Origin of the sequence: Mycolicibacterium canariasense, assembly GCF_002101555.1 — a bacterium.
GTDB lineage: Bacteria > Actinomycetota > Actinomycetes > Mycobacteriales > Mycobacteriaceae > Mycobacterium > Mycobacterium canariasense.
Window position 1 is genome coordinate 1 of record NZ_LQOL01000040.1, and the last position, 56,973, is coordinate 56,973.

55 protein-coding genes and 1 pseudogene are annotated in these 56,973 nt (G+C 69.2%); 38 read left to right on the forward strand and 18 right to left on the reverse strand.

Annotation, left to right across the window (positions count from 1 at the left end):
* From secD to AWB94_RS08775, 5 genes are all read left to right on the forward strand, one after another.
* On the forward strand, positions 1-1,277 hold a 1,277-nt coding region (secD, locus tag AWB94_RS08755; protein ID WP_109790506.1), incomplete at its 5' end, for a protein translocase subunit SecD.
* Positions 1,278-1,280: 3 nt separating this feature from the next.
* Positions 1,281-2,534: a protein translocase subunit SecF gene (gene secF / locus AWB94_RS08760; protein ID WP_062659293.1), complete on the forward strand. Its 1,254-nt coding sequence runs from the start codon at positions 1,281-1,283 to the stop codon at positions 2,532-2,534.
* The gene (locus tag AWB94_RS08765; protein ID WP_062659292.1) at positions 2,534-4,180 is read left to right on the forward strand and encodes an ABC transporter substrate-binding protein; all 1,647 of its coding nucleotides are present in this window, start codon (positions 2,534-2,536) and stop codon (positions 4,178-4,180) included. The genes secF and AWB94_RS08765 overlap by 1 nt, the downstream gene beginning before the upstream one ends.
* A gap of 13 nt (positions 4,181-4,193) precedes the next feature.
* Positions 4,194-4,718, forward strand: coding sequence for an adenine phosphoribosyltransferase (locus AWB94_RS08770; RefSeq protein WP_036403635.1), 525 nt, complete (start codon positions 4,194-4,196; stop codon positions 4,716-4,718).
* A gap of 38 nt (positions 4,719-4,756) precedes the next feature.
* On the forward strand, positions 4,757-7,096 hold the full coding sequence (locus AWB94_RS08775) for a RelA/SpoT family protein (protein ID WP_062659367.1): 2,340 nt from the start codon (positions 4,757-4,759) through the stop codon (positions 7,094-7,096).
* Positions 7,097-7,129: 33 nt separating this feature from the next.
* Here AWB94_RS08775 and AWB94_RS08780 read toward each other — a convergent pair whose 3' ends face one another.
* The gene (locus AWB94_RS08780) at positions 7,130-8,332 is read right to left on the reverse strand and encodes an MFS transporter (protein WP_062659291.1); all 1,203 of its coding nucleotides are present in this window, start codon (positions 8,330-8,332) and stop codon (positions 7,130-7,132) included.
* 116 nt (positions 8,333-8,448) lie between these two features.
* Here AWB94_RS08780 and AWB94_RS08785 point away from each other — a divergent pair, with 116 nt between their 5' ends.
* Positions 8,449-8,733 (forward strand): DUF4333 domain-containing protein, encoded by a 285-nt coding sequence (locus tag AWB94_RS08785; RefSeq protein WP_062659290.1) that lies wholly within the window; start codon positions 8,449-8,451, stop codon positions 8,731-8,733.
* On the opposite strand, the gene AWB94_RS08790 is transcribed toward AWB94_RS08785, so the two are convergent.
* The 3 genes from AWB94_RS08790 to AWB94_RS08800 form a co-directional block, all read right to left on the reverse strand.
* Positions 8,730-9,470 (reverse strand): HAD-IIA family hydrolase, encoded by a 741-nt coding sequence (locus tag AWB94_RS08790; protein WP_062659366.1) that lies wholly within the window; start codon positions 9,468-9,470, stop codon positions 8,730-8,732. The two genes, AWB94_RS08785 and AWB94_RS08790, sit on opposite strands and share 4 nt — an antisense overlap.
* Before the next feature lie 162 nt (positions 9,471-9,632).
* A complete protein-coding gene (locus AWB94_RS08795) occupies positions 9,633-10,625 on the reverse strand; it encodes a peptidylprolyl isomerase (protein ID WP_062659289.1) in 993 nt (330 codons plus the stop codon).
* Between the two features lie 4 nt (positions 10,626-10,629).
* On the reverse strand, positions 10,630-11,505 hold the full coding sequence (locus AWB94_RS08800; RefSeq protein WP_062659288.1) for a peptidylprolyl isomerase: 876 nt from the start codon (positions 11,503-11,505) through the stop codon (positions 10,630-10,632).
* Positions 11,506-11,616: 111 nt separating this feature from the next.
* Between AWB94_RS08800 and AWB94_RS08805 the strand changes: the two genes are divergently transcribed.
* The gene (locus AWB94_RS08805; protein ID WP_062659287.1) at positions 11,617-12,282 is read left to right on the forward strand and encodes an MBL fold metallo-hydrolase; all 666 of its coding nucleotides are present in this window, start codon (positions 11,617-11,619) and stop codon (positions 12,280-12,282) included.
* A 9-nt stretch (positions 12,283-12,291) separates the two neighbouring features.
* Entirely contained in the window at positions 12,292-13,551 is a 1,260-nt protein-coding gene (hisS, locus tag AWB94_RS08810; RefSeq protein ID WP_165605389.1) for a histidine--tRNA ligase, read from the forward strand.
* Here hisS and AWB94_RS35730 read toward each other — a convergent pair.
* Complete coding sequence (locus tag AWB94_RS35730) at positions 13,548-14,078, reverse strand: hypothetical protein (RefSeq protein ID WP_234811667.1); 531 nt, start codon at positions 14,076-14,078, stop codon at positions 13,548-13,550. The genes hisS and AWB94_RS35730 overlap by 4 nt on opposite strands.
* A 23-nt stretch (positions 14,079-14,101) precedes the next feature.
* Here AWB94_RS35730 and dtd point away from each other — a divergent pair, with 23 nt between their 5' ends.
* Positions 14,102-14,533, forward strand: coding sequence for a D-aminoacyl-tRNA deacylase (gene dtd / locus AWB94_RS08820; RefSeq protein WP_062659285.1), 432 nt, complete (start codon positions 14,102-14,104; stop codon positions 14,531-14,533).
* Between the two features lie 39 nt (positions 14,534-14,572).
* Here dtd and urtE read toward each other — a convergent pair whose 3' ends face one another.
* The 5 genes from urtE to urtA are packed head-to-tail and all read right to left on the reverse strand — an operon-like array spanning position 14,573 to position 19,344.
* A complete protein-coding gene (gene urtE / locus AWB94_RS08825) occupies positions 14,573-15,265 on the reverse strand; it encodes an urea ABC transporter ATP-binding subunit UrtE (RefSeq protein ID WP_062659284.1) in 693 nt (230 codons plus the stop codon).
* A complete protein-coding gene (urtD, locus tag AWB94_RS08830) occupies positions 15,265-16,068 on the reverse strand; it encodes an urea ABC transporter ATP-binding protein UrtD (RefSeq protein ID WP_062659283.1) in 804 nt (267 codons plus the stop codon). Before urtD ends, urtE begins: the two co-directional genes overlap by 1 nt.
* Positions 16,065-17,168, reverse strand: a complete 1,104-nt coding sequence (urtC, locus tag AWB94_RS08835; protein WP_062659282.1) for an urea ABC transporter permease subunit UrtC — start codon at positions 17,166-17,168, stop codon at positions 16,065-16,067. Before urtC ends, urtD begins: the two co-directional genes overlap by 4 nt.
* Positions 17,165-18,049, reverse strand: a complete 885-nt coding sequence (gene urtB / locus AWB94_RS08840) for an urea ABC transporter permease subunit UrtB (RefSeq protein WP_062659281.1) — start codon at positions 18,047-18,049, stop codon at positions 17,165-17,167. Before urtB ends, urtC begins: the two co-directional genes overlap by 4 nt.
* A 17-nt stretch (positions 18,050-18,066) precedes the next feature.
* A complete protein-coding gene (gene urtA / locus AWB94_RS08845; RefSeq protein WP_062659280.1) occupies positions 18,067-19,344 on the reverse strand; it encodes an urea ABC transporter substrate-binding protein in 1,278 nt (425 codons plus the stop codon).
* 232 nt (positions 19,345-19,576) lie between these two features.
* On the opposite strand from urtA, the gene AWB94_RS08850 reads away from it, so the two are divergent.
* The 3 genes from AWB94_RS08850 to AWB94_RS08860 all read left to right on the forward strand — a co-directional run bounded on the left by AWB94_RS08850 (position 19,577) and on the right by AWB94_RS08860 (position 22,221).
* Positions 19,577-20,008 carry an Rv2576c family protein gene (locus AWB94_RS08850; RefSeq protein WP_276055072.1) on the forward strand — a complete coding sequence of 144 codons (432 nt, stop codon included), beginning with the start codon at positions 19,577-19,579 and terminating at the stop codon, positions 20,006-20,008.
* 97 nt (positions 20,009-20,105) lie between these two features.
* Positions 20,106-21,158 carry a class I SAM-dependent methyltransferase gene (locus AWB94_RS08855; RefSeq protein WP_062659278.1) on the forward strand — a complete coding sequence of 351 codons (1,053 nt, stop codon included), beginning with the start codon at positions 20,106-20,108 and terminating at the stop codon, positions 21,156-21,158.
* A 43-nt stretch (positions 21,159-21,201) separates the two neighbouring features.
* On the forward strand, positions 21,202-22,221 hold the full coding sequence (locus tag AWB94_RS08860) for an Rv2578c family radical SAM protein (protein ID WP_062659364.1): 1,020 nt from the start codon (positions 21,202-21,204) through the stop codon (positions 22,219-22,221).
* A 9-nt stretch (positions 22,222-22,230) separates the two neighbouring features.
* On the opposite strand, the gene AWB94_RS08865 is transcribed toward AWB94_RS08860, so the two are convergent.
* Together AWB94_RS08865 and ypfJ are read right to left on the reverse strand one after the other, a co-directional pair.
* Positions 22,231-22,758, reverse strand: coding sequence for a DinB family protein (locus tag AWB94_RS08865; protein WP_062659277.1), 528 nt, complete (start codon positions 22,756-22,758; stop codon positions 22,231-22,233).
* Positions 22,755-23,645, reverse strand: a complete 891-nt coding sequence (ypfJ, locus tag AWB94_RS08870; RefSeq protein WP_062659363.1) for a KPN_02809 family neutral zinc metallopeptidase — start codon at positions 23,643-23,645, stop codon at positions 22,755-22,757. Before ypfJ ends, AWB94_RS08865 begins: the two co-directional genes overlap by 4 nt.
* A gap of 68 nt (positions 23,646-23,713) precedes the next feature.
* Here ypfJ and AWB94_RS08875 point away from each other — a divergent pair, with 68 nt between their 5' ends.
* Positions 23,714-25,189: a carboxylesterase/lipase family protein gene (locus AWB94_RS08875; RefSeq protein ID WP_062659276.1), complete on the forward strand. Its 1,476-nt coding sequence runs from the start codon at positions 23,714-23,716 to the stop codon at positions 25,187-25,189.
* A gap of 6 nt (positions 25,190-25,195) precedes the next feature.
* On the opposite strand, the gene AWB94_RS08880 is transcribed toward AWB94_RS08875, so the two are convergent.
* Entirely contained in the window at positions 25,196-25,690 is a 495-nt protein-coding gene (locus AWB94_RS08880; RefSeq protein ID WP_062659275.1) for an SRPBCC family protein, read from the reverse strand.
* 126 nt (positions 25,691-25,816) lie between these two features.
* Between AWB94_RS08880 and aspS the strand changes: the two genes are divergently transcribed.
* The 3 genes from aspS to AWB94_RS08900 are packed head-to-tail and all read left to right on the forward strand — an operon-like array spanning position 25,817 to position 29,439.
* The gene (gene aspS, locus AWB94_RS08885) at positions 25,817-27,598 is read left to right on the forward strand and encodes an aspartate--tRNA ligase (RefSeq protein WP_062659274.1); all 1,782 of its coding nucleotides are present in this window, start codon (positions 25,817-25,819) and stop codon (positions 27,596-27,598) included.
* The gene (locus AWB94_RS08890) at positions 27,591-28,037 is read left to right on the forward strand and encodes a nitroreductase family deazaflavin-dependent oxidoreductase (protein ID WP_062659273.1); all 447 of its coding nucleotides are present in this window, start codon (positions 27,591-27,593) and stop codon (positions 28,035-28,037) included. Before aspS ends, AWB94_RS08890 begins: the two co-directional genes overlap by 8 nt.
* A 37-nt stretch (positions 28,038-28,074) precedes the next feature.
* A complete protein-coding gene (locus AWB94_RS08900) occupies positions 28,075-29,439 on the forward strand; it encodes a hypothetical protein (RefSeq protein WP_062659272.1) in 1,365 nt (454 codons plus the stop codon).
* A 22-nt stretch (positions 29,440-29,461) separates the two neighbouring features.
* Here AWB94_RS08900 and AWB94_RS08905 read toward each other — a convergent pair whose 3' ends face one another.
* Positions 29,462-30,646, reverse strand: coding sequence for a thiolase family protein (locus AWB94_RS08905; RefSeq protein WP_062659271.1), 1,185 nt, complete (start codon positions 30,644-30,646; stop codon positions 29,462-29,464).
* Positions 30,647-30,750: 104 nt separating this feature from the next.
* Between AWB94_RS08905 and AWB94_RS08910 the strand changes: the two genes are divergently transcribed.
* From AWB94_RS08910 to AWB94_RS08930, 5 genes are read left to right on the forward strand one after another with little or no spacing between them, the layout of a single operon-like run.
* A complete protein-coding gene (locus AWB94_RS08910; protein ID WP_062659270.1) occupies positions 30,751-31,221 on the forward strand; it encodes a winged helix-turn-helix transcriptional regulator in 471 nt (156 codons plus the stop codon).
* A gap of 41 nt (positions 31,222-31,262) precedes the next feature.
* Positions 31,263-34,556 (forward strand): transglutaminase family protein, encoded by a 3,294-nt coding sequence (locus tag AWB94_RS08915; RefSeq protein WP_062659269.1) that lies wholly within the window; start codon positions 31,263-31,265, stop codon positions 34,554-34,556.
* On the forward strand, positions 34,556-37,246 hold the full coding sequence (locus AWB94_RS08920) for a circularly permuted type 2 ATP-grasp protein (RefSeq protein WP_084395455.1): 2,691 nt from the start codon (positions 34,556-34,558) through the stop codon (positions 37,244-37,246). Before AWB94_RS08915 ends, AWB94_RS08920 begins: the two co-directional genes overlap by 1 nt.
* The gene (locus tag AWB94_RS08925) at positions 37,243-38,109 is read left to right on the forward strand and encodes a transglutaminase family protein (RefSeq protein ID WP_084395454.1); all 867 of its coding nucleotides are present in this window, start codon (positions 37,243-37,245) and stop codon (positions 38,107-38,109) included. The genes AWB94_RS08920 and AWB94_RS08925 overlap by 4 nt, the downstream gene beginning before the upstream one ends.
* 11 nt (positions 38,110-38,120) lie before the next feature.
* Positions 38,121-39,152: a zinc-binding metallopeptidase family protein gene (locus AWB94_RS08930; protein WP_062659268.1), complete on the forward strand. Its 1,032-nt coding sequence runs from the start codon at positions 38,121-38,123 to the stop codon at positions 39,150-39,152.
* On the opposite strand, the gene AWB94_RS08935 is transcribed toward AWB94_RS08930, so the two are convergent.
* Positions 39,142-40,161 (reverse strand): NAD-dependent epimerase/dehydratase family protein, encoded by a 1,020-nt coding sequence (locus AWB94_RS08935; RefSeq protein ID WP_062659267.1) that lies wholly within the window; start codon positions 40,159-40,161, stop codon positions 39,142-39,144. The genes AWB94_RS08930 and AWB94_RS08935 overlap by 11 nt on opposite strands.
* Positions 40,158-40,643, reverse strand: coding sequence for a MerR family transcriptional regulator (locus AWB94_RS08940; RefSeq protein ID WP_062659266.1), 486 nt, complete (start codon positions 40,641-40,643; stop codon positions 40,158-40,160). Before AWB94_RS08940 ends, AWB94_RS08935 begins: the two co-directional genes overlap by 4 nt.
* A 112-nt stretch (positions 40,644-40,755) precedes the next feature.
* Here AWB94_RS08940 and AWB94_RS08945 point away from each other — a divergent pair, with 112 nt between their 5' ends.
* Genes AWB94_RS08945 through AWB94_RS08955 form a run of 3 tightly spaced genes read left to right on the forward strand, consistent with a single transcriptional unit; the run spans position 40,756 to position 43,374 of the window.
* Positions 40,756-41,586 (forward strand): DUF3097 domain-containing protein, encoded by an 831-nt coding sequence (locus AWB94_RS08945; RefSeq protein WP_062659265.1) that lies wholly within the window; start codon positions 40,756-40,758, stop codon positions 41,584-41,586.
* Positions 41,587-41,618: 32 nt separating this feature from the next.
* Entirely contained in the window at positions 41,619-42,965 is a 1,347-nt protein-coding gene (locus tag AWB94_RS08950; RefSeq protein WP_062659264.1) for a replication-associated recombination protein A, read from the forward strand.
* Positions 42,966-42,969: 4 nt separating this feature from the next.
* Entirely contained in the window at positions 42,970-43,374 is a 405-nt protein-coding gene (locus tag AWB94_RS08955; protein WP_062659263.1) for a secondary thiamine-phosphate synthase enzyme YjbQ, read from the forward strand.
* Here AWB94_RS08955 and AWB94_RS08960 read toward each other — a convergent pair.
* Entirely contained in the window at positions 43,371-43,991 is a 621-nt protein-coding gene (locus tag AWB94_RS08960) for a hypothetical protein (RefSeq protein ID WP_062659262.1), read from the reverse strand. The two genes, AWB94_RS08955 and AWB94_RS08960, sit on opposite strands and share 4 nt — an antisense overlap.
* A 161-nt stretch (positions 43,992-44,152) precedes the next feature.
* Between AWB94_RS08960 and alaS the strand changes: the two genes are divergently transcribed.
* The 9 genes from alaS to aroB are packed head-to-tail and all read left to right on the forward strand — an operon-like array spanning position 44,153 to position 53,321.
* Positions 44,153-46,873: an alanine--tRNA ligase gene (gene alaS, locus AWB94_RS08965; protein WP_062659261.1), complete on the forward strand. Its 2,721-nt coding sequence runs from the start codon at positions 44,153-44,155 to the stop codon at positions 46,871-46,873.
* Positions 46,874-46,877: 4 nt separating this feature from the next.
* Positions 46,878-47,369, forward strand: a complete 492-nt coding sequence (ruvX, locus tag AWB94_RS08970) for a Holliday junction resolvase RuvX (protein ID WP_062659260.1) — start codon at positions 46,878-46,880, stop codon at positions 47,367-47,369.
* Entirely contained in the window at positions 47,362-48,603 is a 1,242-nt protein-coding gene (mltG, locus tag AWB94_RS35735) for an endolytic transglycosylase MltG (RefSeq protein WP_062659259.1), read from the forward strand. Before ruvX ends, mltG begins: the two co-directional genes overlap by 8 nt.
* Positions 48,593-49,396 carry a shikimate dehydrogenase gene (locus AWB94_RS08980; protein WP_409365993.1) on the forward strand — a complete coding sequence of 268 codons (804 nt, stop codon included), beginning with the start codon at positions 48,593-48,595 and terminating at the stop codon, positions 49,394-49,396. Before mltG ends, AWB94_RS08980 begins: the two co-directional genes overlap by 11 nt.
* Positions 49,397-49,405: 9 nt before the next feature.
* Positions 49,406-49,837, forward strand: a complete 432-nt coding sequence (locus tag AWB94_RS08985) for a prepilin peptidase (RefSeq protein WP_062659258.1) — start codon at positions 49,406-49,408, stop codon at positions 49,835-49,837.
* A gap of 16 nt (positions 49,838-49,853) precedes the next feature.
* On the forward strand, positions 49,854-50,387 hold the full coding sequence (locus AWB94_RS08990; RefSeq protein ID WP_062659257.1) for a GNAT family N-acetyltransferase: 534 nt from the start codon (positions 49,854-49,856) through the stop codon (positions 50,385-50,387).
* Between the two features lie 5 nt (positions 50,388-50,392).
* Entirely contained in the window at positions 50,393-51,598 is a 1,206-nt protein-coding gene (gene aroC, locus AWB94_RS08995) for a chorismate synthase (protein ID WP_062659359.1), read from the forward strand.
* Positions 51,599-51,601: 3 nt separating this feature from the next.
* On the forward strand, positions 51,602-52,237 hold the full coding sequence (locus AWB94_RS09000) for a shikimate kinase (RefSeq protein ID WP_062659256.1): 636 nt from the start codon (positions 51,602-51,604) through the stop codon (positions 52,235-52,237).
* Positions 52,230-53,321: a 3-dehydroquinate synthase gene (gene aroB / locus AWB94_RS09005; RefSeq protein ID WP_062659255.1), complete on the forward strand. Its 1,092-nt coding sequence runs from the start codon at positions 52,230-52,232 to the stop codon at positions 53,319-53,321. The genes AWB94_RS09000 and aroB overlap by 8 nt, the downstream gene beginning before the upstream one ends.
* Positions 53,322-53,324: 3 nt before the next feature.
* On the opposite strand, the gene AWB94_RS09010 is transcribed toward aroB, so the two are convergent.
* Entirely contained in the window at positions 53,325-53,828 is a 504-nt protein-coding gene (locus AWB94_RS09010; RefSeq protein WP_062659254.1) for a B-4DMT family transporter, read from the reverse strand.
* Between the two features lie 33 nt (positions 53,829-53,861).
* Here AWB94_RS09010 and AWB94_RS09015 point away from each other — a divergent pair, with 33 nt between their 5' ends.
* The 5 genes and pseudogenes from AWB94_RS09015 to AWB94_RS09035 form a co-directional block, all read left to right on the forward strand.
* The gene (locus AWB94_RS09015; protein WP_062659253.1) at positions 53,862-54,956 is read left to right on the forward strand and encodes an aminopeptidase P family protein; all 1,095 of its coding nucleotides are present in this window, start codon (positions 53,862-53,864) and stop codon (positions 54,954-54,956) included.
* A gap of 19 nt (positions 54,957-54,975) precedes the next feature.
* Entirely contained in the window at positions 54,976-55,539 is a 564-nt protein-coding gene (gene efp / locus AWB94_RS09020) for an elongation factor P (RefSeq protein WP_062659252.1), read from the forward strand.
* Between the two features lie 2 nt (positions 55,540-55,541).
* The gene (nusB, locus tag AWB94_RS09025) at positions 55,542-56,018 is read left to right on the forward strand and encodes a transcription antitermination factor NusB (protein ID WP_062659251.1); all 477 of its coding nucleotides are present in this window, start codon (positions 55,542-55,544) and stop codon (positions 56,016-56,018) included.
* Positions 56,018-56,545, forward strand: coding sequence for a hypothetical protein (locus AWB94_RS09030; protein WP_062659250.1), 528 nt, complete (start codon positions 56,018-56,020; stop codon positions 56,543-56,545). The genes nusB and AWB94_RS09030 overlap by 1 nt, the downstream gene beginning before the upstream one ends.
* Positions 56,546-56,752: 207 nt before the next feature.
* Positions 56,753-56,973 (forward strand): annotated as a pseudogene (locus AWB94_RS09035) (HNH endonuclease); the annotation flags it as partial.

The window sequence follows — 56,973 nt, forward strand, 5'->3', positions numbered from 1 at the left end:
CCCCGCCGGCGCAGCCCCGGCCGTACCCGCAGGAGCCCGCTCCGACGCCACCGCCGGCGCCCGGCACCCCCGCACCCGGCGCGCCCGCACCTGCTCCGGGCGCACCGGCACCCGCTCCCGGCGCGCCGGCACCGGCACCCGCGCCGCCGGGCACGCCGGACGCCAAAGCCGACCTGGCCCAGCGCATTTCGGATGAGAAGCAGCTGCGGCAGAGCACCGATCAGAGCATCCAGCTGCTGGCCCTGCAGTTCCAGGCCACCCGCTGCAACGACGAGGACGTGCTGGCCGGCAACGACGACCCCAACCTGCCCCTGGTGACCTGCTCCACCGACCACTCCACGGTCTATCTGCTGGACAAGTCGATCATGAGCGGTGAGCAGATCGAGAGCGCCAGTTCGGGTCTGGACCAACAGCGCGGTGACTACGTGGTCGACGTGCAGTTCAAGAGTGAGGGCGCCAAGATCTGGGCGGACTTCACCGCCGCCAATGTCGGCACCCAGACCGCGTTCACGCTCGACTCGCAGGTGGTCAGCGCGCCGGAGATCCAGGAGGCGATTCCCGGCGGGCGCACACAGATCACCGGGCGGTTCACCCAGGATTCGGCGCGTGAGCTGGCCAACGTGCTCAAATACGGTTCGCTGCCGCTGTCGTTCGAATCGTCGGAAGCCGAAACCGTCTCGGCCACACTCGGATTGACCTCATTGCGGGCCGGCCTGATCGCCGGTGCGATCGGTCTGGCGCTGGTGTTGGCCTACGCACTGCTGTACTACCGCGTGCTGGGGCTGTTGACGGCGCTGTCCTTGGTGGCGTCCGGGGCCATGGTGTTCGCGCTGCTGGTGTTGCTGGGCAGATATATCAACTACACCCTGGATCTGGCCGGTATCGCCGGTCTGATCATCGGTATCGGTACCACCGCCGACTCTTTCGTGGTGTTCTTCGAACGCATCAAGGACGAGATCCGTGAGGGCCGGTCCTACCGGTCGGCGGTGCCCCGCGGCTGGGCCCGCGCCCGCAAGACCATCCTGTCGGGTAACGCGGTGACGTTCCTGGCCGCGGCGGTGCTCTACGTGCTGGCCGTCGGTCAGGTCAAGGGCTTTGCCTTCACCCTCGGCCTCACGACCATCCTCGATGTGCTGGTGGTCTTCCTGGTCACCTGGCCGTTGGTGTACCTGTCGACCAAATCCGCGACGCTGTCCAAGCCGGCGTTCAACGGCCTCGGGGCGGTCCAGCAGATCGCTCGCGAGCGGCGTGTCGCGCACACCACGGGACGGGGATGACAGATGGCGGCCAAGAACAGCACTGACAGCAGCGACGTCGAAACCGGCGCCGTCGAGGCACCGGCCTTGGACGCGGCCGAATCGTCGAACCTGCCGCAGCACAGCTTCTTCGTCCGGCTCTACACCGGCACCGGCGCCTTCGAGGTCATCGGCAAGCGCAAGATGTGGTTCATCATCAGCGGCCTCATCGTCGCGGTCGCACTCGGCGCGATCCTGCTGCGCGGCTTCACCTTCGGCATCGACTTCGAGGGCGGCACCAAAGTGTCCATGCCCGTCGACGGCGCCAAGGGGCAGGCAACCGCAGAGCAGGTCGAAACGGTGTACGGCAAGGCGCTGGGCCACGCCCCGGAATCGGTGGTGCTGGTCGGCAACGGCGCGTCGGCGACCGTGCAGATCCGCACCGAGACGCTGAGCAATGCCGACACCGAGAAGCTGCGGGTGGCGCTGTTCGACGCGTTCGAGCCCAAGGGCTCCGACGGCAAGCCCAGCAAGCAGGCCATCAGTGATTCGGCCGTGTCGTCGACTTGGGGCGGCCAGATCACCAAGAAGGCGGTGATCGCGCTGGTGGTGTTCCTGGTGATCGTCGCCATCTACATCACCGTGCGCTACGAGCGGTACATGGCCATCTCGGCGCTGGCGGCCATGTTCTTCGACATCATCGTCACCGCGGGTGTGTACGCGCTGGTCGGTTTCGAGGTCTCCCCGGCCACCGTCATCGGTCTGCTCACCATCCTGGGTTTCTCGCTCTACGACACCGTCATCGTGTTCGACAAGGTGGAGGAGAACACCCACGGGTTCGAGCACACCACCCGGCGCACGTTCGCCGAGCAGGCCAACCTTGCGGTGAACCAGACCTTCATGCGGTCGATCAACACCAGCCTCATCTCGCTGCTGCCGATCCTCGCCCTCATCGTGGTGGCGGTCTGGCTGCTCGGCGTCGGTACGCTCAAAGACCTGGCGCTGGTGCAGCTGGTCGGCATCATCGTCGGTACCTACTCCTCGATCTACTTCGCCACCCCACTGCTGGTGACGATGCGGGAGCGCACCGATCTGGTGCGGACGCACACCAGGCGTGTACTGCGCCGGCGCGCCGCGGCGGCCGGTGGTGCGCCGGCCAAGGGTGTCGTCGAGGATTCCGTCAGCACCGTCGAGGACGCCGACGACACGGCCACCGTGACCACCCCGGCACCGGACAAGCCCGTTCCCGGGGCACGTCCGGCCCGGCCGAACCGACCATCGGGCAAGCGGCGTCGCTAGTGCGCGGGCGGGCGATCACCCGGACCGGTGCGGCGCTGGCCGCGCTGACGCTGGTGGCTTCCGCATGCTCGAGCGGGTCCGACCACGTCATCGACTACGCCGTCGACGGCACGCTGATCACCTATAACACCAACACGGTGGCCGGCGCCGCGTCGGGAGGACCGCAGGCCTTCGCGCGGGTGCTCACCGGTTTCACCTACCGCGGGCCCGACGGGCAGGTCATCGGCGACCGCGACTACGGCAGCGTCGCGGTGGTGGGCCGGGCGCCGCTGGTGCTGGACTACGAGATCAACGCCAACGCGGTGTACTCCGACGGCAAACCGATCACCTGCGATGACATGGTGCTGGCCTGGGCCGCACAGTCCGGGCGCAATCCCGGCTTCGACGCCGCCAGCACCGCCGGTTACCGCGACGTCGCCACGGTGGACTGCGCGCCCGGCCAGAAGAAGGCGCGGGTGACGTTCGCGCCGGACCGCGGCGTCCTCGATTACGGTCAGCTGTTCGGTGCCACGTCGCTGATGCCCTCGCATGTGATCGCCGATGAGCTCGGCCTCGGCGACGGGGCGGTGACCACCGCCCTGCAAACGGGGGACGCCCCGGTGATAGACCGGATCGCGCAGACCTGGAACACGCTGTGGAACCTCGGGCCCGATATCGACCGTAAGCGCTTCCCGTCGTCCGGTCCGTACCGGATCGAGTCGGTGACCAAGGACGGCGCGGTGGTGCTCACCGCCAACGACAAGTGGTGGGGTGCCAAGCCGCTCGCGCAGCGGGTGACGGTATGGCCCAGGGGCGCCGACATCCAGGACCGCGTCAACCGCGGGGAGTTCGACATCGTCGACATCGCCGCCGGGTCGTCGGGAACGCTGAACCTGCCCGCCGGATACACCCGCGCCGACAGCGCGTCGGGCGGGATCGAGCAGTTGATCTTCTCGGCGCAGGGGCCGATGGCCGCCCCGTCGGCCCGGCGGGCGCTGGCGCTGTGCACACCACGCGACACCATCGCCCGTAATGCCGGCGTGCAGATCGCCAACGCCCGGCTCAGCCCCGCCGCAGACGACGCGCTGTCCGCGGCCGAAAGCGTAGGGGAGGCAGGTCAATTCGCGGTGGCGAACGCCGACGCCGCCCGGGCTGCGCTGAACAACCAGCCGCTCACGGTGCGGATCGGCTACCAGAGCCCCAACGCCCGCCTGGCCGCGACGGTCGGCTCGATCGCGCAGTCCTGCGCGGCGGCCGGGATCACCGTCACCGACGCATCCGGTGATTCCGTGGGCCCGCAGAGCTTGCGGGACAACAACGTCGACGTGCTGATCGGCAGTACCGGCGGCGCCGTCGGTAGCGGATCCACCGGATCGTCGGCGTTGGACGCCTACGATCTGCGGTTCGGCAACGGCAACAATCTGTCCGGGTACGCCAACGGGCGTATCGACGGGATCATCGACGCGCTGGCGGTGACCGCCGATCCCAAGGAGTTGAGCAGGCTGCTCGGCGAGGCCGGGCCGATCCTGTGGGGCGATATCCCGACTCTGCCGCTGTACCGTCAACAGCGCACGCTGCTCACGTCGAAGCGGGTGTCGGCGGTGCAGTCCAATCCGACCCGATGGGGCGCCGGCTGGAACATGGACCGCTGGGTCCTAGGAGGATGAAACAGGGTGAGCCATGTCTGACGCCGCGGCCGTGATCGCCGAACTGACCCGCAACGTCGCCGACTTCCCGCAGCCCGGCATCCAGTTCAAGGACCTCACCCCGGTGCTCGCCGATGCCCGCGGGCTGGCCGTTGTCACCGACGCGCTGGCCGAGGCGGCCGACGGCGCCGACCTGATCGCCGGTATCGACGCCCGCGGATTCCTGCTCGGTGCCGCGGTGGCGCTCAAGCTCGGCACCGGCGTGCTGGCGGTGCGCAAGGGTGGGAAGCTGCCGCCGCCGGTGCACGCCGAGCGCTACGACCTGGAGTACGGCTCGGCCACCCTGGAGATCCCGGCCGACGGTATCGACATGACCGGCCGGCGCGTGCTGGTGATCGACGACGTGCTGGCGACCGGCGGGACGCTGGCCGCGGCGGCTCGGCTGCTGGAACGCAGTGGGGCGCACGTCACCGGGGCCGCGGTGGTGCTGGAACTCTCGGGGCTCGACGGACGTTGCGCGGTACAGCCGTTGAGGGTCACCAGCCTGACCACGGTGTGAACGGCGTCAGGGCTATCCTTTAACTCCAGGAGGTGATCATGCCCGACGAACCCGTCACGGGGCAGACCGTCGCGGTCCCGCCACAGCCGGGGGACACCGCGGCGCTGGACACCTCCAAGATCAGTGCCTCGCGCCGGGTGCGGGCCCGGCTGGCCCGCCGGATGACCGCGCAGCGCAGCTTGGTGAACCCGGTGCTGGAACCGCTGGTGGCGGTCCACCGGGAGTTCCATCCGAAGGCCGATCTGGCGATCCTGCAGCGCGCCTACGAAGTGGCCGAGCAGCGGCACGCCACCCAGATGCGAAAGTCCGGCGACCCGTACATCACCCATCCGCTGGCCGTGGCCAACATCCTGGCCGAACTCGGTATGGACACCACCACGCTGGTGGCCGCGTTGTTGCACGACACCGTGGAGGACACCGGCTACTCGCTGGAGGCGTTGACCGCCGACTTCGGCAGCGAGGTCGGTCATCTCGTCGACGGGGTGACCAAGCTGGACAAGGTGGCGCTGGGCACCGCGGCCGAGGGCGAGACCATCCGCAAGATGATCATCGCGATGGCCCGTGATCCGCGGGTGCTGGTGATCAAGGTCGCCGACCGGCTGCACAACATGCGCACCATGCGCTTCCTGCCGCCGGAGAAGCAGGCGCGCAAGGCCCGCGAGACGCTGGAAGTCATTGCCCCCCTTGCCCATCGACTGGGCATGGCCACGGTGAAATGGGAACTGGAGGATCTGTCCTTCGCGATCCTGCACCCCAAGCGCTACGAGGAGATCGTCCGACTGGTGGCCGACCGGGCGCCGTCGCGGGACACCTATCTGGCCAAGGTGCGGGCCGAGATCGGCGCGGCGCTGAGTGCGATGAAGATCAGCGCGAAGGTCGAGGGTCGGCCCAAGCACTACTGGTCGATCTATCAGAAGATGATCGTCAAGGGCCGCGACTTCGACGATATCCACGACCTGGTGGGTGTGCGGATCCTGTGTGACGACATGCGCGACTGCTACGCCGCCGTCGGGGTGGTGCACTCACTGTGGCAGCCGATGGCAGGCCGGTTCAAGGATTACATCGCCCAGCCGCGCTACGGCGTGTACCAGTCGCTGCACACCACGGTGGTCGGCCCGGAGGGCAAGCCGCTGGAGGTGCAGATCCGCACCAACGAGATGCACGACACCGCGGAGTTCGGTATCGCGGCACACTGGCGGTACAAGGAGGCCAAGGGCCGCAACGGTTTACCGGCCGGGCACACCGCCGCCGAGATCGACGAGATGGCCTGGATGCGCCAACTCCTGGACTGGCAGCGGGAAGCCGCGGACCCCGGGGAGTTCCTGGAGTCGCTGCGCTACGACCTGGCCGTCCAGGAGATCTTCGTGTTCACCCCCAAGGGGGACGTCGTCACGCTGCCCACCGGGTCCACCCCGGTGGACTTCGCCTACGCGGTGCACACCGAGGTCGGGCACCGGTGCATCGGGGCTCGGGTCAACGGCCGGCTGGTGGCGCTGGAACGCAAGCTCGAAAACGGGGACCAGGTCGAGGTTTTCACCTCCAAGGCCACCACGGCGGGCCCGTCCCGGGACTGGCAGACGTTCGTGGTGTCCCCGCGTGCCAAGGCCAAGATCCGGCAGTGGTTCGCCAAGGAGCGCCGGGAGGAGGCGCTGGAGGCCGGCAAGGACGCCATTGCCCGCGAGGTGCGCCGCGGCGGACTCCCGTTGCAGCGCTTGCTCAATGCCGAGTCGATGGCCGCGCTGGCGCGCGAGCTGCACTACGCCGACGTGTCGGCGCTGTACACCGCCGTCGGCGAGGGGCACACCTCGGCGCGGCATGTGGTGCAGCGCCTGGTGGCCCAACTCGGCGGCGACGACGAGGCCGAGGACGAGATCGCCGAGCGGTCCACGCCGGCCACCATGCCGGTGCGGCAGCGCACCTCCGACGATGTCGGCGTCTCGGTGCCCGGCGCGGTCGGGGTGCTGACCAAACTCGCCAAGTGCTGCACGCCGGTGCCCGGCGACAGCATCCTCGGGTTCGTCACCCGCGGCGGCGGAGTGAGCGTGCACCGCACCGACTGCACCAACGCGGCGTCCCTGCAGCAGCAGTCCGAGCGCATCATCGAGGTGCACTGGGCGCCGTCACCGTCGTCGGTGTTCCTGGTGGCCATCCAGGTGGAGGCGCTCGACCGGCACCGGCTGCTCTCCGATGTCACCCGGGTGCTCGCCGACGAAAAGGTGAACATCCTGTCGGCGTCGGTGACGACGTCCAACGACCGGGTGGCGATCAGCCGGTTCACCTTCGAGATGGGCGACCCCAAGCACCTCGGTCATGTGCTGAACGTGGTGCGCAATGTCGAGGGTGTGTACGACGTCTACCGGGTGACGTCCGCGGCGTGAGCCGCAATCAAGCCTGGGCGGCGTGAGCCGCAATCAAGCCTGAGCGGCGTGACGCGTGCTCCACGCGCCGACCCCGGCGGCACCCAGGCAGGCCAGGGCCACCGCACCGGCGAACCACGGGAAGACCGCGTGCAGCCCCCACTGGGTGGCGGCCCAGCCGGCGATGATGGTGGGCACCGCCATGGCGGTGTAGGCCAGCAGATAGAACGCCGACATCGTCTCGCCGCGGCGGTCGGCGGGCACCACGTCGGACAGGTGGCGCAGGGAGCCGCCGAACCCGAGTCCGAAGGTGGCGCCCAGCAGCGCGGCGGCGGCGAACACCAGCCATTGATTGTGGGTGGCCAGCACCGGGATGGTGACCAACAGTGCCAACGCCATCCCGATATCGCCGTAGATGGCGGCCCGGTGCGCGGGCACCCGGGTGGACCACAGCTGGGCCAGCGCGGCCGCGAACGCCGTGGTGCCCACCACGATGCCGCCGAACACCAGATTGTGTACGTGGGTGTGCTGGGCGGCCAGCGAGGGATACAGCGAGAGCAGCACGCCGAGCACCGACCAGGAGGCGGCCGCACCCAGGGCGGCGAACCAGAAGTCGCCGCGGATGTGGGCGGGCACGGCGGGCCGGGCGATCCGGATGGGGCCGCGGGTGCGGGCCAGGTGCGGTTCGCGCAGCGCGATCACGCCGATGCCCACCACGGCGACGATGGCCGCCACCACCGCGTACGGCGTGCGCATGGGGTGCGGGGCGTACTGGGCCAGGATCGCGGTGCCGACGATGGCGACCGTCATGCCGATGTTGAACGCGACGCCGGACAGCTGGCCGGAGCGCACCCGGTGGTGCGGCCGCAGATCCAGCAGCGCCGCGGCACCGGCGACCACGATGGATCCGACGGCCGCGCCGTGGATGACGCGGGCCAGCAGCAGCATGACCATGCTGTCGGCGATCAGGAACACACCGAGCCCGACGATCATGGCGACCAGCGCGCCCAGCAGTACCGGCTTGCGGCCGATCGCGTCGGAGATGCGGCCGGATACCAGCACGGCGCCGAGAGCGGCCAGCGCGTAGACGGCGAAGATGATCGTGGTGGCCAGCGGGGTGAGGTGCCAGACCTCTTCGTACATCCCGTACAGCGGGGCGGGCACTCCGGAGACACCCAGGGCGACGCCGCTCAGCACCAGCAGCAGGGTGTAGGCACCCCGCTGAACCTCGACGGGGGCGGCCACGTCAGCCGTCACGTTGTCTCCTCACCGGGTGTGGTCTCGACACAAGTTCTCCTGGCAACGCCCGGCTCGGCCGTGATCATCTCAACGCTGTGGGTGACACGGGTCTCACCGGCTGCGATACTGCGACGATGCGCGCAGCCCTGGTAGCCGTCGCCGCCGCCCTGACCGTCCTGCTGGGCGGTTGCGGCTCCACCATCAAACCCGAGGGCGCCGCCGAGCAGGTGGTCAAGGTGGTGTCCAAGACCGGGTTCAAGCCCACCGACGTGATCTGTCCGTCGGGTGTCAAGGCCGAGGTCGGGACGGAGTTCGACTGTCATTTCACCGGGCCCGACGGTGACTACACGGCGCATATGAAGATCACCAAGGTCAACGGCGACGACGTCGAGTTCTACATCCAGTCCAAGCGCAACTAGATCAGTTCGATCGCCTCGGCGATGGACGGCAGCACCCGGCCCGGCCGGAACGGATAGCTGGTGATATCCGCCTCGGTGGTGGAGCCGGTGAGCACCAGGATGGTGTCCAGGCCGGCTTCGATGCCGGCGACCACATCGGTGTCCATCCGGTCACCGACCATGACCGTCGTCTCCGAGTGCGCCGCGATGCGGTTGAGCGCGCTGCGGAACATCATCGGGTTGGGTTTGCCGACGAAGTACGGTTCACGTCCGGTGGCCTTGGTGATCATGGCGGCGACCGAACCGGTGGCCGGCAGCGGCCCCTGCGCGGACGGGCCGGTCACGTCCGGATTGGTGGCGATGAACCGGGCGCCGTCCCCGATGAGGCGGACGGCCTTGGTGATTGCCTCGAACGAGTACGTCCGGGTCTCACCGAGCACGACGAAATCGGGTTCGGTGTCGGTCAGGGTGTAGCCGATCTCGTGGAGCGCGGTGGTGAGGCCGGCCTCGCCGATGACGTATGCCGAACCGCCGGACAGCTGGTCGTCCAGGAACGCCGCGGTGGCCAGGGCCGAGGTCCAGATGGCTTCCTCCGGCACGCTCAGGCCGGACCGGCTGAGCCGGGCGGCCAGATCCCGCGGGGTGAAGATCGAGTTGTTGGTCAGCACCAGGAACGGCCGGTCCTTCTCGGTGAGCCGGGCCAGGAACTCGGCGGCGCCGGGAAGGGCGTGCTCCTCGCGTACCAGGACGCCGTCCATATCGGTCAGCCAGCACTGCGCGGGCAGACGCGGCCGCGCCGACGAGTCGACGGTGCCGCCGATGGCGGTTGGGGTCCGCATGAAATATGCTCTCCTGGTTGGGTTTTCGAGTGTCACGCCGCACGGCATGCACCCGCTGACTCCAGCCTAGTCGCCGTCGCGCTACCGCACCCGCACTGTCGAGATGTTCACCGGGTCGGCCGGCTTGCCGTCGTCGCCGCCACCGGTGACGCCGCCCGCGGCGATCTGATCGAGCACCGTCAGTCCCGTCTCGTCGATGGTGCCGAACGCGGTGTAGGTGGGTGGCAGCTGCGAGTCCCGGTACACCAGGAAGAACTGGCTGCCGTTGGTGCCGGGCCCGGAATTGGCCATCGCCAGCGTGCCGCGCGGATAGATCACCGGAGTCTTGGTGGCCGGATCGGTCAGCCGGTACTGGTTGGTCGGGTACTCGTTGGGGAACTGGTAGCCGGGCCCTCCTTTGCCCGTCCCGGTCGGGTCACCGCACTGCAGCACGCCGAGTTCGCCACCGGTGGTCAGCCGGTGGCACGGCGTCCCGTTGAAGAATCCCTGCGCGGCCAGGCTGGCGAAGTTGTTGACCGTGCACGGCGCCTTGGCGTTGTCGAGTTCGACCGGAATGGCGCCGCGATCGGTGGCGATGACGCCGGCGACCGTCGCGGGAACGGTCGGCACCTTGCCCATCCGCGGCGGGGCCACCGGCCGGGCGGCCTTCTCGGTGGTCGGCAGGTACTGGCAGTTGGCGCCCAGATTGACCGGCGGCTTGAACGAGGGTAGCGGGGTGCCGGCCGCCGGCGCGGCGGTGCGTCCGGGGTCCGATTCGTAGCGGTCCAGCCCGTTGCGGAAGTCCTCCAGTACCAGCCGGGTCAGCACGATGCCGACCACCAGCGCCAGGGTGCCCAGCACCGTCACCACGTAGCCGATGATCAGGCCGGCGATCGCCATCCCGCGCCCCTCCTCGCCGGTGCGCTTGATCTGCCACAGCGAGAGGTGGCCGAACACGACGCCCAGCGGGGCGATCAGGAACGCACAGACCAGCGAGGCGATCGCCAGCGCGTTGGTGGGCCGGCCGGGCGGTGGGGGATACCCGGGCGGCGGATAGCCAACCGGCGGTGGGCCGTACGGCGGGGGAACCGTCACCGACTCAGTCCAGCTGGATCGACTTCACCGTGACCTCTTGTGCGGGCTTGCCGTCCTGGCCTCCGCCCGCGACCCCGGCCTCGGCGATCTTGTCCAGCGTCTCCAGGCCCGTCTTGTCGATGGTGCCGAACACGGTGTAGTTCGGCGGCAGCTGCGAGTCCTGGTAGACGAGGAAGAACTGGCTGCCGTTGGTACCGGGCCCGGCGTTGGCCATGGCCAGGGTGCCGCGCGGGTAGAGCACCGGCTGTTGCAGCGCCGGGTTGTCGGGCTGGTACTGGTTGGTCGGGTACTCGTTGGCGAACTGGTAGCCCGGGCCGCCGGTGCCCGTCCCGGTCGGGTCGCCGCACTGCAGCACCGCGAGGCCGCCGGTGGTCAGCCGGTGGCACTGCGTGTCGTTGAAGTAACCCTGCTGGGCCAGGCTGGCGAAGCTGTTCACCGTGCAGGGGGCCTTGGCGTTGTCCAGCTGCAGGCCGATATTGCCCTGGTTGGTCGCCATGCTGACGCTGATCTGCGGCGGATCCGTCGGCACCTTGCCGGTCCGCGGCGGGTTGACCTTCTTGCTGGCGGCTTCGGTGGTCGCCGGGTACTGGCAGTTGGCGCCGAGGTCGGCGGGTGCGGCGAAGGCGGGCAGCTTGCCGTCGGCGGCCGGCTGCGCTGCCGCGGAGGTGGACGAGCTGGGCGAGGCCGACGCCGTCGCGCTGCCGGAATCCTTGTTCGTGTAGATGACGGTGAACACCGCGGCGCCGGCAACCACGATCACGCCGACCACCGAGGCGATGATGGTGAAGAGCCGCCGCCGGCGGGCCTGCGCGGCCCGGCGCTCCAGCTGTCGGTCGAGCTTGCGCTTGGCCGTTTCCCGTCGCTGCTTGTTGGTCGGCACCGCCGCTGTCCTCCTACGTCAGGGTCATACTCGGCACCGAGTGTGCCAGGCGTTACTGGATGCGTGTGCCGCGACCCGCGGTCGCCCGAGCGCGCATGGGAAAATGGCGCGGTGTTGATCACCGGATTCCCGGCCGGCGTGCTGGCGTGCAATTGCTACGTCGTCGCGCCGCACGACGGTGCCGACGCGGTCATCGTCGACCCGGGGCAGCGGGCCTCGGGGCCGTTGCAGCGGATCCTGGACCGGCACCGGCTCACCCCGGCGGCGGTGCTGCTCACCCACGGCCACATCGATCACATGTGGTCGGCGCAGAAGGTGGCCGACACCTACGGCTGCCCGGTGTTCATCCATCCCGAGGACCGCGCGATGCTGACCGATCCGATCATGGATCTCGGTTCGGGACTCGTGATGGGGATCGGCAAGCGGCTGGTGGGCGCGTTCTTCACCGAGCCGAAGCAGGTGGTCGAGCTCACCGGTGACGGTGATCTGCTCGACCTCGGCGGTATCCCCGTCACCGTCGACCACACGCCCGGGCACACGCCCGGTTCGGTGGTGTTCCGGATCGGCCGCAGTGCCTTCACGGGGGACACCCTGTTCAAGGGCGCGATCGGCCGCAGCGACCTGCTGGGCGGCAGCGGCCGGGCGCTGCTGACGTCCATCGTCAACAAATTGTTGGTGCTCGACGACGACACCGTGGTACTACCTGGGCACGGCCCGAAGTCCACGATCGGCATCGAGCGCCGCACCAACCCCTTTCTCGAAGGTCTGACCCTGTGAGTGAACGCCGTGTCTGAATTCAAAGCACCCAAAGGGGTGCCCGACTACCTCCCGCCGGACTCCGCGCAGTTCGTCGCGGTGCGCGACGGCTTGCTCGGCGCCGCCCGGCGGGCCGGCTACGGCGATATCGAGCTGCCGATCTTCGAGGACACCTCCTTGTTCGCCCGCGGCGTCGGGGAATCCACCGACGTGGTGAGCAAGGAGATGTACACCTTCGCCGACCGCGGTGAACGGTCGGTCACGCTGCGCCCGGAAGGCACCGCCGGTGTCATGCGGGCGGTCATCGAACATGGTCTGGACCGCGGTCAGCTGCCGGTGAAGCTGTGCTACGCCGGGCCGTTCTTCCGCTACGAGCGTCCGCAGGCCGGCCGGTACCGCCAGCTGCAGCAGGTCGGTGTCGAGGCCATCGGCGTCGACGACCCGGCGCTGGACGCCGAGGTGATCGCCGTCGCCGATGCCGGGTTCCGCTCGCTGGGGCTGGACGGTTTCCGGTTGGAGATCACCTCGCTGGGCGACGACACCTGCCGGCCGCAGTACCGGGAGTTGTTGCAGGAGTTCCTGTTCAAACTCGACCTCGACGAAGAGACCCGGCGCCGCGCCCAGATCAACCCGCTGCGCGTACTCGACGACAAACGCCCCGCCGTGCGGGAGATGACCGCCGATGCGCCGCTGATGCTCGACCACCTCTCCGATGTGGCCAAGGCCCACTTCGAGACGGTGCTGGCACACCTGGATGCGCTCGGTGTGCCGTATGTGGTCAATCCCCGGATGGTGCGCGGCCTGGACTACTACACCAAGACGACGTTCGAGTTCGTGCACGACGGGCTGGGTGCCCAATCCGGGATCGGCGGCGGCGGGCGTTACGACGGGCTGATGCGCCAACTCGGCGGCCAGGACCTGTCCGGTATCGGCTTCGGTCTCGGGGTGGACCGCACCCTGCTGGCGCTGCGGGCCGAAGGCAAGACGGTCGGTGCGGCCGGTCGCGTCGATGTGTACGGGGTGCCACTGGGGGAGACGGCCAAGCTCGAACTGGCCAAGATCGCCGCGGCCCTGCGGGCCGCGGGTGCCCGTGTCGACCTGGCCTACGGGGACCGCAGCCTCAAGGGTGCGATGAAGGGTGCCGACCGCTCCGGCGCGCGCCTGGCGCTGGTGGCCGGTGACCGCGACATCGAGGCAGCGACGATCGGCGTCAAGGACCTGTCCAACGGCGAGCAGACCGATGTCCCGGCCGCGGACGTGGTGTCCGAGGTGCTGTCCCGGCTCGGTTAACGCCTGGTCATCGCCGCGGTGAGCACCTGGTCCAGGTTGCCGATACCGCCGCCGAACGGGTTGCCGCGCTTGAGGATCCGCGTTCCCGACGGGGTGACCGCGACCAGCATCGCCGAGCTCGAGGTGGCCCGCATCCGGCGTTCGACCCGCACCTGGTCCAGCGGCACGATCGGTCCGCCGGCCCCGCCCCGGTAGGTGCCGAGCGCTCGGTCGAACACCGCCACGGGGGTGAAGGTGTTCAGCGGTGCGCCGCGGCGCCGCCGGATCGACCTGACCAGGAACACCACCTCGGTCCCGAAGGCCAGGCCGACCCCCAGAAAGCCGATGCCCACGCCGATGGGCAGCTCGGGGGTGAACAACGCCACCATGCCGAAGCCGACGCACACCAGGGTCAGTATCGCCACGACGAAGGTCGCGATCTCCGTCGCGCCGCTACCGCGGTCGATCACCAGAACCTCGGGGCCTCGTTCGGCGATCACCAGCCCACCGTGTTCGGCCAGCACCTGTGGCTGCGGCGGTTCGGTCATCACCACACTCTAGGGTCGGGCGTATGCGAGTTCTGGTGCAACGGGTGACCTCGGCGCGGGTGCTGGTCGACGGCGAGACGGTCGGGCGGATCGAGCCGCAGCGGCAGGGCCTGCTGGCGCTGGTCGGCATCACCCACACCGACGATTCCGCCGTCGCGGTGAAGATGGCCGAAAAGCTATGGCGGCTGCGGATTCTCGACGACGAGAAAGCCGCCGCCGACGTCGGCGCACCGATCCTGGTGGTCAGTCAGTTCACCTTGTACGCGAACACGGTGAAGGGGCGCAGGCCGTCGTGGAACGCCGCGGCGCCCCGGCCGATCGCCGAACCGCTGATCGACACCTTCGCCGGTGCGCTGCGTGACCTCGGCGCGACGGTCGATACCGGCGTATTCGGCGCCGACATGGCGGTGGAACTGGTCAACGACGGACCGGTGACGGTGCTGCTGGAGTTGTGAACAGGCCGGTGCCCTCAGATGGCGACGACGGCGGTGCCGTCAAATAGCTAGCGCTTCGCGGACCTGTGCCTCCGAGGCCGATCCGCCGGCGCCCGACGAGGTGACCCGCCCGGATTCCAGGATGTAGTACTGCTGGGCGGATTCCAGCGCGAAGCCGATGTGCTGCTCGACCAGCAGCACGCCGAGGTCACCCCGGTTGGTCAGGGCGGTGATGGCGGCCTCGATCTCGGCGACCACCGACGGCTGGATACCTTCGGTCGGCTCGTCGAGGATCAGGCATTTCGGGCCGGTGATCAGCGCGCGGGCGATGGCCAGTTGCTGGCGCTGCCCGCCGGAGAGCAGCCCGGCCCGCCGGGTCAGCAGCTCCTTGAGCGCGGGGAACAGGTCCAGTTGCTCGTCGATGAGCGCCTTGGCGTTCTTGCGGCCGTCGGCGACGACTTGCAGGTTCTCCGCCGTGGTCAGCTGCCCGAAGGACTGCTGCCCCTGCGGCACGTAGGCCAGCCCCCGCGCCACCCGGGCGCTGGGCCGCAGTTTGGTGATGTCGGCGCCGTCGAACAGCACCTTGCCCGCCGTGCATTTCAGCAAACCCACCGCCGCCCGCAACAGGGTGGTCTTGCCGGCGCCGTTGTGCCCCATGACCGCGGCCACGCCGTCGGACGGGACCTCGAGGCTGACGCCGTGGATCACCTCGGAGCGGCCGTACCCGCTGCGCACATCGACCAGTTGGAGCATCAGACCTCCTCGGAGTTTCCGGCCGCCGCGGTGCCGAGATAGACCTCCTGGACCTTCGGGTTGGCCTGCACCTCGGCCACCGAACCCTCGGCGATCACCTGGCCGCGGGCCAGTACCGTCACCGAGGTCGCGAAGGCCCGCATGAAGTCCATGTCGTGCTCGACGACCACCACGGTGCGTTCACTGCCGATGCGCCGCAACAGGTTTCCGGTTTCTTCCCGCTCCTCGTGGCTCATGCCCGCCACCGGCTCGTCGAGCAGCAGCACGTCGGCGTTCTGCACCAGCAGCATGCCGATCTCCAACCACTGCTTCTGGCCGTGCGCCAGCACCCCGGCGGGCTTGTCGGCCAGCGCCGTCAGACCCGTCGTCTCCAGCGCCTCCTCGATCGAGGGCAGCACGCCCGAACGCCGCCGCAACAACGTCCACGGCGAGCGACCGGCACCGGCCGCGATGTCCAGGTTCTGCAGCACGGTCAGCTGTTCGAAGACGGTGGCGGTCTGGAAGGTACGGCCCACACCCTGGCGCGCGATCTGGTGCACCTTGCGGCCCAGCAGTTCCTTGCCGGACTTGCTGACCGACCCGGTGGCCGCGACCAGCCCGGTGATGGCGTCGATCACCGTCGTCTTACCGGCCCCGTTGGGGCCGATCAGGAATCGCAGATCGCCCTGGAACAAGGTCAGGTCGACATCGCTGACGGCCTTGAAGCCGTCGAAATCGACGGTCAGGCCCCGCACTTCGAGATATTGCGTGCCCATTCCGACGTTGCCGCCGGCCACCGGCTGCGCGGTCCCGGTCTCGGTCATGAGGTGCTACCCACCTTCTCGGGTTCTGGATCCGGGTCCGGCGCGGCCTGGGGATCCGGTTGGGTGCGCCGCCGTTTGAGCAGCACCCCGAGCCCGGCCAGGCCGGCCGGGAAGAACCCGACGACCACGATGAACAGCAGGCCCTGGGCGTAGGTCCAGGCCGACGGGAACTGTTCGGAGAAGGCGGTTTGCGCCCATGCCACGCCGATGGCGCCGAGCACCGGACCCAGCAGGGTGGTGCGGCCGCCGATCGCGACGCCGATCAGGAAGGCGATGGACGGCACGATGCCGACCTGCGCCGGGGTGATGAATCCGATGATCGGCGCGAACAGGGCGCCGGCGATGCTGGCGAACAGCGCGGCCGTCGTGTAGGCCACCACCTTGATGTTGGCCGGGTCATAACCCAGGAACCGCACCCGCTCCTCGCCGTCGCGGACGGCCACCAGCAGCTCGCCGTACCGGCTCTGCATCAGTTGGCGCACCACGGCCACCACCACCAGCAGGACCCCTGCCGCGATGAAATACAGCATCTGCCGGTTGACCGGGTCGGACAACCGGAAGCCGAAGAACGTCCGGAAACCGTTGAGCCCGTTACTGCCGCCCAGCGTCGCCTGCCCGACGAGCAGGATCGCCAGCGCCGCGGCCAAGGCCTGGGACAGGATGGCGAAGTAGGCGCCCTTGACCCGGCGCTTGAACACGCCGAGCCCGAGCAGGGTGGCGACCGCCGTCGGGACGACGACGATGGCCAGGATGGTGAAGGCGGGGGAGGCGAACGGCTGCCAGTAGGCAGGCAGTTTCGGGATACCGGCGATCTGCATGAAGTCCGGTACGGCCTGCTTGCGGATCTCGGCGTCGGCGATCTTGAGGTGCATGCCCATCATGTAGGCGCCGAGTCCGAAGAACACGCCCTGACCGAGCGTCAGCATTCCGCCGCGGCCCCAAGCCAATCCGATACCCGCCGCGACGATGGCATAACAGAGGTACTGGCCCAGCAGGCCCAGCCGGAAACTGGACAGCACCGCAGGCGCGACGCCGAACAGCAGGACCGCGGCCACCGCGAAACCGGCCCAGGTCTGCCAGCGTCCGAGCAGACTTCTCATACGAGACTCCTTGTCCGCACGGTGAACAGGCCCTGTGGCCGCGCCTGCAGGAAGACCACGATGATCACGAACACGATCACCTTCGCCAGCGAGGCCGTGGTGCTGTACTCGATGAAGGAATTGAGCAGACCGAGGCCGAACGCGGCGATCACGGTGCCCTTGATCTGGCCGAGACCACCGACGACGACCACCAGGAACGCGTCGATCAGATAACTCTGACCGGTGGTGGGGCTGGTCGACCCGATCAGCGTGAGCGCCACCCCGGCCACCCCGGCCAGCCCGGAGCCGATGAAGAACGTGGTGATATCTGTTCTGCGCGAAGAGATCCCGCTGGTCTCGGCGAGGTCCCGGTTCTGCACGACGGCCCTGATCCGGCGACCCATCGGGCTGGCCTTGAGCACGACGGCCAGCACCGTCACACACAGCACGGCCAGGACCAGGATGAAGATGCGGGTCTTCGGGACGACGGCGCCGAGGATCTCGACGCCGCCGGACAGCCAGGCCGGCGCGGTGACGTTGACCGCAGGCGCGCCGAAGATGTCGCGGGCCACCTGCTGCAGGATCAGGCCGACGCCGAAGGTGACCAGCAGGGTGTCCAGCGGGCGGTGGTACATCCGCTGGATCAGCGTCATCTCCAACAGCACGCCGAGCAGGCCGCCGACACCGAAGCCGACCACCAGTGAGATGAGCAGAGAGGCACCGGCGTTGGCGATCAGCTGCTGCACCAGGTAGGCGGTGTAGCAGCCGGCCATGATGAACTCGCCGTGCGCCATGTTGATCACGCCCATCTGACCGAAGGTCAGCGACAGGCCCAGTGCGGCCAGCAACAGGATCGAGCCGAGGCTCAATCCCGTTGCCAGCTGTCCGATCAGGACATCCACGTGTCAGTTCCCCGCCGTCAGCCCGACAGGCCGGCGGCCCACGGGTAGGACTTCAGGTAGGGATCCGGGGTGATCGGGCCCTTGGACTCCCAGATCGTGTAGATCAGCCCGTCGGGATGGATCTCGCCGATGCGGGCGGTCTTGGTGATGTGGTGGTTCTCGCCGTCGATGGTGACAAGGCCCTCCGGGGCGTCGAAGGTGACTCCGCCGGCATTGTCCTGGATGGCCTTGGTGTCGAAGGCTTTTGCCTTCTCCGCGGTGTTCTTCCACAGGTACACCGAGACGTAGGCGGCCTCCATCGGATCCGAGGTCGGCTTGTTCGCGCCGTAGGCCTTCTTGTAGGCGGCGACGAACGCCTTGTTCACCGGGTTGTCCACCGTCTGGTAGTAGTTCCAGGCGGTGAGCTGGCCGGCGATGTTCTGTGCACCGATCCCGGTGACCTCTTCCTCGGCGATGGACACCGACACCACCGGCATCTTCTGCGGGGTCAACCCGGCGTTGGTGTACTCCTTGAAGAACGCCACGTTGGAGTCGCCGTTGAGGGTGTTGAACACCGCTCCCGCGTTGGATGCGCGCACCTTGTTGACGATGGTGGAGAAATCGGTGGAGCCCAGCGGGGTGTAGTCCTCACCCTTGATCTCGATCCCGTTGGCGCCGGCGTAGGCCTTGATGATGCGGTTGGCGGTCTGCGGGAAGACGTAGTCACTGCCCACCAGGTAGAGGGACTTCACGCCCTTCTCCTTCAGGTAGTCCAGGGCCGGGACGATCTGCTGGTTGGTGGTGGCGCCGGTGTAGAAGATGTTCTTGCTGGACTCCAGACCCTCGTATTGCACGGGGTAGTAGAGCAGTGAGTCATTGCTCTCGAAAACCGGGAGCATGGCCTTGCGGCTGGAGGACGTCCACCCGCCGAACACCGCGGCGACGCAGTCGTCCTTGATCAGCTTCTCGGCCTTCTGGGCGAAGACCGCCGGATCCGATGCGCCGTCCTCACCGACGATCTGGATCTGTTTACCGAGCACCCCGCCCTTGGCGTTGATCTCGTCGACGGCCAACTTGATGGCGTCGCGCACCGTCACCTCGGAGATCGCCATGGTGCCCGACAGCGAGTTCAGCGAGCCGACCTTGATGGTCGAGCCGGCGGTGTCCACACAGGACGCGGCCGCCGTGGTGCTGTCGCTCTCGCTGGCCTTGCTGCCACATCCGGCCAACACCAGAGCGGCCGCGGCGACCACACTTCCGGCGGCCAGGACCGACCTGTTGGCGCCTCTGGCGAGGGCGGGGCGTCGAAGTCGCATCTATTGCCTTTCCGTCGATTTCGCGTGGTGCGAGGGAATCGGGGAGAAATCGGTCACACGGGGACGTGTGTCGAATCGGCACGTTAGAGCTGGCAAGTTTCTGTGGAATGTCTGAATGTGACGAACAAATTAACCTGTTGGTCGACCGGTATTGGTCCGATGTTCGCCGGCGCCGCCGAGGCGCGGACCCCGCGGGTGTAACGATCGGGTAGCGTCCGGCGATGTGACGGACATGCGAAAAGGTATGAGCAAGGTCGGGGCGACGGTTTCAGCGGTGCTGGTTTCGGGAGCGGCGCTCGCCGGGGTAACCGGCGTGGCCCATGCCGAGCCGGCTGCGGGTCACCAAGTTCGCTACACGCTGACGTCGACGGCCCCCTACGACTTCCAGGTGCTGTATCTGACGGCCCAGCCGGCCGACAAGGCCGCGTACAACGCCGACGCGTACTCGTATGTGAAGCGCGAGACCATCAACGTCGCGCCGGACCGGCCCTTCGTCTTCGAGACCACGCTGGCCGATCCGCAGTGGGCCATTTTGCAGGTCAGCAGCACCACCAAGGGTGGTGTCGGCGCGCCGAACCCGCATTGCGAGGTCGCCGTGGACAACCAGGTCATCGTCGCGCAGGACGCGCCGTACAGCGTGGTGTGCCAGGGCACGCAGTGGTAACCGCGCACTGACCGAGAACTTTGCTCGAACGGCTCCGTCGCGGCACGGACGCGCGTAGCGTCCGAAGCGTCCATAACCATGGGCGAAGGAGCCGGCGATGGCCATCGACGAAGACAAACTCCAGGCGTTTCTGGGCCGGGCGATCGGTGATCTGGGTGCGGCGATGAGTGCCGCGCTCGTCCTCATCGGCGATGAGCTCGGGCTGTACCGGGCACTGACCCAGAGCCGATGTACGGCCGGCGAGTTGGCCGCGGGGACCGGCACCGACGAACGGTATGTGCGGGAGTGGCTGGCCAATCAGGCCGCCGGCGGCTACGTCGAATACGACGCCGCCGACGACCGCTACTACCTGAGCGAGGAACAGGCGCTGTGCCTGGCCGATCCGAACGGCCCGGTGGACCTGCCCGGCGGCTATGCGGTGGTGGAGGACCTCTTCCACGTGAAGGCCCGGGCGGTGCAGAACTTCCGCACCGGCGCGGGCATGGAGTGGGGTGAGCACGACCCGTGCCTGTTCCGCGGCACCGAGCGTTTCTTCCGGGCCGGGTACCAGGCCGGCTTGCTGGACTCCTGGTTGCCCGCCCTGGACGGCGTCGTCGACAAGCTGGGCGCCGGGGCCGCCGTCGCCGACATCGGCTGCGGGCACGGTGTCACCACAATCCTGATGGCGCAGGCCTTTCCGGCGTCGCGGTTCGTCGGCGTCGACTACCACGACGCGTCGATCGCGACGGCGCGCGAGCATGCGACGCAGGCGGGGTTGACCAACGTCTCCTTCGAGGTGGGCGATGCCACGACCTACGACGGTGCGGACTACGACCTGATCGCCTTCTTCGATTGTCTGCACGATATGGCCGATCCGGGCGGAGCGGCCCGGCACGCCCGCCAGGCGCTGAAACCGGACGGGCACTGCCTGCTCGTCGAGCCGTTCGCCGGTGACAACGTCGCCGACAACCTCAACCCGGTCGGCCGGGTGTTCTACGGGGCGTCCTCGATGATCTGCGTACCGGTCTCGCTGGCGCAGCACGGCCCGGCACTCGGCGCGCAGGCAGGGGAGCGCCGGCTCAAGCAGGTGATGGTCACCGACGGCGGCTTCACCCGATTCCGGCGCGCCACCGAAACCCCGTTCAACCTGGTGTTCGAGGCGAGGCCGTAGACGCCGCTTGACAACTCGTATCGAACAGTTGTTCGATATGTCCATGCGGTGGGACAGGCAAAGCGTACGCGTCGATGACGGCGCCCTGCCGGGCCTGCAGCGCCTGGGGTTCGTCCGCAGCGTGCGCATGCCGCAGTTCGAGGGCATGACGTTCCATGAGGTGCTGTGCAAGTCGGCGCTGAACAAGGTGCCCGATGCCTCGATGCTGCCGTTCCGCTACACCGTCAACGGGTACCGCGGGTGCTCACACGCCTGCCGATACTGTTTCGCCAGGCCCACACACGAATACCTGGATTTCGATCCCGGCGCCGACTTCGACTCGCAGGTCGTGGTGAAGACCAATGTCGTCGACGTTCTGGAACGTGAACTGGCACGGCGGTCGTGGACGCGGGAGACGGTGGCCCTGGGTACCAATACCGACCCCTACCAGCGGGCCGAGGGGCGGTACGCGCTGATGCCGGGCATCCTGCGTGCCCTGGCGGCCTCCGGAACACCGTTCTCGATACTGACCAAGGGCACCCTGCTGCGGCGCGACCTGCCGCTGATTTCCGAAGCGGCACAGTCGCTTCCGGTGAGCGTCTCGATATCGTTGGCGATCGGGGACCCCGACCTGCACCGCGAGGTGGAGCCGGGCACCCCGTCCCCGCAGGCGCGGCTCGGGCTGATCAGCGCGATCCGCGAGGCCGGGCTGAACTGTCATGTGATGGTGGCCCCGGTGCTGCCGCGGCTGACCGATTCCACCGAGCATCTGGACGACCTGCTCGGCCGGATCGCGGCGGCCGGCGCCACCGGGGTGACGGTGTTCGGCCTGCACCTGCGGGGCTCCACCCGCGGCTGGTTCATGCAGTGGCTGCAGGCCACGCACCCCGAACTCGTCTTCGAATACCGGCGGTTGTACCGGCGCGGCGCCTACCTGCCGGCCGACTACCGCAACGAACTCCGTACCCGGGTGGCACCGTTGGTGTCCCGGTACGGCTTGACTGGGCGCGCAACGCCGCCCATGGCGGGCGCCGGTGCCGTTTCCTCCGAAGTCGCGGCACCGGCGCACCCCACCCTGTTCTGAGACGGGTTGCTAGCGGCCGACGTCCCAGGCGTGGTGCACGATATCGTGCAGGTGATAGACGGCGATCGTCGAGACGGTGAATTCGCTTCCGTTGCTGCGTAATCCGCGCCGGGACCAGGCGTCCTCGGGCACGGACCGGTAGGTGTCGGCCACCGCGGTGGCCGCCTGGAACAACTCCCGTGCCACCGTCGCGGGATCCTGCGACGGGTAGTCGTCGGCCAGTGCTGTCGCGTCCTGATCCCAGTTCGGGAACCGCGGTTGGTCCTGCGACAGCATCAACCGCACCCGATGGTCGAAGATGCGGTGCACATCGCGGACGTGGCAGCCGTACTCCAGGATCGACCACACGCCGGGCGCCGGGCGTTGCCTGACCCCGGCCCGGGTGAGCCGGTCGACCCACTCGGTGGCGTCGGTGGCGATCAGGTCGGCGACCTCGGCGTGTCCCGTACCTGCCGCGTCGAAACCACACTCCGGGCACGGCCGGGAGAGCACCCAGGTCCAGTCCTTGGCGTCCGGCACGATCGGGTCGGTGCTCATCCCAGATCCCGGGCGGCGAAGGTGTCGCACTTCTTCGGATCGCCGGTCTGATAACCGGTGGTGAACCACTTCTGCCGTTCGGCCGACGAACCGTGCGTCCACTGCTCGGGGTTGATCCGGCCGGTGGCGGCTTTCTGGATGCGGTCATCGCCCACCGACGAGGCCGCCGACAACGCGTCGGCAATATCCTTGTCGCTCAACGGCTCCAAGAACGGAACGCCGGTGCTCTCCTGCTTGGTGACCGACGCGTAGTGCGCCCACACGCCGGCGTAGCAGTCGGCCTGCAACTCGGTGCGCACCCCGTTGCCCTCGGCGCCGCCGGGGCCCTGCTGGGCCCGGCCCAACACGCCGAGCAGGTTCTGCACGTGGTGGCCGAACTCGTGAGCCACCACATACTCCTGAGCCAGGGGCCCGCCGCTGGAACCGAACTGGTCGACCAGTACCTGGAAGAAGTCGGTGTCGAAGTAGGCGGTCTGGTCCACCGGACAGTAGAACGGGCCGACGTCGGTGGTGGCCGGACCGCAGCCGGTGTTCACCTGCCCGGTGAACAACCGCACCTGCGGCCGGGTGTAGCCCTTGAGCAGGTGGCTCCACACCCCGTCCACCGAGTTTCCGGTGGCGATGATGCGGCAGCCCAGGATGTCGTTGGCGTCGCGGCCGGTCTTGCACTGGGACACGTCGAATCCCGGGGTGACCGACTCCTGGTTCTGTGCGACCTCGTTCTGCCCGAGCACGGCGTTGGGGTCGACGCCGAGGAACATCGCCACCACCACGATCAGCAGCCCGCCCAGGCCACCGCCGATGGCGATACCGCGGCCAGGCCCGCGCCCACCGCCGCTGCTGGAGGTGGTACTCGTATCGATCTGCATGCCTTCGTTGAAGGTCATCGCCCCCACCACCCCCATCTGCATGTCGGCACCCGGCTGGGCTCAGCTTTCCACACTACGATTGCGGTGTGTCCATCGTCGCCGAACTTCCGACGATCGTGACGACCTCGCACGGCCGGCTGCGCGGCGACACCGAGAGTGGTGTCGGGGTGTGGCGCGGGGTCGCCTACGCCGAACAGCCGTTGGGCGACCTGCGCTTCCGGGGACCCCAGCCGCTACGACCGTGGTCCGGCGTGCGTGATGCGCTGGAGCACGGGCCGCTACCGCCGCAGGGGCGGTCCTTCGTCGGCGGCGGTCGCGACGACCCGAAGATGCGGGACGAGGCCTGTCTCACGGTCACCGTATGGTCGCCCGACGTGTCCGGCTCGTTGCCGGTCATGGTGTGGATTCCCGGCGGTGCGTTCGTCTACGGAGCCGGACAGTTGCAGCTGTACAACGGATCCCGGCTGGCCCGCAACGGCGACGTGGTCGTGGTGAACGTCACCTACCGGCTCGGCGTGTTCGGCGGCTTCGAGCTCGGTGAGCTGGGCGAGGGGTTCGACGACAACCTGTGCCTGCGGGACCAGATCGCGGCATTGCAGTGGGTGCGCGACAATATCGCCGCGTTCGGCGGGGACCCGCAGCGGGTCACCGTCTTCGGTGAATCCGCTGGGGCCACATCGGTATTGGCGCTGCTGGCCAGCCCGGCCGCCGACGGGCTGTTCACCCGCGCCATCGCGCAGAGTCCCGCGCTGCCACTGATCGCCGACCGGCAGACCAGGGCCCGGCAAGCGCATGCGTTCCTCGGTGAACTCGGCGCCGACCCGCGCCACCTCAAACAGTTGCCGCAGCGGAGGTTGCGCCGGGCCGCGGGCATGATCCAGGCCGCCAGTGCCGCCGACACCCCAACGCTGGCATACGGACTCACGCACGGTGTGGACCTGCTGCCGCAGCATCCCATCGAGGCGGCCAGGGCCGGCGCGGTCCACCGGATACCGCTGATCATCGGAACCAACAGTCACGAGGCCTCGATGTTCGCCTGGGGCAAGCCGCCGATGCTGCCCACCACGCCGGCAGGTGTCGACGGTTTCTTCGCGCGCCGGGCACCGCACGCCCGGGACCGGGTGCTGGCCGCCTACCCGTCCTACCCGCGCCGGCGGGCGCTGGTCGATTTCGGCTCCGATGCCATGTTCGGCGCGCCCACCTGGGCGTTCGCCGACGCCTACAGCGGCTGGGCGCCCACCCACATGTATCGCTTCGACCACACCACCTGGACGCTGCGTGCACTCGGTCTGGGCGCCACCCACGGCAGTGAAATCGTGCACATCCAACACAGCTACGGCTCGTATCTGGGCCGCAAGCTGCATCCGCTGGGCCGGCGGGTGCAGCCGGGCGTGGGCAGGCGCATGCAGCGCACCTGGCTCGAATTCGCCAAGGGTGGGTTGCAGGAGTGGCCCTACTACGACGCGCGGCGCCGGGCCACCCGGCTGATCGGCAGCGCCCGCGATATGACCGTCTGCGACCCGGACGAGCGCCGGCGCGGGGCCTGGGCCGGTCTGTACTAGCGCGCCTCAGACGTCGAAGCGCCGGTCGGTGTACCGGCGCAGATTGTGCAGGAAGCGCTGGAACATCCAGGCCATCACCGGCCGGAACACCGTCATGCCGAGCCGGGCGGCGGTGCCGTTCGGTTTCATCGCCATCACCCAGGTGAGATTGCAGCCATCCCCGGTGGGCACCACCCAATAATCCTCGGCGAACGCCGCGATGCTGTTGGTGGAGGCCTGGTTGAACCGGAAAGCCATGTGACTGTACGGTTCCCAGGACAGGAACTCCTCGTCCCCGACGATGTGGCCGCGCATGTGCACGGTGCGGGTGGTGCCCACCCCGTAGGGTTGCGGACTGGTCCAGGTGACCTTGGTGATCACCGACGCCCACTGCGGCCAGGACTCGGCGTCGGCCAGCACCTCGAAGACCTGCTCCGGGGTGATGGCCAAGTCGACGGTGCTGACGAATCGGAACGGTGCCTCGGAGATGAAGTCCAGATCAACGGGTTCGCACGGATACATTCTGGGCACCCGTCGACCCTATCCGGGGTGGTCCGGGGAATGCCCACCGTGTAGCGGTGTCGGGACGGACCGATCGCACTCTCTAGACTGGCTCAGTCGTTCCACCCGTCTTCATGAGGAGTTTTTGTGCTGCGCAGCCACGCCGCCGGTTCGTTGCGGTCCACCGACGCCGGTCAGACGGTGACCCTGGCGGGTTGGGTGGCGCGCCGGCGCGACCACGGCGGCGTCATCTTCATCGACCTGCGCGACGCTTCCGGCGTCTCGCAGGTGGTGTTCCGGGATGCGGCCGTGCTGGAGCAGGCGCACCGGCTGCGTGCGGAATTCTGCGTCGCCGTCACCGGCGTCGTCGAGATCCGGCCGGAGGGCAACGCCAACTCCGAGATCGCCACCGGTGACATCGAGGTCAACGCCACCACGCTGACGGTGCTGGGGGAGAGCGCCCCGCTGCCGTTCCAGCTCGACGAGACCGCCGGTGAAGAAGCCCGGTTGAAATACCGCTACCTGGATCTGCGCCGCGAGGGCCCCGGTAACGCAATCCGGCTGCGCTCCAAGATCAATGCCGCGGCGCGCGGGGTGCTGGCCGAGCACGATTTCGTCGAGATCGAGACGCCGACGCTGACCCGGTCCACCCCGGAGGGCGCCCGTGACTTCCTGGTCCCGGCCCGGCTGCAGCCCGGTTCGTTCTACGCGCTGCCGCAGAGCCCGCAGCTGTTCAAGCAGCTGCTGATGGTCGCCGGGATGGAGCGGTACTACCAGATCGCCCGGTGCTACCGGGACGAGGATTTCCGGGCTGATCGCCAGCCCGAGTTCACCCAGCTGGACATGGAGCTCAGCTTCGTGGAGGCCGACGACGTCATCGCGATCTCCGAGCAGGTGCTCAAGGCGGTCTGGGCGCTGGTCGGCCACGACCTGCCGTTGCCGCTGCCGCGCATCAGCTACGACGAGGCGATGCGCCGGTTCGGATCCGACAAACCCGATCTGCGCTTCGGCGTCGAGTTGGTCGAGTGCACGGGCTACTTCTCCGACACCCCGTTCCGGGTGTTCCAGGCACCGTACGTCGGTGCTGTGGTGATGCCGGGCGGCGCGTCGCAGCCGCGCCGCACGCTGGACGGCTGGCAGGAGTTCGCCAAGCAGCGCGGCCACAAGGGCCTGGCCTATGTGCTGGTCGGCGAGGACGGCACGCTGAGCGGTCCGGTCGCCAAGAACCTCACCGACGCCGAGCGCGACGGGCTGGCCGCGCACGTCGGCGCGCAGCCGGGTGACTGTGTCTTCTTCGCCGCGGGCACCCCCAAGGCGGGACGGGCCCTGCTCGGTGCCACCCGGATCGAGATCGCCAAACGGTTGAACCTGATCGACCCGGCGGCGTGGGCGTTCACCTGGGTGGTGGACTGGCCGCTGTTCGAACCGGCCGACGATGCGACCGCCTCGGGTGACGTGGCGGTCGGCTCGGGGGCCTGGACGGCGGTGCACCACGCGTTCACCGCGCCGCAGCCGCAGTCGGTGGACACCTTCGACACCGATCCTGCAACCGCGTTGGCCGACGCCTACGACATCGTGTGCAACGGCAACGAGATCGGCGGCGGGTCGATCCGTATCCACCGCCGCGATGTCCAGGAACGGGTGTTCGCGATGATGGGCATCGACCACGCCGAGGCTCAGGACAAGTTCGGATTCTTGTTGGACGCCTTCACTTTCGGCGCCCCGCCGCACGGTGGTATCGCCTTCGGCTGGGACCGCATCACCGCGCTGTTGGCTGGGGTGGACTCCATCCGCGAGGTCATCGCGTTCCCCAAGTCCGGTGGCGGCGTGGACCCGCTGACCGACGCGCCCGCGCCGATCACCGCGGCCCAGCGCAAGGAGTCGGGAATAGATGCCAAGCCCAAGGTCGCTGACAGCAAGCATGACTGATATCGACAAGGACAAGCTGCTCGCCGACACCGCGGCCCTCGACGAATTCAACCGCAATGTGGTCGAGGAATTCCGGGCCAACGGCGGCAAGGTCGCGGCCTTCGAGGGCGGCACGCTGTTGTTGCTGCACACCACGGGGGCGAAATCCGGTCAGCCGCGGCTCTCGCCGCTGGCGTCGTTGGAGGTCGACGGCAAGATCCTGATCGTCGGCTCGTACGCCGGTGCGCCCAAGGACCCGGCGTGGGTGCACAACCTGCGTGCCCACCCGCAGGCCCGCATCGAGATCGGCACCGACGCGTACGACGTCACCGCGCGCGAGCTGTCGGCCGACGAGCGGGCCGCCGCCTATCCCAAGATCGTCGAACTGGCCCCGGTGTTCGCGGAGTACCAGACCAAGACCGATCGCGCCATCCCACTGTTCGAGCTGCAGCGCGATTGATCACTTACTCTGGCAAAAACAAGCCAGGGGGCGAATCGTGCCAGATCGTGCCGTTACCGGCCCAAAGCGTACGCACAGCGACAACACCATCGCCTACATCGACCAAGCGTCCTACACGGCGCTGCGGGCACTGGGCCGCGGGCCGGTCATCCAATTCACCTGGATCTACGACCGAGGCGTCGACCTGGACGGCCTGCGCCGGCTGAGCCGCAACCTGGGCCGCACCATGCTGGGCCGCCGCCTGGAACGTTCACCGCTGCCGTTCGGCAGGCACCGCTGGGTGGCCGGCCCCGGTCCGGCGGACATCGAGGTGATGGCCGCCGCGTGCCCCCGCGACGAAGTGTGGCAGTGGGTGACCGCGCGGTCGGCGGTGCCGGTCGACCCCGAGCGTGGCCCGGTGTGGCACCTGGCGGTGCAGCCCCTGGTGGGAGGCGGCGACGCGGTGTCACTCGTGGTGTCGCACACCGTCTCCGACGCGGGCGGCATCATCGGGTCGATCGCCGACGCGGTGGACGGCAGCGGGCACGCTCTGGTGTACCCGCCGCCGCGGGCACGCAGCCTGGCCACCGCGTTGCGCCAGGACCTCGGTGCGACAGCGCGGACCCTGCGGCACGTACCGTCGGCCGTGCTCGGTGCCGCACGCATCGCCCGCGAGCAGAAGGACGAGTCGGCCGACTCCGCGAAGACGGTGTCGCCAGTGCGGGCCGCCGACGAGATCGCCTCGGTGCCGACGTTGGCGGTCCGGGTGGATCTCACCGAGTTCGACCGGGTGGCGTCGGCGCTCGGCGGCACCCGCAATGTGCTGTTCGCGGCGGTGGTCGCACGGCTGGGACACCGGATGGGACGCGTCGATGCCGGCGGCCGGGCGATGTTGTCGTTCCCGGTCAGTGAGCGGGCGGCGGGGGAGACCACCGGCAACGCGCTCAACACGATCACCGTGCTGGTCGACCCGGAGGCGGTGCTCGGCGACCTCGGCGGGTTGCGCCGCGACCTGAAACAGGCCCTGGTCGACATGGCCGACACCCGAGACGCGACGCTGGCGCCACTGCCGTTGACACCGTTCGTCCCGCGGATCTTGGTGCGCCGACTGGAGAAGGTGGTGCTCAAGGTGGGGCAACCCATCGGATGCTCGAACATCGGTGAGTTGCCGCCCGCGGTCAACCGGCCCGACGGCACCGACGCGGATTACTTCGACGCCCGGATGGCCGAACCGGGTGTCACCGCTGCCGAATTCGCCGGTCGCGGCGGTCACCTGTGGCTGGCCGTGGCCTTCCTGCGCGACCGGATGTCGCTCAGTGTCGCGTCGTGGCGGGTGACCGGGCCCAATTCGGCCGCGGCACTGGCGGACGCGGTCACCGCGGCGTTCGCGGATTTCGGGTTGTCCGCGTCCGTCGAGTACTGACCGCACCCGCGGTCACCGGCGCCTACAACCGCTCGATGATGGTGGCGTTGGCCATGCCGCCGCCCTCACACATCGTCTGCAGGCCGTAGCGGCCGCCGCGCTGTTCGAGCGCGTGCACCAGCGTGGTCATGATGCGGGCCCCGCTGGCGCCCAGCGGGTGGCCGATGGCGATGGCGCCGCCGTTGACGTTCACCTTCTTCAGGTCGGCTCCCGTCTCGGCGGCCCAGCTCAGCACTACCGGCGCGAACGCCTCGTTCACCTCGAACAGGTCGATGTCGGCCAGTGTCAAACCGGCACGGGCCAAGACCTTCTCGGTTGCCGGGATGACACCGGTCAGCATGTACAGCGGGTCCGAGCCGACGACGGTGGTGGTGTGGATCCGGGCCAGCGGACGCAACCCCAGCCGGGCGGCCGTCGCGCCGCTGGTGATCATCACCGCCGCGCTGCCGTCGGACAGCGGCGACGAGTTGCCCGCGGTGATCTCCCAGTTGATCTGCGGGAACCGGGCCGCGTAGGCCTCGTTGTAGAACGCCGGCCGCAGCCCGGCCAGCGTCTCGACGGTGGTTCCCGGCCGGATGATCTCGTCGGTGCTCAGGCCGGCGATGGGCGCCAGCTCACCGTCGAACAGCCCGGCCTTGGTGGCCGCGGCCGCCTTCTCGTGGCTGCCCGCGGAGAACTCGTCCAGCTGGGCGCGGGACAGCTTCCACTTGGCGGCGATCAGCTCGGCGCTGATGCCCTGGGGTACCAGGCCTTCCGGGTAGCGGGCGGCCATGTCGCGGCCGAACGGATCGCTGCCGGGCAGCACCGAGGTGCCCATCGGTACCCGTGACATGGATTCCACGCCCGCGGCGATGACGATGTCGTAGGCGCCGGCCAGCACGCCCTGGGCGGCGAAGCTGACGGCCTGCTGGCTGCTGCCGCACTGACGGTCCACCGTGGTGCCCGGCACGGTCTCGGGGAAGCCCGCGCCGAGCAGCGCGTTGCGGGCGATGTTCACGGCCTGGTCACCGACCTGGGTGACGGCGCCGGCGATCACGTCGTCGACGAGGGCGGGATCGACGCCGGTGCGCGCGGTCAGTTCCCGCAGGCTGTGTGCCAACAGGTCGGCGGGCAGGACGTCGTGCAACGCACCGTTGGCCTTGCCCTTGCCGATCGGGGTGCGTACCGCACCGACGATGACCGCGTCACGACCTGAGTATCCGGACATGTGTGCTCTCCTCTGAGCCGGGCAATCTCATCTGAGTATTGCTATCTATACTCAGATGTAACACCTGGGTATATCCACATCAACCCAGAGGTAGAGTGATGTGTATGACAGTTCTGCAAGGAGTGCTCGCGGACCGCGATGCCTGGTCGGCCGTCGGGCATTGCCCGATCGAGAAGGCCATGGGGCTGGTCGGCACCAAATCGGCCATGCTCATCATGCGCGAGGCGTTCTACGGGACCACCCGGTTCGACGATTTCGCCCGCCGCGTCGGGATCACCAAGGCGGCCGCTTCCACGCGGCTGTCCGAACTGGTGGAGGCCGGGCTGCTGACCAAGCGGCCCTACCAGGAACCCGGGCAGCGCAGCCGCGACGAGTACGTGCTGACAGAGGCCGGCGCCGACCTGATGCCCGTCGTGTGGGCGATGTTCGAATGGGGCCGCAAACATGTCAAGGACAGCGCCCTGCGGCTCACCCACCTGGACTGCGGCGCGGAGGTGGCCGTCGAGCTGCGGTGCGCCGAGGGGCACCGGGTGCCGGCCGAGGAACTGGGCATCCGGATGAAGCCGCGGCGCTGACAGCGCTGCGATGTGACCGACGGTGTGATGGGATTCCCGTCATGGGAATCAAGGTGGCGCTGGAGCACCGCACCAGCTACACGTTCGACCGGCTGGTGGAGGTGTACCCGCACGTGGTGCGGCTGCGCCCGGCGCCGCATTCCCGCACCCCGATCGATGCCTACTCGCTGCAGGTGGAGCCGGCCGACCATTTCATCAACTGGCAGCAGGATGCGTTCGGAAACTACCTGGCCCGGTTGGTGTTTCCGAACCGGGCCAGCAGCCTGACCATCACGGTCGGCCTGATCGCCGATCTCAAGGTGATCAACCCCTTCGACTTCTTCATCGAGGACTGGGCCGAGACGGTTCCGTTCGCCTATCCGGCGGCGCTGGCCGAGGATCTCAAGCCCTACCTGCGACCCGTCGAGGGATCCGACGAGCTGACCGCGGCGTGGGTGAAAAACTTCACGGTCCCTGCCAAGACGAGGACCATCGACTTCCTGGTGGCGCTCAACCGCGCGGTCAACGCCGACGTCGGCTACAGCGTCCGGATGGAACCCGGCGTGCAGGCGCCGGATTTCACCCTGCGCACCGCGATCGGCTCATGCCGGGATTCCGCGTGGCTGCTGGTCGCCATCCTGCGCAAGCTGGGCTACGCCGCGCGGTTCGTGTCCGGCTACCTGGTCCAGCTGACCTCCGACGTGGAAGCGCTCGACGGCCCGTCCGGCCCGGCCGCCGACTTCACCGATCTGCACGCCTGGACCGAGGTCTATGTCCCCGGTGCCGGCTGGATCGGGCTGGACCCCACCTCCGGGTTGTTCGCCGGGGAGGGGCACATCCCGCTGTCGGCCACCCCGCACCCGGAGTCGGCTGCGCCGATCACCGGTGCCACCGGCCCGTGTGAGACCACCCTGGAATTCACCAACGTGGTGACCCGGGTGCACGAGGACCCCCGGGTCACGCTGCCCTACACACCGGCCGCCTGGTCGGCCATCGTGGATCTGGGGGAGAAGGTCGATGCTCGGCTGGCGGCCGGCGACGTGCGGCTGACCGTCGGAGGCGAGCCGACGTTCGTATCCGTCGACAATCAGACCGACCCCGAATGGACCACCGAGGCCGACAGCCCGCACAAGCGGCAGCGCGCCTCCGCGCTGACCGCCCGGCTGAAGAAGGTGTGGGCCCCGCACGGCCTGGTGCAGCGCAGCCAGGGTAAGTGGTATCCCGGAGAACCGTTGCCGCGCTGGCAGATCGGACTGTTCTGGCGACCGGACGGCGAGCCGGTGTGGAGCGATCCGACACTGCTGGCCGACCCGTGGGCCGAAAGCCTGCCGACACCGGTTCCCGACGGATCCGACGCCCGGTTGCTGGCCGCCGTCGCGGCCGGACTGGGGCTGCCCGCGACGCAGGTGCGCCCCGCCTACGAGGACGCCCTGAGCCGGCTGGCCGCCGCGGTACGCCGGCCGGCCGGCGACCCGGTGCTGCCCGCAGACGACCTGGCCGCCGACGACGCGGACCGGCGCGGCGCCCTGCTGGCCCGACTCGACGAGCCCGTCGCCGAGCCCGCCGCCCACGTGCTGCCCCTGCATCGCCGCGAGGACGACTCGGGCTGGGCCAGCGCGGACTGGAAACTGCGCCGCGGCCGGATCGTCCTGCTGGAGGGCGATTCACCGGCAGGCCTGCGGCTGCCGCTCAACTCGATCAGCTGGCAGCCGCCACGCCGCACCTTCGAGGCGGACCCGCTGACCTCCCGTGGCGCGTTGCGGCTCGGTCCCGCCCCGCAGCAGGCGCCGGTCGAGGAGACCGAGGACGCCCCCACCACGGCGCTGGTGGCCGAGATCCGCGCCGGCTTCCTCTACGTCTTCCTGCCGCCCACCGACACCCTGGACGATTTCACCGACCTGGTGGCGCGCATCGAAGCCGCCGCCGCGGAGATCGACACGCCGGTGGTCATCGAGGGGTACGGGCCGCCGCACGACGCCCGGCTGACGGCCATGACCGTGACCCCCGACCCCGGGGTCATCGAGGTCAACGTCGCACCGACGGGCACCTTCGCCGAGCAGCTGGCGCAGCTGGAGACGCTGTACGAACAGGCCCGGCTGGCCCGGCTGTCCACCGAGTCGTTCGACGTGGACGGCACCCACGGCGGCACCGGGGGAGGGAACCACATCACCCTCGGCGGGATCACCCCGGCCGATTCGCCACTGCTGCGCCGCCCCGATCTGCTGGTGTCGCTGCTGACCTACTGGCAGCGCCACCCGTCGCTGTCCTATCTGTTCGCCGGCCGGTTCGTCGGCACCACCTCGCAGGCCCCGCGGGTCGACGAGGGCCGCTCGGAGGCGTTGTACGAGTTGGAGATCGCTTTCGCCGAGATCGCGCGGCTGACCGAGATCGGCGCGTCGAAACCGTGGGTGACGGACCGCGCCCTGCGGCACCTGCTCACCGACATCACCGGTAACACCCACCGCGCCGAGTTCTGCATCGACAAGCTCTACAGCCCCGACAGCCCGCGGGGCCGGCTCGGTCTGTTGGAACTGCGTGGCTTCGAGATGCCGCCGCACCACCAGATGGCGATGGTGCAGTCACTGCTGGTGCGGTCGCTGGTGGCGTGGTTCTGGGACGAACCGCTGCGCGCGCCGCTGATCCGGCACGGCGAGAACCTGCACGGCCGATACCTGTTGCCGCACTTCCTGATTCAGGACATCGCCGATGTGGCCGCCGACCTGCGTGCGCACGGCGTCGACTTCGACACCAGCTGGCTGGATCCGTTCACCGAGTTCCGCTTCCCGCGGATCGGTACCGCGGTGTTCGACGGGGTGGAACTCGAGCTGCGCGGCGGCATCGAACCGTGGAACGTGCTCGGTGAGGAGTCCACCGCGGGCGGCACCGCGCGCTACGTCGACTCCTCGGTGGAACGCGTGCAGGTGCGCCTGATCGGGGCCGACCGGCACCGCTATGTCGTCACCGCCAACGACCACCCGATCCCGTTGCTGGCCACCGACAAGGCCGACGTCCAGGTCGGCGGGGTGCGGTACCGGGCCTGGCAACCGCCCAGCGCGCTGCACCCGACCATCACCGTCGACGCCCCGCTGCGTTTCGAGCTCGTGGACGTGCTGACCGGCACCTCCAAGGGTGGGTGCACCTACCACGTCGCGCACCCGGGCGGGCGGGCCTACGACACCCCACCGGTCAACGCCGTCGAGGCCGAATCCCGCCGCGGACGTCGGTTCGAAGTGGCGGGATTCACACCGGGTCGGGTGGACCTGTCCGATATCCGGGAGAAGCAGGCCCGGCAGTCCACCGATATGGGCGCGCCGGGCATCCTCGACTTGCGCCGGGTGCGTACCGTTCTGCGGTAATGGTCCTTCGCACGAACGGCTCACCGGAGCCGAACATCGGTGTGACCGCCACCACCCCGGGCTCCACCGAGGATGTGCTGGTGGGGTATCGCGCTGCCCGCGCGCAGCAGGCCCTCTTCGACATCCGCGGCATGGCGGGCAGCGGCTACGACGAATTCGTGGACCCCGCCGGCGCTATCCGCCCCACCTGGCAGGAGCTCGCCGAGTGCGTCGCCGACCGCGGCCGCGGCGGCCTGGACCAGCTGCGCGCCACGGTGCGCGGCCTGGTCGACGACGACGGCATCACCTACGTCCACGTCGACCCCTCGGCACCGGCCAGCAACGGCGTCGCGATGCCGTGGCATCTGGACGCGCTGCCCCTGCTGGTGTCGGCCGGCGACTGGAACACCCTGGAAACGGGTCTGGTGCAGCGGTCCCGGCTGCTGGACGCCGTGCTCACCGACCTGTACGGCGACCGGCGGTCCATCACCAGCGGGGTGCTGCCACCGCAATTGCTGTTCGCCCATCCCGGTTATGTGCGGGCCGCGCACGGTATCGAGGTGCCCGGCCACCATCAGCTCTTCCTGCACGCGTGCGATATCAGCCGCGCCGCCGACGGCACCTTCCGGGTGAACGCCGACTGGACCCAGGCGCCGTCGGGCGCCGGGTACGCGATGGCCGGCCGGCGCGTCATCACCCACGCCGTCCCCGAACTGTACGAGCGGGTGGGGCCGCGCCCGGCCTCGCCGTGGGCGCAGGCCCTGCGGCTGGCGCTGATCGACGCCGCGCCCGAGACCGCCGAGGAACCCGTCGTCGTGGTGCTCAGCCCGGGGGCACACTCCGAGACGGCGTTCGACCAGGCCTATCTGGCCACCGTGCTGGGCTTCCCGCTGGTGGAGAGCGCCGATCTGGTGGTGCGCGACGGCCGGTTGTGGATGCGCTCGCTGGGCACCCTGAAACGGGTGGACGTGGTGCTGCGCCGCATCGACGCCGAGTACGTCGACCCGCTCGATCTGCGTGCCGACTCCCGGCTCGGCGTGGTGGGGCTGGTCGAGGTGCTCCGCCGCGGTGCGGTGACGGTGGTCAACACCCTGGGCAGCGGCATCCTGGAAAGCCCTGCGCTGCTTCGCTTCCTGCCCGAGCTGGCCGAGCTGCTGGTGGGGGAGACACCCCAGCTGAACAGCGGCGGGGTGTACTGGGCCGGGTACCCCAACGAGCTCTCGCACATCCGGGCCAATCTGGCCGCGCTGCTGATCAAACCGGTCGACGGCGGGCGCACCATCGTCGGACCGACATTGTCGCCGAGCCGCCGCGAGGAACTGGGCGCGCAGATCGCGGCCACCCCGTGGCGCTGGGTGGGCCAGGAGCTGCCGGAGTTCTCCTCGGCGCCCACCGATTACTACAAGGGTGGGCTGTCCGCGGCGAGTGTGGGGATGCGGCTGTTCACGGTCGCGCAGCGCGGCGGTTACGCACCCATGATCGGCGGCCTGGGATTCCTTCCGGCTCAAGGTAGTTCGGCCTACACGCTGAATACCGTTGCCGCCAAGGATATCTGGGTGCGCACCCCGGACCGGGTCAGGGCCGTGCCGGCGCCGTCGGTGGAGCCGGCTCCGACCTATGTCGCCGCCGCAGCGGCTCCGGTGATGACGCCCAGCCCGACACGGGCGGTCACCTCGCCGCGTGTGCTGTCGGACCTGTTCTGGATGGGCAGGTACGCCGAGCGCGCCGAGCACATGGCGCGGTTGCTCACCGTCACCCGGGAGCGCTATCACGAATACCGGTACCGCCAGGACATGGCGGGCAGCCTCTGCGTGCCGGTGCTGCTCGCGGCGATCGGCTGGGTCACCGGTACCCACACCGGCGGCGGCGACGACCACGAGATGATCGCCATCGCGCCGAGCACCCTGTGGGAGGTGACCGCCGACCGGCGCCGGCCCGGATCGCTGGCGCAGTCGGTGGAACGGCTGGGGTTGGCCGCACGCGGGGTGCGCGACCAGATGTCCAACGACACCTGGATGGTGCTGGCCGCGGTGGAGCGCGCCGTCGGGCACCGCACCGCCACCCCGCCGGAGTCGCAAACCGAAGGCGATGCGTACCTGGCGGCCGCACACAGTCAGACGCTGGCGGGCATGCTGGCACTGTCCGGGATGGCCGCCGAGTCGATGGTGCAGGACGTCGGCTGGACGATGATGGACATCGGCAAACGCATCGAGCGCGGCCTCGGGCTGACCGCACTGCTGCGGGCCACCCTCACCGATGTGCGTGCCCCGGACGCCGAACAGACCATCACCGAATCCACGCTGGTGGCCTGCGAATCGTCGGTGATCTACCGCCGCAGGACACTGGGCCAGATCAGCCTGGCCGCGCTGGCCGACCTGGTGCTGTTCGACGGGGAGAATCCGCGCTCGCTGGCCTATCAGTTGGAGCGGCTGCGGATCGGGCTGAAGCGGTTGCCGTCGGCCTCCGGTGCGTCGCGCCCGGAACGACTCGTCGACGAGATCGCCGCCCGGCTGCGCCGCACCGACCCGCAGGACCTGGAGTTGGTCACCGCCGACGCCCGGGGCGGCACCCGCACCGAACTGGCCGATCTGCTCGACGGCATCCATGCCGGCCTGCGCGACCTCTCCGGCCTGATCACCGCGTCGCACCTGTCCCTGCCCGGCGGCATGCAGCCGCTGTGGGGACCCGACGAGAGGCGCGAATTACCGTGACCGTTCGGGGTTACGAGATCACCCACCGCACCACGTACCGGTACTCCGACGTGGTCACCAGTTCCTACGGCCGCGGCTTCCTCGTCCCGCGCAGTTCCTCGCGGCAGCGGTGCCTGGCCCACGAGCTGCTGGTGGATCCCGAGCCGGCCGACAGCTCCACCGGCCGCGACGCGTACGGCAACATCAGCTCGTACTTCCACGTCACCCAACACCACCGTATGCTGACGGTGACCAGCCGCTCGGTCGTCGAAGTCGACGTGCCGCCGCCCGACCAGTACGACGGCGACGAGCTGCGGATGCCTTGGGAGCGGGCCCGGCCCGCCGGGCTGGCCTGCGAATTCGCCATGGACCTGGTGCCACCGGAGATCAACGACTCCGTGATCGCCTACGCCGCACCCACTTTCACGCCGGGGCGACCGCTGATCGACGTGGTGCGCGAACTCACCACCCGCATCTACACCGACTTCACCTACCTACCGGGATCCACCACGGTCTCCACCGGGGTGGCCGAGGTGCTGGCCGCGCGTGAGGGCGTGTGCCAGGATTTCGCCCGGCTGGCCATCGCCTGCCTGCGGGCCAACGGGCTGGCGGCAAGCTATGTCTCGGGCTACCTGGCCACCGACCCGCCGCCCGGTAAGGAGCGCATGGTCGGCGTCGATGCCACCCACGCCTGGGCGTCGGTGTGGACGCCGGGGGACCGCTGGGTGGCCTTCGACCCGACCAACGACCAATTGATCGACGAACGCTACGTCGTCGTCGGCTTCGGGCGCGATTATGCCGACGTTCCCCCGTTGCGCGGCATCATCTACACCGACTCGGAGAGTAGCGTGATAGACGTCGCGGTCGACGTCGCACCGTATTAGGGGGAGAGTGCATGCGGGACTTCACGTGTCCGAACTGTGGTCAGCGGCTTGCCTTCGAGAACTCGGTGTGTCTGTCCTGTGGTGCGGCGCTGGGTTTTTCGCTCGACGATATGGCCTTGCTGGTCATCACCACCGGCAAGGCGAGTGTGAACGCCGGTGCGGTCGACCACGCCGAATACCAGCTTTGTGCCAATCTTCATCTGGCCGAATGCAATTGGCTGGTGCGGACCGCCGATCAACGCCTCTGCGTGTCCTGCACACTGACCCGTACCCGGCCCGGTGACGACGACGACAAGGCGCTGGCGGCCTTCGCGATCGCCGAAAAGGCCAAGCGGCGCCTGATCGCCGAGCTGTACGAGTTGCGGTTGCCGCTCGTCGGGCGTGACCTGGACCCCGATTACGGGTTGGCCTTCGACCTGCTCTCCAGCGAGCATCAGCAGGTGCTGACCGGGCACGTCAACGGCGTGATCACCCTGGATCTGGCCGAGGGCGACGACGTGCACCGCGAACAGCTGCGGGTCGAGATGTCCGAGCCGTACCGCACCCTGCTCGGGCATTTCCGCCACGAGATCGGCCATTACTACTACTACCGGCTGGTCGGGTCGACGCCGGATTACCGCAAGCAGTTCGAGGAGCTGTTCGGCGATCCGGACGCCGACTACCAGGCCGCGCTGGACCGGCACTACCGAGACGGCGCGCCGGCGGGCTGGGACTCGGACTACGTCTCGTCGTATGCCACCATGCACCCGGCCGAGGACTGGGCCGAGACCTTCGCCCACTACCTGCACATCCGCGACACCCTGGACACCTCGGCGGCGTTCGGGTTCGCCCCGGCCAGCGCTACCCTCGAACGAAAGGTACTGGGGCCCAGCGGGTTCGACACCATCATCGAAATGTGGCTGCCGTTGGCGTGGGCGCTGAACATGGAGAACCGCTCGATGGGCAAGGATGACCTGTACCCGTTCGTGCTACCACCGGCCGTGCTGGAGAAGATGCGCTTCATCCACACCGTCATCGACGAGGTGACGACCGCTACGGCGTGAGCAGGCTCTCCGCGGTGGCCGTCACCGCGTCGGCGGCCGAGCGTGGCTGCCAGCCCAGTTCGGCGGCGGCCTTGGCGCTGCTGACCCGTTTGGGCTCGCCGAGCAGCCCGGCGAACACCTGCAGCTCCGGTCGCTGTGCCGCGGCGGCCCGGAACGCGTCGTCGTCGGCCACCCGGTCGGGGACGCGTGCGGCCCGCGCACCCAGGCGGCTGCGCAGGGTGGCCGCGATCTCGGGCAGGGTGACCGCCTCGCCGGCGCTGGCCAGGTAACGCTGCCCCGCCGCGCACGGCGCGGTCATGACGCGCAGATGCAGGTCGGCCACGTCCCGTACGTCGACGACGGCGAAGGATGCCCGTGGCAACGGCGACGGCTGGCCACGGAGCAGCGCGGCGATGATGCCCACCGAGCTGGACAGGTCGGGCCCGAGCACCGGACCGAACACGCCGACGGGATTGATCACCGCCAGCTCCGGTGCGCCCGGATGGGCGGCGGCGAAATCCCACGCGGCGCGTTCGGCGAACGTCTTGGACAGCACGTAGGGGCTGTTCTCGTCGGCGGTGTCGGTCCAGTCCGCCTCGTCGTACACCCAGCCCGACGGCCGCGGGCTGTAGCCGACTGCGGCAAACGACGAGGTGAGGACCACCCGCCGGACGCCGCAAGCGGCCGCGGCACGCAGGACCCGCAGGGTCCCTTCGCGGGCCGGCGCGATGAGCTCGTCGGGATCGTCGGGCTGCTGCGGCGGGAACGGCGAGGCCATGTGCAGTACATCGGCGGTGCCGGACACGGCGTCGGCCCACCCGGAGTCCTGCGCGAGGTCGGCGACGGCGAAACTCAACCGGCGGGTGTCGGCGCCGGCCCGGGCCAGCGTGTCACGTACCTCGGCGATCCGGGCGGCCGAGCGTACGGTGCAGCGAACCGGGTGGCCCGCCGCGAGTAGCTGCGTAATGGTATGCCCGGCAAGGAATCCCGAGCCGCCCGTGACGAGTACCGGCTGCTTGTCGTCGGTCAACGTTGTGCGCCTTCCTGCTTCAGTAGTTGATCGCCGAGCGCGATGAGCTCCGGGATCAGGCGTTCTTCGGTGTCGCGGTCACCGCTGTCGCGGGCCGCCCACATCCGCGCCTTGGCCGCGACGTAGTGCCGCCGCAGTTCCAAGCGGGCGATCTCGTCGCCGAGCCGCCGCGCGTGCTCGGCGAACAGCCGGTGCTGTCCGGCCGCGGCGCCGGCGTCGTCGGGGTCGCCGCGCATGTTCTGGACATAGCGCCGCATGTCGCGCACCGACATACCGGTGCCGCGCAGGCAGGCCAGCGCCTCGGCCGCCGCGACGGCGTCCGGCGGGTATCTGCGGTGACCACTGCTCTCGTCCCGGGGCACCGGTTCCAGCAGGCCGACGCGTTCGTAGTACCGCAACGCCGATTCCGCCAGGCCGGTGCGCTTGGACACCTGCGCGATGGTGAGGTCACCGGTGGCCCGCCCGGCCAGGTCGATCGTCATGCCACCACTCTGCCGAACGTGAAGCGCTTCAAGTCAAGCTCGTGTGTCACGGTCGGGCGACGAGGGCATGTCGCACCGTCGTAAAACCGGCAGGGCTTCCTAAGATCGCCCGGTGACTGATCGCTACGGTTCCGACATCTTGGCCCGAAACCCGCACACCCCCAAGCGGGTTCGCTCCGTCGAACACCCGGCGGACAAGGGCCTGGTGGTCGAGGAGCCGACCAGCGGGTTCGTCGGAGCGGTGGTGCGTGTCGGGAACAACCGGGTGGAGCTGGAGGACCGGCACGGCCGGATCCGGTCCTTCCCGATGGGCCCGGGCTTCCTGGTCGAGGGCAAACCCGTCATCCTGACCGTGCCCAAGGTGGCCAAGGCCCCGGTGCGCACCGCGTCCGGTTCGGTGGCGGTATCCGGTGCGAAAGCCAAAGTGGCGTTGGCCAGCCGGATCTATGTCGAGGGCCGCCACGACGCCGAACTGGTGGAGCAGGTGTGGGGTGCCGACCTGCGCATCGAGGGTGTGGTCGTCGAATACCTGGGCGGCGTCGACGACTTGTCCGCCATCGTCGCCGAGTTCCAGCCCGGACCCGGGCGCAAGCTGGGCGTGCTGGTCGATCATCTGGTCGAAGGCTCCAAGGAGTCCCGGATCGCCGAAGCGGTGCGCAAAGGTCCCGGGGGTGAGCACACCCTGGTGGTCGGGCATCCGTTCATCGACATCTGGCAGGCGGTCAAGCCGGCCCGGCTCGGCATGCAGCAGTGGCCGGTGATCCCGCGCGGCACGGATTGGAAACACGGTATCTGCGCCGCCTTGGGCTGGCCGCATGCCACCCAGGCCGATATCGCCGGCGCCTGGCAGCGCATCCGCGGACGGGTGCGGGACTGGAACGACCTGGAACCCGCACTGATCGGCCGGGTCGAGGAGCTCATCGACTTCGTGACGGCCCCCTGAGCGCTGTCGTGACCTCGTGGTAAGCAGGGAGCGTGTCTGACAGCCTGTTCGATGTACCCGGCGGGGAGTCGTCGTCCTCCGCCCGCATCGACGCGCCGTCGGCGGCCAGCCCGTTGGCCGTCCGGATGCGCCCGGCCACCCTCGACGACGTCGTCGGCCAGCAGCACCTGCTCAAACCGGGCTCACCGTTGCGCCGCCTGGTGGAGGGTTCCGGCGCGGCCTCGGTCATCCTGTACGGCCCGCCCGGTACCGGCAAGACCACCCTGGCGTCGCTGATCTCCGGGGCCACCGGCCGCCGCTTCGAGGCGCTCTCGGCGTTGTCGGCCGGGGTGAAAGAGGTCCGCGCCGTGATCGAGACGGCTCGCCACTCGGCCATTCGGGGCGAACAGACCGTGTTGTTCATCGACGAGGTGCACCGGTTCTCCAAGACCCAGCAGGACGCGCTGCTGGCGGCCGTGGAGAACCGGGTGGTGCTCCTCGTCGCGGCGACCACCGAGAACCCGTCCTTCTCCGTGGTGGCCCCGCTGCTGTCCCGGTCGCTGATCCTGCAGCTGCAACCGCTGGGGCCCGACGATATCCGCACCGTCATCCGCCGGGCGGTCGCCGACCCGCGCGGGCTGGGCGGCGCCGTCGGCATCGACGACGACGCGGTGGAACTGCTGGTCAAACTGTCGGCCGGGGATGCGCGCCGCGCCCTCACGGCGCTGGAAGTGGCGTCGGAAACAGCCGGAGGGGCGGCCGGCGTCATCACCGTCGAGATCGTCGAACAATCGCTGGATCAGGCCGCGGTGCGCTACGACCGCGACGGTGACCAGCACTACGACGTGATCAGTGCCTTCATCAAGTCGGTCCGCGGGTCGGACGTCGACGCCGCGCTGCACTACCTGGCCCGGATGCTGACGGCGGGGGAGGACCCGCGGTTCATCGCGCGCCGGCTGATGATCCTGGCCAGCGAGGACGTCGGGATGGCCGACCCGACCGCGTTGCCGACCGCGGTGGCCGCCGCGCAGACCGTGCAGCTGATCGGCCTGCCGGAGGCGCAGCTCACGCTGGCGCACGCGACGGTGCACCTGGCCACCGCGCCGAAGTCGAACGCCGTCACCACCGCGCTGGGGCAGGCCATGGCCGATATTCGGGCGGGCAAGGCCGGGCTGGTGCCGGCGCACCTGCGTGACGGCCACTATTCCGGGGCGGCCAAACTGGGTAACGCGATCGGCTACCAGTACGCCCACGACGCGCCGGGTGGTGTTGCGGCCCAACAATATCCGCCCGACGAGCTGGTGGGTACCGACTACTACCGGCCCACCACACACGGAGCCGAACGCGAGATCGGGACCCGGCTGGACAAGCTGCGGGCCATCGTGCGACGGAAGCGGTGAACCGATGAAAACCGAAGTCCTCGACGTCGACACCACCCGGCGGCGGATCGTCGACCTCACCGAGGCGGTGCGCGAATTCTGCGCCGGCCACGGCGGCGACGGTCTGGTGAACATCTTCGTCCCACACGCCACCGCCGGGCTCGCCGTCATCGAGACCGGCGCCGGATCCGACGACGATCTGGTGGATGCGCTGCAGCGCCTGCTGCCGCGCGACGACCGCTACCGGCATGCGCACGGTTCCCCCGGCCATGGCGCCGATCACGTGCTGCCGGGGCTGGTGTCCCCGTCGGTCAGCGTGCCCGTCGCAGATGGTGCGCCGCTGCTGGGCACCTGGCAGAGCGTCGTGCTGGTCGATCTCAACCGGGACAACCCGCACCGCTCGGTGCGGCTGAGCTTCCTACGCGGCTAAACCAGCTCGGGCACCCGCAGGTGGGCGATGGCCAGCTCGAACTCGGCCTCGTCGACCTCGGAGGCGCCCGCGGCCCGCATCGAGGCGACCTTCAGCGCGGTGGCCTGATCCCGGTTGTCCGTCATGGCGTCGTGGCTGCTGAACGACACCGACGACACCCCGCGACCGGTGGTGCGGTCGATCAGCAGGCTGGCACTGCAGAACCCAGGTAGGTGCTCCACCTGCGGCAGGACCGCCCCACGGAAATAGTCGATCCCGGCGTCCACCAGATCCGGCGGCACCGATACCCAGGTGGCCCGCACACAGGCGCGTCGATCCGAGCTGTGCTCCCGGTGCAGGACGGCGATCTCCCAATTCTCGGCCCAGGCCGTGCCGCCGAACTCGTTGGCCGCCCGGTTCCGCATCGCCGCGGTCTCCTCGAAACTGGAACGCATCGCGTCCTCGGACTCCCACGCCGTCGCGATGATGCACCGGCCGGACTCGCGGTCGACCATCAGGGACAATCCCACCCAGCCGGGAAGCTCCGGCAACGCCGGCATCACCTCGTCGCGGACGTGCGCGATCCCGGCGTCGATCCTGTCCAGGCGCGCCATCACCGTGGTAGAACGTGCGAACACGGTCCACCCCCTTCGGGTCGGGGCAGCGCCCCGGTGGCGCCACCGGTCACCCACAACTGTCCTCCCGCGCCGCGCCACGCACAATGGGGTAAACGGTGCGATGAGCAGCCCGGTACTGTGGTGCGGTTGGCAACCGGCCGAGGGATTAAGGACAGCAGCACGTGCAGACACACGAGATCAGGAAGCGTTTCCTCGATCATTTCGTGAAGGCGGGACACACCGAGGTGCCCAGCGCTTCGGTGATCCTCGACGATCCGAACCTGCTGTTCGTCAACGCCGGCATGGTCCAGTTCGTACCGTACTTCCTGGGCGCCCGCACCCCGCCGTACGAGACCGCCACCAGCGTGCAGAAATGCATCCGCACCCCCGATATCGAAGAGGTCGGGATCACCACCCGGCACAACACCTTCTTCCAGATGGCCGGCAACTTCAGCTTCGGCGCCTATTTCAAGAAGGGTGCCATCGAGCTGGCGTGGACGCTGCTGACCAACCCGGTGTCCGAGGGCGGTTACGGATTCGACCCCGAAAGACTATGGGCGACAGTCTATCTCGATGACGACGAGGCGATCGGGCTGTGGCAGGAGGTTGCCGGGCTGCCGGCCGAACGTATTCAGCGCCGCGGCATGGCCGACAACTACTGGTCGATGGGCATCCCCGGGCCGTGCGGGCCGTGCTCGGAGATCTACTACGACCGTGGCCCCGAATACGGCATCGACGGCGGACCGGAAGCCAACGAGGACCGCTACATCGAGATCTGGAATCTCGTGTTCATGCAGAACGAGCGCGGTGAGGGCACCTCGAAGGAGGACTTCGAGATCCTCGGGCCGCTGCCGCGCAAGAACATCGACACCGGCATGGGTGTCGAGCGCATCGCCTGCCTGCTCCAAGGCGTGGACAACGTCTACGAGACCGATCTGGTGCGGCCGGTCATCGACCTGGTCGCCGGGATCGCCCCGCGCGGGTATGCCCAGGGCAACCACGATGACGATGTGCGCTACCGGATCATCGCCGACCACAGTCGCACCGCGGCCATCATCATCGGCGACGGGGTCAGCCCCGGCAACGAGGGCCGTGGCTACGTGCTGCGCCGGCTGCTGCGCCGGATCATCCGGGCGGCCAAGCTGCTGGGTGTCGAGCGGCCCATCATGGCCGACCTGATGGCCACCGTGCGGGACGAGATGGGGCCGTCCTACCCCGAACTGGTCACCGATTTCGACCGCATCAACCGCATCGCGGTGGCCGAGGAGACCGCCTTCAACCGAACCCTGACGGCCGGGTCGAAGCTGTTCGAGGACGCCGCGGAGGCGACCAAGCGCTCGGGGGCGTCGGTGCTGTCGGGCAATGACGCCTTCACCCTGCACGACACCTACGGCTTCCCGATCGACCTGACGCTGGAGATGGCTGCCGAAGCCGGGCTGACCGTCGACCAAGAGGGTTTCCGCGGCCTGATGGCCGAGCAGCGCCAACGCGCCAAGGCCGACGCCGCGGCGCGCAAACAGGCCCATGCCGACCTGTCCGCCTACCGCGACCTGGTGGACGCCGGCCCCACCGAGTTCACCGGTTTCGACGAATTGTCCTCGCAGGCCAAGATTCTCGGTGTCTTCGTCGAGGGCAAGCGGGTCCCGGTGGTGGACCACGAGAGTGCCAAGGGGCAGCGGGTCGAGCTGATCCTGGACCGCACCCCGTTCTACGCCGAATCCGGCGGGCAGATCGCCGACGAGGGTGCCATCACCGGCACCGGCGCCTCGGTCACCGCCAAGGCCGCCGTCACCGACGTACAGAAGATCGCCAAAACGCTGTGGGCGCATCGCGTCACGGTGGAATCCGGCGAGTTCGTCGAAGGCGATACCGTCACCGCCGAGGTCGACCCGCGGTGGCGCCACGGTGCCACCCAGGGACACTCGGGCACCCACATGGTGCATGCCGCGCTGCGACAGGTGCTGGGGCCCAACGCCGTTCAGGCCGGCTCGCTCAACCGGCCGGGCTACCTGCGCTTCGACTTCAACTGGCAGGGCGCGCTGACCGACGAGCAACGCACCGAGATCGAGGTCGTGACCAACGAGGCCGTGCAGGCCGACTACGCGGTCAACACGTTCAACACGCAGCTGGAGAAGGCCAAGTCGATGGGCGCCATGGCGCTGTTCGGCGAGAACTACCCCGACGAGGTCCGGGTGGTGGAGATCGGCGGGCCGTTCTCGCTGGAACTGTGCGGCGGCACGCACGTGCGCAGCTCCGCGCAGATCGGCCCGGTCACGCTGCTGGGCGAATCGTCCGTCGGCTCCGGCGTGCGCCGCGTCGAGGCCTACGTCGGGCTCGAGTCGTTCCGGCACCTGTCCAAGGAACGCGCGCTGATGGCCGGCCTGGCCTCGTCGCTCAAGGTGCCCTCGGATGAGGTGCCTGCGCGGGTCGCCAATCTGGTGGAGCGCCTGCGGGCCGCCGAGAAGGAACTCGACCGGGTCCGGCTGGCCAACGCGCGGGCCGCGGCGGCCAATGCCGCCGCCGGGGCCGAGACCGTCGGCAAGGTGCGGCTGGTCGCGCAGCTGATGGCCGGCGGCATCTCCGCCGGTGACCTGCGCAGCCTGGTCGGCGATATCAAGGGCAAGCTGGGTGCCGAGCCGGCGGTCGTCGCGTTGATCGGTGCCCCGGGCGAGCGAAGCGACGGGAAGAGTGCCGGCGAGGACGACGCGGTGCCCTTCGTCGTGGCGGTCAACGCCGCCGCGCAGGATCTCGGGTTCAGCGCCAACGACCTGGTGAAGACATTGGGTGCGGCGGTCAACGGCCGTGGGGGCGGCAAGGCCGATCTGGCACAGGGTTCCGGCAAGGGGGCGGCGGGTATCGACGCGGCGTTGGCCGCGCTACGCGCTGAGATCGCCCGGAGCTGAGGGCGTGGGCGACACCGAGCGTCTGCCGGACAGGCCGGGGTCCGACGATCCCGGCCGCGGCCGCAGGCTCGGTATCGACGTCGGCACGGTCCGGATCGGGGTCGCCGTCTGCGATCCGGACGGCATCCTGGCCACGCCGCTGGAGACCGTCCGCCGGGAACGCTCCGCACGTCATCTGCGCAGGCTGGCCACCCTGGCCGGCGAACACGAGGTCGTCGAGGTCGTGGTCGGGCTGCCCCGCACCCTCGCCGACCGGGCCGGTACGTCGGCGCACGACGCCGTCGAGCTGGCCGATGCTCTGGCCGCGCGGATCGCACCGATTCCGGTGCGCCTCGTCGATGAGCGGCTGACCACCGTGAGCGCGCAACGCGCACTGCGGGATGCAGGTGTCCGAGCCAAGAACCAGCGGACCATGGTCGACCAGGTTGCGGCAGTAGGGATTCTGCAGACCTGGCTGGATCAGCGCCGGTCCGCGCTAGGGGTTGACGATGACTGAGCAGTGGAGGCGCGAGCGCAATGAGCCGGTCGCGGTCGGACCGCCGCGGCGCCGGATGAGCCGGGCCGCGCGGGCCCGGGCACGGCGCATGCAGCGACGCAGGCGGTTCCTCAGCGGACTGGCGGTGGCCGTGCTGCTCGCGCTCGTGCTGGGCGTCGTGTTTCTCGGCTCCAAGTTGTGGCACGGGATGTTCGGTGGCAGCGACTTCGCGGGTGACGGCACCGCCGACGTGGTCATCGAGGTGCACAGCGGGGATTCCACCACCGCGATCGCCCAGACGCTGCAGCAGCAGAACGTGGTGTCCTCGGCCAAGGCGTTCGTCGAGGCGGCCTCGGGCAACACTGCCATCGCGGCGATCCAGCCCGGCTTCTACATGTTGCGCACCGAGATTCCCGCGTCGGGCGCCGTGACACGACTGGCCGATCCGAAGAACCGGGTGGGCCAGCTGGTCATCCCCGAGGGACGCCAGCTCGACGACGTCTCCGATGTGAAGACCAACGCGGTGACCGACGGCATCTTCACGCTCATCTCGAAGGCCTCCTGCGTGGACATCAACGGCGAGCACCGCTGCGTGCCCGCCGAGGCCCTCAAGACGGTGGCGGGCGCCGCCGACCTGACCGCGCTGGCGGTGCCGAGCTGGGCCACCGCGCCGGTCACCGCGATGGGCGCCGACCACCGCCGGCTGGAGGGACTGATCGCCCCGGGCAGCTGGAATGTCAACCCGTCGGGCACTCCACAGGAGATACTGAGCAGCCTGATCAAGGCCAGCGGGGCGCAGTACGAGGCCAACGGCCTGCTGGACGCGGCCGCCTCCACACACCTGACGCCGTACCAGATTCTGGTGGTGGCCTCGCTGGTACAGCGCGAGGCCAAACCGCAGGATTTCGCCAAGGTGGCCCGGGTGATCTACAACCGGCTGGCCGAGCACCGCAAACTCGAATTCGACTCGACGGTGAACTACTCGCTGGACCGTCAGGAGGTGGCGACCACCGACGCCGACCGGGCCCGGGTGACCCCGTGGAACACCTATGCCTCCGAAGGGCTTCCGGCCACCCCGATCTGTTCGCCGGGTCAGCCGGCGCTGGCCGCGGCCGAGAACCCGGCGCCGGGGGACTGGCTGTATTTCGTCACCATCGACCTGCAGGGCACCACGCTGTTCACCCGCGACTACGAGCAGCATCTGGCGAACATCGAGCTGGCCAAGCACAACGGGGTCCTGGATAGTGCAAGGTAGGCCGGCCGGCCGGAAAGCTGCCGTCCTCGGCTCACCGATCTCGCATTCCCGCTCGCCCGATCTGCACCTGGCGGCCTACCGTGCGCTCGGCCTGACCGACTGGACCTACGAGCGCATCGAGTGCACGGCCGAACAACTGCCCGGGCTGGTCGGTGGGCTCGGCCCGGAGTGGGTGGGTCTGTCGGTGACCATGCCGGGCAAGTTCGCCGCGCTGGCGGTGGCCACCGACCGGACCGACCGGGCCGCGCTGGTCGGCTCGGCGAACACCCTGGTGCGCACGGACGGCGGCTGGCGCGCCGACAACACCGATATCGACGGCGTGGTCGGGGCACTTGCAGCCCACGTCGACCGCCCGCGGCGGGCCGCCGTTCTCGGATCGGGGGGCACCGCCCCCGCCGCGGTCGTCGCCCTGGCGACACTCGGCGTCCGCGACATCGCCGTCGTCGCCCGCAATCCGGACAAGGCGGCGCCGTTGGTCGCCCTGGCCGATCCGCTGGGCGTCACGGTGCACTGGGTGCACCTCGGCACCGTCGTCGACGCGGAGGTGGTGGTCAGCACCCTGCCCGCCGGTGTCGCTGCCGAGTACGCGTCGACCGTCGCCGGGGTGCCCGTGCTGCTGGACGCCATCTACGACCCGTGGCCCACGCCGCTGGCCGCCGCGGTGACCGCGTCCGGCGGCGCGGTGATCAGCGGTCTGCAGATGCTGCTGAACCAGGCCTTCACCCAGGTGGAGCAGTTCACCGGGCTGCCCGCGCCCAAAGACGTGATGAGGCGGGCGCTCGGCGGGCTTTAGCCTCGAGGAGTGGCGCTGCTGTTCGCCGGATACCTGGTGGTGGGCTGGCTGATCACCTTGAGTGCCTTCGATGTTCGGCACCGTCGGCTGCCCAATGTGCTGACGCTGCCCGGGGCCGCCCTGGTGCTGGGCGTGGCGGTGCTCGCCGGGCGTGGCTGGCCCGCCCTGGCCGGGGCCGCCGCCCTGACCGCGGTGTACCTGCTGGTGCACCTGGTCGCGCCGGCCGGCCTGGGGGCCGGCGATGTGAAACTGGCGATCGGGTTGGGTGCCCTGGCGGGGGCCTTCGGTGCCGACGTGTGGACGCTGGCCGCGATCGGCGCACCGCTGTTGACCGGGGTGTGGGCCGTGACGGCACTGGCGATGGGCCGGCGCAGCCCGGTGCCGCACGGGCCGTCGATGTGTGCGGCCACGGCCGCGGCCGTGATACTGGTCCTGGCGTAGCCCTACGGTGGGCCCCATGTCCGTTCGCAATGCGACCACCGACGATCTGCCCGCCATCGCCGAGATCTACGCGCACTATGTGGCCACCAGCGTCGCCACGTTCGAACTCGAAGCGCCGGACGCCGCCGAATGGCAGCGGCGGTTCGCGGCGATCACCGGGGCCGGCCTGCCGTTCGTGGTGACCGAGCACGACGGTGCGGTGGCCGGCTACGCGTATTGCGCGCCGTGGAAGACGCGTCCGGCCTACCGGGCCACCGTCGAGGACTCGATCTACATCGCGCCGTGGGCGGTCGGAAAGGGATGCGGGGCGCGACTGTTGGGGGCGTTGCTGGACGCCGCCCAGGCCGCCGGGGTGCGCGAGATCATCGCCGTGATAGCCGATTCCGGCGACCCGGCCTCGGTGCGCCTGCACCAGCGGTTCGGGTTCCGGACCGCGGGACGACTGGAGCGGGTCGGGTACAAACACCAGCGCTGGATCGACACGGTGCTGCTGCAGTGGAGTGCACCGGTTGACGGATTGGGTCGGCCGGATGTCCGCATGGGAGAATGACAACCGTGTTGCGTTGGACTACCGCTGGTGAATCCCATGGCCGCGCCCTGGTGGCCATGGTCGAAGGCATGGTGGCGGGGCTGTCCGTCACCTCCGACGACATCGCCGCCCAGCTGCAGCGGCGCCGTCTCGGCTACGGCCGCGGCGCCCGGATGAAATTCGAGAAGGACCAGGTCACCGTGCTGGCCGGGGTGCGCCACGGCGTCACCCTGGGCGGACCCATCGCCATCGAGATCGGCAACACCGAGTGGCCCAAGTGGGAGACGGTGATGGCCGCCGATCCGGTGCCCGCCGAACAGCTGGACAGCGACGCCGCCCGCAACGCGCCACTGACCCGCCCGCGGCCCGGCCATGCCGATTACGCCGGCATGCTCAAGTACGGTTTCGACGACGCCCGCCCGGTGCTGGAGCGGGCCAGCGCCCGCGAGACCGCCGCGCGCGTCGCCGCGGGCACCGTCGCCCGCGCCTTCCTGCGCCAGGCCCTCGGCGTCGAGGTCATCTCGCACGTCATCTCCATCGGCGCCTCCAAGCCCTACGACGGTCCCGCCCCGCTGCCGCAGGACTTGGAGCGCATCGACGCCAGCCCGGTGCGCGCCTTCGACGAGCAGGCCGAGCAGGCCATGATCACCGAGATCGAGGCGGCCAAGAAGGACGGCGACACCCTCGGCGGTGTGGTCGAGGTGGTGGTGACCGGCCTGCCGATCGGGCTGGGCTCGTTCACCAGCGGCGAGAACCGGCTCGACAGCCAACTGGCCGCTGCGGTGATGGGCATCCAGGCGATCAAGGGTGTCGAGATCGGTGACGGTTTCGAGACCGCGCGCCGGCGCGGGAGCGTCGCCCACGACGAGATGTACCCCGGACCCGACGGCGTGCTGCGTTCCACCAACCGTGCCGGCGGCCTCGAGGGCGGGATGACCAACGGTCAGGCGTTGCGGGTGCGGGCGGCGATGAAGCCGATCTCCACGGTTCCGCGGGCGCTGGCGACCGTCGACATGGCCACCGGTGACGAAGCCGTCGCCATCCACCAGCGATCCGATGTGTGCGCCGTGCCCGCCGCCGGCGTGGTGGTGGAGACCATGGTGGCGCTGGTGCTGGCGCGGGCCGCGCTGGAGAAGTTCGGCGGCGACTCGCTGGCCGAGACCAAGGCCAACGTCGAGGGCTACCTGGCCGCGGTGCGGGAGCGTGAACCGGCCCAGCAGGCCTCGGGATAACCCATGGCGCCTAAGGCTGTACTGGTGGGGATGCCGGGATCCGGTAAATCCACGATCGGGCGGCGCCTGGCCAAGGCGCTGCAGGTGCCGTTGCTGGACACCGACGCCAAGATCGTGGAGGCCACCGGCCGCAGCATCGCCGACATCTTCACCGAGGGGGAACAGGAGTTCCGCCAGATCGAAGCCGATGTGGTGCGCGCCGCGCTGGCCGAACACGAGGGTGTGGTCTCGCTCGGCGGCGGTGCCATCACCACGCCGGCGGTGCGCGAGGCGCTCGCCGGACACACCGTCATCTATTTGGAAATCAGTGCCGCAGAGGGGGTTCGGCGTACCACCGGCAGTGCGCGCCCGCTGCTGGCCGGTGACGACCCGGCGGAGCGGTACCGCACCCTGATGGCCCAGCGGGTGCCGCTGTACCGCGAGGTGGCCACCATGCGGGTCAACACCAACCGGCGTAACCCGGGCGCCGTCGTCCGGCACATCGTCACCCGGCTGGAAGGCTGCGGGCAGGGGCACCGGTCCCGGCGCCGGCGCCGCCCGCCGTGGCGGCGGCCCACCATCTTGAACCCGGCCCCCACCACCGACGCACCGCCCACCCCGGCGGCGTTGGCCCGACGAGCAGAGGCGCGCAATGAGTGAACCGGCAACCGACCCCGTCACCGTAGAGGTGCTGGTGGCACGGCCGTACCCGGTCATCATCGGCACCGGGTTGCTCGAGGACCTCGGCCGCGTCCTGGAGGGCAGGCACAAGGTCGCGGTGCTGCACCAGCCAACCCTCACCCAGACCGCCGAGGCGATCCGGAAACACCTGCAGGACAACGGAATCGATGCGCACCGCGTGGAGATCCCGGACGCCGAGGCTGGTAAGGAACTGCCCGTCGTCGGCTTCCTCTGGGAGGTGCTCGGCCGGATCGGGGTGGGGCGCAAGGACGCCCTGGTGAGCCTGGGCGGGGGCGCCGCCACCGACGTCGCCGGGTTCGCCGCGGCCACCTGGTTGCGCGGCGTGGACATCGTGCACGTGCCCACCACCCTGCTCGGCATGGTCGATGCGGCCGTCGGCGGCAAGACCGGCATCAACACCGATGCCGGCAAGAACCTGGTCGGTGCGTTCCATCAGCCACTGGCCGTGCTGGTGGACCTGGCCACCCTGCAGACGTTGCCGCGCAACGAGATCGTGGCCGGCATGGCCGAGATCGTGAAGGCCGGTTTCATCGCCGACCCCGTCATCCTCGACCTCATCGAGGCCGACCCGGAGGCCGCGATCGACCCGGCCGCAACGGTGCTGCCGGAACTGATCCGGCGGGCGATCGCGGTCAAGGCTGAGGTGGTGGCCGCCGACGAGAAAGAGTCGGCGCTGCGCGAGATCCTCAACTACGGGCACACGCTGGCGCATGCCATCGAACGCCGTGAGCGGTACAAGTGGCGGCACGGTGCCGCGGTATCGGTGGGGCTGATCTTCGCTGCCGAGTTGGGGCGCCTGGCCGGTCGCCTCGACGACGACACCGCCGACCGGCACCGCCGGGTGCTGACGGCGCTGGGGCTGCCGGTCAGCTACGACCCCGACGCCCTGCCGCAGCTGTTGGAGTACATGGCCGGGGACAAGAAGAACCGGTCGGGCATCCTGCGGTTCGTCGTGCTCGACGGTCTGGCCAAGCCGGGTCGGCTGGAAGCGCCGGATCCGAGCCTGCTGGCGGCCGCCTATTCGGTGGTGGGAAACCCGTAACCGCTACTCGGCGCGCTCGGGCTGCACGGCCGCGAACACGTCGGTGTCGGCGCGTTCGTCACCCTCGCGCCGGCGCTCGTACGGCGGTGCCTTGCGATCGACCGTCCAGCGGCCGATGGTCACCGCGACGACACCGGCCAGGAAGACCAGCAGCGCGGTGAACGCCGCGAACGAGGTCAGCTCACTGATCAGGTTGCCGGTGTACACCGCCGGGTAGACCAGCCCGATGAACCAGGTGACCAGGTCGCCGAACAGCCCGGCGACCAGGCCGGCCAGCAGCCAGACCATCGCCAGGTCGGCGCGCCGGTCCGGGTCGGACTGGGCGGTGGCGTCGGCCCGGCCGTCCAGGTAGCCCCACACGAGCACGGGTACGGCCAGGAAGAGGCCCAGCGCCGGGCTGATCCAGCCGGCCTTCGTCGGGAAGGCGTCGACCAGTGCACCCTGGATCAATCGCAGGACCACCACCACCGCCGCGAACACGAGTCCGCGCAGCAACCACTTGCTCATGAGGGCTCAGCGTAGCGAGTACCGTCAGCGGTCGTGACGATATCTGCGCGCCGAGTAAAGCTCAGAGCGGCGCTGGCCGCCGCCGATCTGGACGCGATGCTGGTAACGGACCTGGTCAACGTGCGCTATCTGTCCGGTTTCACCGGATCGAACGCCGCGCTGCTGGTTCTGGCGAACGACGACACGCCGGTCCTGGCCACCGACGGCCGCTACGTCACCCAGGCCGCCGCCCAGGCCCCCGACGCGGAACTCGTCATCGAGCGCGCCTGCGGCCCGCATCTGGCCGCCCGTGCCGCCGGTGCGGGTGTCCGCCGGCTCGGCTTCGAGAGCCATGTGGTGACCGTCGACGGCCACACCAGGTTGCAGCGGGCGGCCGAGGGGGTCGACCTGGTTCGGGCACCCGGCGTGGTCGAGGGGTTGCGCGAAGTCAAGGATGCCGGCGAGATCGCCATGCTGCGGTTGGCGTGCGAGGCCGCCGACGCGGCGCTGCACGACCTGGTCGAGGGTGGCGGGCTGCGGGCCGGACGTACCGAGAAAGAGGTCGGCCGCGAGCTGGAGTCACTGATGCTCGACCACGGCGCCGACGGGGTGTCCTTCGAGACCATCGTCGCCGCCGGCGCCAATTCGGCGATCCCGCACCACCGCCCGACCGACGCGGTCCTGGCGCCGGGGGATTTCGTGAAGATCGACTTCGGCGCGTTGGTGGCGGGCTACCACTCGGATATGACGCGCACCTTCGTGCTGGCGCCGCTGGCGAGCTGGCAGCGCGAGATCTACGACCTGGTGGCCACCGCGCAGCGGGCCGGCCGGGAGGCGCTGGCCCCCGGCGCCGGACTCAAGTCCGTCGACGCGGCATCACGGCAGGTCATCGCCGGTGCCGGCTACGCCGAGAACTTCGGGCACGGGCTGGGACACGGGGTCGGATTGCAGATCCACGAAGCGCCGGGAATCAGCGCGTCGTCCGTCGGTACACTGCTTGCTGGCGCTGCGGTGACCGTGGAGCCCGGTGTCTACCTGCCCGGCCGGGGCGGTGTCCGAATCGAGGACACCCTGGTCGTGGGCAGTGCGGACGCACCCACACCCGAGTTGCTCACCCGGTTCCCCAAGGAACTGTTCGTCATCAACTGATCTAGGAGCTGTACAGACCGTGGCATCAACCGCCGACTTCAAGAATGGGCTCGTCCTGCAGATCGAGGGCCAGCTGTGGCAGATCACCGAGTTCCAGCACGTCAAGCCCGGTAAGGGTCCGGCCTTCGTGCGTACCAAGCTCAAGAACGTGCTGTCCGGCAAGGTGGTCGACAAGACTTTCAACGCCGGCGTGAAGGTGGAAACCGCCACCGTCGACCGCCGTGATGCCACCTACCTGTACCGCGACGGCTCGGACTTCGTGTTCATGGATTCCGAGGATTACGAGCAGCACCCCCTGCCCGAGTCGCTGGTCGGCCGGCTGGCCGACTTCCTGCTGGAGGGCATGCCGGTGCAGATCGCGTTCCACGAGGGCGTCCCGCTGTACCTGGAGCTGCCGGTCACCGTCGAACTCGTGGTCACCCACACCGAGCCGGGCCTGCAGGGTGACCGCTCCAGCGCCGGAACCAAGCCGGCCACCGTGGAGACCGGCGCCGAGCTGCAGGTGCCGCTGTTCATCAACACCGGCGACAAGCTGAAGGTCGACTCGCGCGACGGGTCGTACCTCGGCCGGGTGAACAGCTAGGGATGACTGACCGCAAAGGCGACAAGGGCAGGCACCAAGCCCGTAAGCGCGCCGTCGACCTGCTGTTCGAGGCAGAAGCGCGCAACATCACGGCGGCCGAGGTGGCCGAGGGCCGCAACAAGCTGTCTCACACCCAGGCCGATATCACCGCGCTGAACCCGTACACGGTGACGGTGGCGCGTGGGGTCACCGATCATGCCGCGCATATCGACGAGCTCATCGCCGCGCACCTGCAGGGCTGGACGCTGGACCGGTTGCCCGCCGTGGACCGGGCGATCCTGCGGGTGGCGGTGTGGGAGCTGTTGCACGCCGACGACGTGCCCGAGCCCGTCGCCGTCGACGAGGCCGTCGAGCTGGCCAAGGAATTGTCCACCGACGAGTCGCCGGCATTCGTCAACGGTGTGCTCGGCCAGGTGATGCTGGTGACCCCCCAGATCCGGGCCGCCGCCGCGGCGCTGCGAGGTTCGGAAGGGACCTGATGAACGCACCTCAGGACTGGGCGCCCTACATGAACGTCAAGGACGCCGCCGGTGTGTACCTGCGCGATCCCGAGCTCGCGTTGGAACAGCTGAGGTCGGTCGTCGAATTTCCCGGTATCGCGTCGTTCATCATGTCGCGCGGTGAAACGGAAGAGTCCTGGGGTTCGGCACTGTGGCAGGAGGTCGTCGCCACCGACGGGCGGCGGCTGATCATGTGGCGCGCCGACGACGAGTTCGCCGACGACCGCCGTCAGCTGGCGTCCTCGGTGCGCACCATCCTGCTGTCGACCATCACCGACCACATCCTGTCCACCCAGTTCGAGGTGCTCGACGACGGGACCCGGCGGCTTTCGGAGGTCCGACTGCGGATGTACACCCAGCTGGTGACCCGGTCCAGGAAGACCTCGGCCACCGACAGCGACCTGTATTGCGAGTCATTCCGCTACACCAAGTCGGTGGGCAACGGCGGGCTGGCGCAGATGGAACGTCTGCTGCAGTTCGGCCGGGTGCTGTCACGGTCGATGTGAACTCTCGACTCGCCGAAATGCTGCGGTCGCCGGAAGCGGTTGCCGCGCACCTGAACTGATTCGATGCGGTGGTGAGCGCGTCGCCGCATTCGGAAGGGTGCGTGTCATTGCCCGGCTCTGAGCGACTTTTCAGCGACAAAGCGCCAATTCTCTTGGTGCTGAGGAAAACCGGGCGGAGCTGTCGGGGCCGCGGCGTAGGGTGAACGTATGTTCGATCCGGCTTCCCTCGGTGATGCGGAGCTGATCGATGCGTTGCGGGACAAGACCCGCGATGAGGCGATCGCCGCCGCCGACCGGCTGGCGGTGATCGCCGCGATCGTCGCCCGGCATTGCGATGACGAGGATGACGGTACCGCCCACGCCGCGATCGACGGCTGGGAATACGCCGCGGCCGACATCTCGGCGGCGTGTGGTTTGACCAAGAAGGC

What these genes read in the sequence shown, in the direction of transcription:
- AWB94_RS08940 (WP_062659266.1), bottom strand. Translation starts at nt 40,643, where the DNA reads ATGACGATCGACCTGGCCGGGCGGGCCACCGGTGACCTCACCATCGCG.
- AWB94_RS09000 (WP_062659256.1), top strand. Translation starts at nt 51,602, where the DNA reads ATGGCGCCTAAGGCTGTACTGGTGGGGATGCCGGGATCCGGTAAATCC.
- aroB (WP_062659255.1), top strand. Translation starts at nt 52,230, where the DNA reads ATGAGTGAACCGGCAACCGACCCCGTCACCGTAGAGGTGCTGGTGGCA.
- ypfJ (WP_062659363.1), bottom strand. Translation starts at nt 23,645, where the DNA reads ATGACCTTCAACGAAGGCATGCAGATCGATACGAGTACCACCTCCAGC.
- AWB94_RS08880 (WP_062659275.1), bottom strand. Translation starts at nt 25,690, where the DNA reads ATGTATCCGTGCGAACCCGTTGATCTGGACTTCATCTCCGAGGCACCG.
- AWB94_RS08775 (WP_062659367.1), top strand. Translation starts at nt 4,757, where the DNA reads ATGCCCGACGAACCCGTCACGGGGCAGACCGTCGCGGTCCCGCCACAG.
- mltG (WP_062659259.1), top strand. Translation starts at nt 47,362, where the DNA reads ATGACTGAGCAGTGGAGGCGCGAGCGCAATGAGCCGGTCGCGGTCGGA.
- AWB94_RS08890 (WP_062659273.1), top strand. Translation starts at nt 27,591, where the DNA reads ATGACTGATATCGACAAGGACAAGCTGCTCGCCGACACCGCGGCCCTC.
- AWB94_RS08955 (WP_062659263.1), top strand. Translation starts at nt 42,970, where the DNA reads ATGAAAACCGAAGTCCTCGACGTCGACACCACCCGGCGGCGGATCGTC.
- AWB94_RS08920 (WP_084395455.1), top strand. Translation starts at nt 34,556, where the DNA reads ATGGTCCTTCGCACGAACGGCTCACCGGAGCCGAACATCGGTGTGACC.
- urtD (WP_062659283.1), bottom strand. Translation starts at nt 16,068, where the DNA reads ATGACCGAGACCGGGACCGCGCAGCCGGTGGCCGGCGGCAACGTCGGA.
- urtA (WP_062659280.1), bottom strand. Translation starts at nt 19,344, where the DNA reads ATGCGACTTCGACGCCCCGCCCTCGCCAGAGGCGCCAACAGGTCGGTC.
- AWB94_RS08915 (WP_062659269.1), top strand. Translation starts at nt 31,263, where the DNA reads ATGGGAATCAAGGTGGCGCTGGAGCACCGCACCAGCTACACGTTCGAC.
- AWB94_RS08855 (WP_062659278.1), top strand. Translation starts at nt 20,106, where the DNA reads ATGGCCATCGACGAAGACAAACTCCAGGCGTTTCTGGGCCGGGCGATC.
- AWB94_RS08785 (WP_062659290.1), top strand. Translation starts at nt 8,449, where the DNA reads ATGCGCGCAGCCCTGGTAGCCGTCGCCGCCGCCCTGACCGTCCTGCTG.
- AWB94_RS08850 (WP_276055072.1), top strand. Translation starts at nt 19,577, where the DNA reads ATGCGAAAAGGTATGAGCAAGGTCGGGGCGACGGTTTCAGCGGTGCTG.
- AWB94_RS08865 (WP_062659277.1), bottom strand. Translation starts at nt 22,758, where the DNA reads ATGAGCACCGACCCGATCGTGCCGGACGCCAAGGACTGGACCTGGGTG.
- AWB94_RS09010 (WP_062659254.1), bottom strand. Translation starts at nt 53,828, where the DNA reads ATGAGCAAGTGGTTGCTGCGCGGACTCGTGTTCGCGGCGGTGGTGGTG.
- nusB (WP_062659251.1), top strand. Translation starts at nt 55,542, where the DNA reads ATGACTGACCGCAAAGGCGACAAGGGCAGGCACCAAGCCCGTAAGCGC.
- AWB94_RS08770 (WP_036403635.1), top strand. Translation starts at nt 4,194, where the DNA reads ATGTCTGACGCCGCGGCCGTGATCGCCGAACTGACCCGCAACGTCGCC.
- urtE (WP_062659284.1), bottom strand. Translation starts at nt 15,265, where the DNA reads ATGCTCCAACTGGTCGATGTGCGCAGCGGGTACGGCCGCTCCGAGGTG.
- dtd (WP_062659285.1), top strand. Translation starts at nt 14,102, where the DNA reads ATGCGAGTTCTGGTGCAACGGGTGACCTCGGCGCGGGTGCTGGTCGAC.
- secF (WP_062659293.1), top strand. Translation starts at nt 1,281, where the DNA reads ATGGCGGCCAAGAACAGCACTGACAGCAGCGACGTCGAAACCGGCGCC.
- AWB94_RS08905 (WP_062659271.1), bottom strand. Translation starts at nt 30,646, where the DNA reads ATGTCCGGATACTCAGGTCGTGACGCGGTCATCGTCGGTGCGGTACGC.
- AWB94_RS08860 (WP_062659364.1), top strand. Translation starts at nt 21,202, where the DNA reads ATGCGGTGGGACAGGCAAAGCGTACGCGTCGATGACGGCGCCCTGCCG.
- AWB94_RS08910 (WP_062659270.1), top strand. Translation starts at nt 30,751, where the DNA reads ATGACAGTTCTGCAAGGAGTGCTCGCGGACCGCGATGCCTGGTCGGCC.
- AWB94_RS08990 (WP_062659257.1), top strand. Translation starts at nt 49,854, where the DNA reads ATGTCCGTTCGCAATGCGACCACCGACGATCTGCCCGCCATCGCCGAG.
- AWB94_RS08930 (WP_062659268.1), top strand. Translation starts at nt 38,121, where the DNA reads ATGCGGGACTTCACGTGTCCGAACTGTGGTCAGCGGCTTGCCTTCGAG.
- AWB94_RS09030 (WP_062659250.1), top strand. Translation starts at nt 56,018, where the DNA reads ATGAACGCACCTCAGGACTGGGCGCCCTACATGAACGTCAAGGACGCC.
- AWB94_RS08790 (WP_062659366.1), bottom strand. Translation starts at nt 9,470, where the DNA reads ATGGACGGCGTCCTGGTACGCGAGGAGCACGCCCTTCCCGGCGCCGCC.
- urtC (WP_062659282.1), bottom strand. Translation starts at nt 17,168, where the DNA reads ATGAGAAGTCTGCTCGGACGCTGGCAGACCTGGGCCGGTTTCGCGGTG.
- AWB94_RS35730 (WP_234811667.1), bottom strand. Translation starts at nt 14,078, where the DNA reads ATGACCGAACCGCCGCAGCCACAGGTGCTGGCCGAACACGGTGGGCTG.